The following is a 57,671-nucleotide window of genomic DNA, read 5'->3' on the forward strand; positions in this document are numbered from 1 at the left end:
GGTGTCGGGTGTCGGGTGTCGGGTGTCGGGTGTCGGGTGTCGGGTGTCGGGTGTCGGGTGTCGGGTGTCGGGTGTCGGGTGTCGGGTGTCGGGTGTCGGGTGTCGGGTGTCGGGTGTCGGGTGTCGGGTGTCGGGAAAAATTGACGCTTCGACTCCGCTCGGTGTTGACACCCTCGCGGAGTCGAGGTGTTGAACTTTAAAAAGGGAGTAACAAAAAACTCTATTGTTTATGCGTTGGCTCGCCTGGAGAGCGCTCACTCCTTACCCTATCTCCTCTTATGGGCTTTTGTGTTTCTTACCGATTTTCCCCACACCCCACACCCGGTTCCCCACACCCTGCCTACTTTTGACGCGAGCTTGTCACCCCTTCAGGTGAGGTATACAGATCCCCGACTTCTCCAAGAAGTCGGGGATCTGGCTGGGATAGAGTCTATTTGAGTTGTACAACTTAGGTGAAACTGAAAAAGCAAAGAGCATAACCTAAGAGTTATAAACCACAGACGTTTCGCCAATATTAAGTATTAGGAAAGAATGTTAATTAATCGTACAAATGATTTAGACGCGCTATATCTTTTTTACTCTGATTGTCAAATAATGTAAATTAGTGTAAATTAGTGATCTCTATAAACCTTGCTGTATATCATGTTACTTAGTAACCGGTTTAAGCCTGTAATCATTTTGGCTCTAAAAGAGCGGTTCAATAGTGTCCGACATCCCATAGCCGACACCCTGCCTACACCTCAATTAACTTATCAACTCTTCCGTTCCAGGGGAGCAGCAGCTCTGTCGCCCGATAGATATCTGACTGGAGGATTCCAGTTAAGATGCGCCTACTCCCTGAATGTAAACACGACAACGTGACCACTCTGGCAATTCTTGGCGAATGAGGAAATTCAGTGGGGTGCAAGTTCAACTGAGATTTGGCACTCTAGTGAGCAATTGGGATTATTGCGAAGATTACCCGGTAAAAACCCTGATTTTTCGTTGATGTACTCCTGTTTGTTGAGAATAATGCCCGATGGTAGCTCAGGTTCATCAAAAATCCCGGATGGGGATTATCCCAGGGCAGACTTAGATGTATTTTTGTGATCAACCCTACATAGAAAGACTTATTACAACAAAAATCTTCTCAATTTTTAGTCCTATGGGTTGAGTAAAATCAAGGGGTGAAGACTGGCTATTATAAACGAAATTGTTTAAGATTAATAGTGTCATTCGCCAAGGCATTTACTGTTCAAGAGGATTATGCTCATGACTTGGCAACATTACTACATTTATATTAGCTTCTTTGTCCTCAGTCTGGTGTGGAACATCCTGCCGATTGAGGGGCTAGCCGTGCAGGCGCAAGAGGTTACGTCGGGTAGAACTTTAGCCAGTCGCTCGATGGTGACGGTCAATTTCACACCGCCACCGACTGGTGAGCCACCCTTACCCAACAATACGGAAGGGGGAGGGACTCGTGATGGCGGATGTCCTCAAGATGCTAAGGCACTTGAGCAAACGATTACGCCTGTAATGCCCGCGACTCGCCAAGGATTGACCGTGGCAGAGCGCCCGACGTTTTTTGTTTACGTCCCCAAAACCACGGCGAAGCAAGCACTCTTTGTGCTGAAGGACGAAAACGAGGATTATTATTACGAAACCACCTTGCCCATGCCTAAACAGGCAGGGATTATCCGCGTCAAGCTCCCTGATGAAGCATCAAAGCTAGAAATAGGCAAAACCTATCATTGGTCGTTTCTGATGATATGTGGCGCACAAGTCACGCCCGATAGTCCTGGAGTCCAAGGCGTGATTAAACGGATTAAGCCAAATGGAACCTTAAATCAGCTAGACGGAGAACCTCTGCTGGAACAGGCTGTCCAGTATGGGGAAAATGGTATTTGGTTCGATACGCTGACAACCCTGGCTCAACTGCGGCAATCAAATCCACAGGATTCCTCGTTTCAAATGGCTTGGGCAGACTTGTTGAAATCGGTGGGACTCGACGCGATCGCCACTCAGCCCCTGGTTAATTGACATTCCCCAAATGAGATAGGGAAGCTGGGGAAGCAATGTAGAGACGTGCCATGGCACGTCTAGGAGCTGGGAAAGATTATTACTGATAGATTATTACTGATCTAGATTCAACGCATTAAGTTGAGCTTGGGCTTTTTGTAGAGACTCATACCATTCCTTTTGTGGATCACTGTCTGCCACAATCCCCGCACCTACTTGACCCCAAACCGTCGCCCCAGGTTGAGAATGGCTCGATTGACGATACAGCAACGTGCGAATCAAAATATTTAAGTCGAGATTTCCGCGCCAATCTAAATAACCGCAAGAACCGTAAAATAAATTGCGCTTGACAGGTTCAAGTTCTTCAATAATTTCCATACAGCGAACTTTCGGACACCCCGTAATGGTTCCTCCCGGAAATACACCTCGAATCAAGTCTATCGGGTCACACTTAGGACTAAGTGTTCCCATAATGTTGCTAACTAAGTGCATAACGTGGCTGTAGCGTTCAATAGTGAGAAGTTCATTCACTTGTACAGTTCCCCACTCACACACTCTGCCGATATCATTGCGCTCTAAGTCAACTAACATAATATGTTCTGCTCTTTCCTTGGTATTAGTAATTAACTCTTGGGCTAACTGCTCATCTTGAGTCGAAGTAGCGCCACGTTTTCGGGTTCCAGCAATTGGTCGAGTCTCAACTCTTGTCCCAGATAACTGAATCAATCGTTCCGGTGAACAGCTAATTATTGCACCCCACGGCGTTTGCCAATAACTGGCAAAGGGGGAAGGATTAATCTGTTGCAATGCTCGATAAATTGACCAGCTATCCAAAGCCGTATAGGCTTCAAACCGCAACGACAAATTCGCCTGGAAGATATCCCCAGCTTGAATATATCGTTTCGCTTGCTGCACCGCCGCCATATAATCATGCTGAGAGCTGTGAAAAATGGGCGTGATGGGATTACTTTTGTCCGGTTTTGGTGTATTCTTTACTCCTGTCTCTCTATCCGCTTCCTCTAGCTGATGTTGCAGGGAGTCAAGTTGAGCCGCATCCGTCGTCGCTAACCAGAGAATTTGCTGGTGATGATCCAGCACTGCAAAGGATTCGGGTTCATACCAGTAGGCGATGGGGAAAGGTAAAGGATCAGTGTTTAGGTGGGAGAGTTGCTCAATCTCCCAGGCTAAGTCATATCCCAGCCATCCTAACCACCCCCCGGTAAAGGGAAGTTCAGCAGGTACAGGTGATTCTGGCTTTTGTACTTGAAGCAGGCGGCGCAGGAAGGGTAGAATGTTTCCCACTGATGGTGTCCATAGTTGAGGTTGATTTTCCATAAAGCGAGGAGAACCCGCACAAATCGAATATCGAGCCAGATGGGTATTATGTGGCGTCACCGGGCTTTCTAAAAGAGTAGCAATGTGATAATTTTTAGCCAAATTTATTCCCCGTGTCGAATCTCCTCTAGGATGGAGAAACAGCGCCTTGAAGACGTGTGAACCACTACGCTTAGCCAGAGGAAGCTTGCGCCAATGCCAAGGTTGTATGGGGTTGCAGGAAGATGGAGTGGGTTCAAATAACTCAGTCGCGATCGCGGTATTCACATCTATTCTCTGGTAAAGGGGTATCTTGTGTTGGCAGCATCGATTCCCGTTTGGAACCATTGTCTCTTTTAGGATTGGATCAATCCAATTCAGCCCTAGACACCTTATCACAGCGTACCGTTGTCAGATCCTACTGTATTGTATGACGCCCAAAAGCTATCGCCTGTATCTATTCGGTTAGAGCAGTGGGATTGAAGTTAGATTGGCTCGGCAACAACGGCGGGTGATGTCGGACAATTTTTTTCTTATTCTGCGCCTTTTGGTTACAATATTTGTATACATCAACACTCTATAGAGAATAACAATTTAGTCACTTTCCTGAGCGAGTGAATTGACCTATCAGTCTTCAATATCCTAAGAATTCCGAAGCAATAGGTTCAAGCAAACTTGGGGAATTGAAGCATAAGCATCGATAAAATAGCGGCAATTTTTTAGCCGAAAGCTAATGAATGAATCTCTAACATTTTTACAAACAGGGCTACCCGAAGGTCCAATTGTTGCGTTTACCATTCTGCTGTTAGTCAGTTTAACCATTCCCCCCTTGTTCGAGCGCCTGGGATTGCCTGGGTTAGTCGGATTGCTGTTGGCAGGAGTCATCCTGGGTTCCAATGGGTTGCAGCTATTGGATGCTGACAGCGAAACCATGAAGCTGCTATCCGATATCGGCAAAATTTACCTGATGTTTGTGGCGGGGCTAGAAATTGACTTAGTGCAGTTCCGCAAGAAGAAACATCGGTCTTTAGTATTTGGATTGATGACCTTTATCGTACCACTCATCGCCAGTATGATGATTGGGCGATTCTTTGGTTTTGGTTGGAATACATCCCTGCTGATGGGTTCTTTATTCGCCTCCCATACTCTATTAGGCTATCCTATCGTCCAGCGCTTGGGTTTAGTTGAGAAAGAACCAGTCATTGTTACCATTGGCGCGACAATCTTTACCGACATCAGTGCGCTACTTGTCCTAGCCATCTGTGTTTCGATTAATGCGGGAGAGTTTTCTGTCTATAGTTTGTTCCAGCAATTGGTGTCATTAGCGATTTACACCGCCATCGTTTTATTTGGCTTTGACTGGATAGGGAAGGAACATTTTCGGCGGACAGGAGATGATGAGGGTAATCAATTTTTGTTCGTACTCCTGGCGGTGTTTCTAGCGTCAGTGGGGGCGGAAATTATTCAGGTGGATCAGATTGTCGGTGCCTTTATGGCAGGTTTAGCCGTCAATGATGTGGTGGGAAACTCACCCGTGAAAGACAAAGTGGAGTTTGTCGGTAGTGTTTTATTTATCCCCTTTTTCTTTGTAGACATGGGCTTACTTCTAGATATTCCTGTGTTTATCGAAAGCCTCACCACCAGTTTTTGGCTAACCCTAGCAATTGTCGTGGGATTACTGGGAAGTAAATTCATCGCCGCCGCGATCGCAAAAGTCCTCTACAATTACAGTTTGGACGAGATGATGGTGATCTGGTCTCTGTCTATACCCCAAGTCGCCGCCACACTAGCCGCCGCCTTGGTTGGTTTGCAGGTGGGGTTAATCACAGAAACCGTCTTTAACAGCGTCATTGTCTTGATGCTGATTACCTCTATCCTGGGTCCCCTACTAACCGGAAAATTTGCCCCGAAACTCCCTTTACCCAAAGCCAGCCCCAAAAGTAACCAGTCCAAACTTTGGTGGGAAAAACCTCACTCTAAACCGATAGAGGAACAAGAATCCGTTCCGTTTACGATAATTGTACCGGTGAGCAAAAGCCAAACCAAGGGGTATTTGATGGAAATGGCAGCCCTGATGGCGCGTCACCAATCCGGTCAAATTATACCGCTGTCCATTTCTCCAGCCCATACCTACATGGACGAACCTCAGATGCAGGTTAACCTGCGTCAAAGTCGGCGACTCCTAAACAAAGCGCTAACGGTGAGTTCGGAGTTTGAAGCTGATGCAAAACCTTTACTGCGAATTGAGAATGACATTGCCTCTGGAATTGTTCACACCGCCCGTGAACAAGATGCCAGTTTAATTGTCATGAGTTGGCGCAAAAATACCGGATTACGGGCACGTTTGTTTGGCACAATCATTAACCGAGTATTTTGGGCATCTCACTGTCCAGTTGCGGTAATGCGACTCTTAGATGAACCCGTCAACCTACGTAAAATTTTGGTACCCGCGAAGAATTTCTCGCCGCAAACCATACGCACAGTTAGGTTTGCTCAACTCCTAGCGGATACCCATCAAGGGGAGGTGAAACTGCTGCACGTTTGTCCGGCTAAAACAGCACCTTCTGACATAGCGGCGATTGAAGACGAGTATATCAGTATGCTGAATGTCACGGGAGGGCAGGTAAAATCAGAGGTGCAAGTGATTAAAGCTGACGATGTGGCGCTGGCGATTTTGAAGGTGGCTAAGTTAGCGGATATGGTCATTTTGCGCTCTTTGCGTCGCCGTACTATTGCGGGGTTAGCGGTGAGTGATATTACCACACAATTGATAAAGGAACTTAGCTGCTCATTAGTGTTGTTTGGAGAACCCTATTGAGTGTTGAATAACCAATACCAGAAAAAAAACTAATGCAGTCTGCGCTACCTGTAGGGACACGACATGTCGTGTCCCTACCAAGGTTAGAATCGCGGCGGAAGTTCTGTTACCAATCACTGTTTTGCCTACTATGAATACAATATCGCCGTGGAAGTTTTCATCACTCAGCCATTTCATGATTATTACTTTGTTTCTGCTGAGATAACAAGCGAGAACGAATTCCACTTAAATCAGGTTGAACGCTCACTAAACGCTGACGCACAGATTCAGCTAACTGCTCTTGACGGTTAAGATAGGCTTCCACAGCGTCTTGGTGTCGAAGATAATACCCAATTGTCGTATAAACATCAGATAACGATAGTGTTGAATAACGCTGAACAATGGATTCAGGAGAAGCACCATCCTGAAAAGCGCGAATCACTAACTCCAGCAAAACCCTTGAATTTCCGACTCGGATCGCTCCTGTTGAATCCTCAAAAAGAGGTGGCATTTCACGCTCTAAAGTCAGACTCATTTACTAATTTCTCCTACAGGTCTACATTATAAATAATCATAACTGAAATCAACCGCGATCGGATTGGGTATCAGTCGTTGTGATCACTGGCACAAAAATCTTTACTCATCACAGCTTTGCCTACTATGAATCCCTACACTATTATTCATCAAACTCAACGCCAACGAGTCAGCGATGGTATGACGCGATCGCTTCTAGAAAACTGCGAGAATGCGCCCCGCATCCTGGTACTCGTCTGGTCTCAACTCGGTGACTTTGACACCCTCGAATATGCCTTCTGGTTACAGCGAGAGGCTGAACAGTTGCAAGCTAAGGGAATCGCCATTCGCGCAGTAGGTATTGGCAATCTCGATTCAGGAAAACAATTTTGTCACTATACCGGATTTCCGGCGGAATGGTTGTTTGTTGATCCAGAGGCTCAATTGCATCGCCAGCTTAACCTCTATCCTGGGTTAAATCTCAAACTTCCGGGACTCTCTACCACGCAAAGGGCTTGGTTGAATCTACTCTTAATGTGTGCGGGGATTGGTAGCCCCGGTACACTCGCCGAAGTATTTCGCGGTTATCGGGGCGATCGCAACGCCCCTCAGCTTATTGGCGATGAGGAAGTCATCAAAGCCAAACCCTTACCCCCACTCAAAGGCTCATTTTTTCAATTCGCTGGGGGACGTGGATATCAGCGCCCCTTTGAACTAGCCACCTTAAGACTACGGAATATGGGAGAAGTATTGAGCCATTGGCAAACTTACGTTCCCAATCCCGCCTACATGACACAACGAGGTGCAACCTTCCTATTTGATACAGACGGTAACCTACTGTACGAACATCGCGATCGCGGAATACTCGGCTTCGCAGCCAACATGAGCCGCCCCTTATCATGTTTAAACATGTAATTGCGCTTGTAGTTGCGCTTGTAGTTGCGCTTGTAGTTGCGCTTTAGCGCCAGTTCATCGTCACGCTGAAATCCACATTAGTAACTAGGAATAGAGGAGTAGCGAAGTGTAAAACTATACGAAAGGACAAACCCCACTCATGAACCATTATTCCCCCACGCCATACCACCATTTCCGCTGGACACTTAGCCATCTTATCCTCAGCCTTCTCACCCTCATCAGCACAGCCAATGCCGAAATAATCCCCGATAACGATAAATTTTCAACCAACACCAACATTAGCAACGGTGAAATTCAAGGCGGAATCCGCACCGGAAATCATCTCCTCCACAGCTTCAAAGAATTTTCTCTTCCGACAAACGCCCAAGCCATCTTTAAACTGACCCCCCAAAACCTAGACATAGAAACCATTATCAGCCGCGTCACAGGCACCAAAACATCCATCATAGATGGCATCCTCGCCGCCGATGGCACCGCCAACCTAATCCTAATTAACCCCAACGGAATTATAATTGGCGCAAATGCCCAACTCAATATCGGTGGTTCCTTTTTAGCCAGTACCGCGAATAGTGTTATTTTTGCTGATGGCAGTGAATTCAGCACCACCAAACCCCAACTCCCCCCCCTGCTCACCATTAACGTACCCATTGGCTTACAGTTCGGTAAAAATCCAGCACCAATTATTCATCAAGCCAATAGTAACCTGTCAGTAAACCCCGGTCAGACCTTAGCACTGGTGGGAGGAAAATTATCATTAAATAGAACCAATCTAACAGCACCACAAGGGCGAATTGAATTAGGGAGTGTGGCAAGTTCTGGACTCGTTCATCTAACTCCAATAACCCCAGGTTTTACCTTCGACTATTCTGATATACCACAATTTGGCATGATTAACTTAACCGATGCCACAGCCGTTAATACCAGTGGTTTAGGTGGTGGCACAATTCGAGTGCGGGGGGGACAAGTCACCCTGACTCAAGGCTCCAAGCTAATCGCTGAAACCTTCGGGAATGTAAACGGCGGCGGGATTGATATTCAGGCAAATCAGGTAAAACTGCAACAAGGTTCCTTTGCTTCCACCTCTACATTTGGTGCAGGTGCAGGAGGCAATCTGACCCTTCGTGCTGACCAAGTAGACGTGACTGGCACAACCCCTTTAGAACCCTCACGGCAGATTTTATTCGCCACATTTAACCCACTGAATCTGAGTAATGGCTTATTTAGCGTCAGTGGTGGACAGGGTAATGCTGGACATTTAACCATTGAAACCGACCAATTGACTGTGCAGAACGGCGCGATGATATTAACCGCAGCCTTGGCTGAGGGTAAGGGTGGCAATTTAACCTTAAACGTTTCGGAGTTAGCCGATTTAACCAATGGGTCTCTGTTACTAACAGGAACCACGGATAAAGGAGATGCCGGTGATTTCACAATTACGGCTAATCAATTGAGAGTGCTAGACGGTACATCCCTAAGCACCACGCCTGGCGGTACCAGTCAGGGTCAAGGGGGAAATCTAACCGTAACCGCTGAATCAGTAGAACTCAGAGGAACTCCAGCCAACGCCGTTGTTCCTGGCGGGTTGTTCACAACAACGCTGGGTGCAGGGGATGCAGGGGATTTTACCCTGAATACAGGTCAACTCATCGTTGCGGATGGGTCACAAATCTCAGCCGCCGCCGCAGGTGGGGGACAGGGGGGAAATCTTAGGGTTAACGCCGATACGGTGGAATTGCGGGGGATTTCTGCGGATGGTCAGTTTTTGAGTGGGTTGTTCACTTCATCATCCCTATTAACTGTAGCCGGACAACAGGGAACAGCACCCGCTGGAGATTTAATGATTACTACGCGCCGCTTAAGTGTGCAGGATGGCGCTCAAATTTCCGCCGCCACAGGGAGTGCAGGGACAGCCGGAATGTTAACGATTAACGCGACGGAATCGGTAACCGTGGCGGGTGTGGCGACGGGTGTTGATCCCGGTGTCGAACAAGTCTCCTTTGGCATTATTGGGGATGGTATCGTACCCAGTGCGATTGAAGCCAATACCAGTGGTGCAGGTGGCGCTGGGGATTTGCAGATTCAAACCGGAACGTTAACTGTGAGGGATGGCGCAGAAATTGGTGTTAGGGGAACCGCATCGGGTGCGGCTGGTAACTTGGATATCATCGCCGATTCGATTTGGCTGGACAATCAAGGGGGAATCAGCGCCGCTACCGTGACGGGGACACAGGGAAATATTCGCCTCGACGCCTCAAATGTGTTACTGCGGCGCAATAGTCGGATTACCACGAATACCGAGACCAGTGATGGCGGTAATGTAACAATCGATACTAATGTGCTAGTCGCGATCGATAATAGTGATATCACGGCTAATGCTCGTCAAGGTCGAGGCGGTCGTGTTAGTATTACAGCGCAAGGTATTTTTGGCACTCAGTTTCGGGATGAACTGACCCCCAATAGTGATATCACTGCCACATCAGATTTAGGACCACAATTTAATGGTCTGGTAACGTTAAATATTCAGGGAATTGACCCGAATCGGGGATTAGTTCGGTTACCGGAAAACTTTACTCAACCCAGTGATCAAATTGCCACAGGTTGTGTCGCTGAAACCGGAAATTCCTTTGTCGTGACTGGACGCGGTGGATTACCCGAAGACCCCAGCCACATTTTACGTGGTCGAACCCTTTGGCAAGATTTGCGTTCTTTGGATTGGGATGCAGAAAATCTGGAGGAGATGGGACACGGAGAAAATCGACAGCAATCCCCATCATCAAGGGAGGAAATAAATCTAGAGAAAAACCAGACCTCTCGCCATGCTTCTATTGTAGAGGCTCAAGGATGGGTAATTGATGCGGATGGCACTATCGAACTGGTGGCGGATATGCCGAATAATAGACTGAGGGGGTTGGAGTTATCCAGAAAATCTTATTGTTATTCAATAAAATAGTAGGTTGGGTCTCGTACCTCGACCCAACAGAAGCCAATACTACAAGGGATAGAGGAGCAGGGGGAGCAATGTAGAGACGTAGCATGCTACGTCTGGGAGCAGGGGGAGAAAAAATTAACAATCACCTATGGGCAGTTTTATTCAGCAAAGATTATTTACATTACTGTTATTAACAGGAAGTCTGTTTAGTCGCTTACTGTTTTTGACTAATGTGGCTCACGCCCAGATTATACCTGATGAGACATTGCCCCAAAATACAAGCGTCACCAAGAATGGTAATATTAGTGAGATTCAAAACGGTACAAGAGTAGGCGATAATCTCTTCCACAGCTTTGCAGAGTTTTCTGTTTCTGAAGGTTCAACAGCGTTGTTTAACCTGGAAACGATTAATCAGGATGTCCAAAATATTATTAGCCGGGTTACAGGAAATAACCCATCAAAAATTAATGGCACAATTCAAATTAATAATGCCGCAAATTTATTTTTAATTAACCCTCAAGGTATTGTCTTTGGCGCGAACGCCCAACTCGATGTTGACGGCTCCTTTTTAGCCAGTACAGCCAATAGCATTCAGTTTCCCAATGGGCGGGAGTTTAGCGCCACGAATTCCTCAACCCCACCCTTATTATCGATTAATGTACCCATTGGCTTGCAGTTTGGTTCAAATCCGGCTCCAATCAGCAATCAATCGACGGCTGGCTTACAAGTCAATTCAGGTCAAACCTTAGCCCTAGTTGGTGGCGAACTGCGGTTTCCGGGAGGACATCTAACAGCCCCTCAAGGGCGGATTGAATTGGGGAGTGTTGGTGAAAATAGTTTTGTCCAGATTACGCCAACGATTAATGGCTTGACTCTGGGATATCAGGGGGTAGAGAATTTTCAAGATATAAACTTCTCCCAGCAATCTGTCGTCGATGTTAGTGGTACAGGTAGCGGTTTTATTCACATCCAAGGCGCTCAGGTGAACCTGACGCAAGCCTCACAGATTCGTGCAGATACACAGGCTAATATTGACGGCGGTGATATTACGATTCAAGCTGACCAATTAAACCTACAAGAAGGCGCTTTTGTCTCTGTATCTACATTTGGTGATGGTGTGGCGGGTCGCTTGATGGTAAATGCTGCATCAGTGGAAATTATTGGCATAAGAAATCTACAAGAAGTGTTGGATACACTGTTTGAGGAGAAAACAATTACCCTTCCGGAGTTGGGTACGGGTCTATTTTCCTTAAGTTTCGGATCTGGTGCGGCAAATAGCTTAATCATGAATACGGAAACCTTGAGTCTACGGGAGGGCGGTTTCATCTCAACCTCTCCCTTTAGCACGGGTGCGGGCGGCGATATGATGGTGAGGGCGTCTGAATCGGTAGAACTGGTGGGTTCAGAACTGTTTGCTGATAGTTATGGCAAGGGAGATGCAGGTCAACTGACCGTACAAACCCGACAGTTAAGGGCGAGCGAAGGAGGGGGAATATTTAACTCTACCTTTGATACAGGGCGTGGCGGAAATGTGCTGATTCAAGCCTCTGATTCGATTGAACTGAGGGGGACAACACCCGATGGTCGATTCAAAAGTGCGATCGCGTCTAATGCGTTTCAGGATGCAACTCAAGCTACGGGAACTGTGAGCATTGAAACTCGACGCTTAACCCTTCGGGAGGGGGCGGGAATTGGCGGTGCTACATTAGGTGCTGCTCAAGGCGGAACGATAAAGATTCAGGCGTCAGATCGGGTGGAACTGATTGGCACTTCTGCGAATGGTCGAGAATTGAGTAGTTTGAATACCCAAAGTTTTGGCACAGGTGCAGCGGGCGATATTGAGGTTTATACCCGACGATTAGTGCTGCGTGATGGTGGAGTTATCTCAACCACCACCCAAGATGCTGGGCGGGCGGGACGATTAGTGGTTAGAGCCTCGGAGTCTGTAGAACTAAGCGGTATTTCCGCCGATGGTAAGTTTCCCAGTAGTTTGCGCTCAGATGCATCGTCTGATTCTGTTCCCAGTGGCTTTATTCCACCCCCTAGGACTGAGGTATTGGGGGAAGCAGGAGATGTGACGATTGAGACAGGACGTTTAATTATCCGAGATGGAGCGGAAGTCACAGTCAATGGGGAAAAGTTAGCCGCCGCGGGAAACTTGGGAGTTGATGCTAGTTTAATTGGGTTAAGGAACGGAGGTACAATTTCAGCGACGACGGTTGCAGGAACCGGCGGGAATATCACTCTTCAGGCGCAGAATTTGTTGCTACAGAACCAGAGTCAAATCAGCACGAATGCTGAGAATGCGAATGGTGGTAATATTACGATTGATACAGGGAATTTAGTCGCACTTAATAATAGCGATATTAGTGCCAATGCTCAAGCGGGAGCAGGGGGTCGGGTTACGGTTAATGCATTTGGTATTTTTGGCACGCAGTTTCGAGACATGTTAACTCCAGAGAGTGATATCACGGCGACATCAGCACTTGGACCTGAGTTTAAAGGGATAGTCAATATCAACATAGAGGATATTGATCCCAATCAAGGATTAGTCCGCTTACCAGAAAACTTTACGGAACCCAGCAACCAAATTGCCACAGGTTGTGTTGCGGATCAAGGTAATTCCTTTGTGGTAACTGGGCGGGGAGGGTTACCTGAAGATCCCACTCAAACCCTGCGAGGTCGAACAGTTTGGCGGGATTTGCGGACGCTGGCGTTGAATGAAGACGAAGGAAATTATGTAGAGACGTTGCATGGAACGTCTGGGAGTGGGGGAGCTGCTAGTAGAGACGTTCCGGTGGAACATCTGGAAGCTGGGGAAGAATCTCCTTCTGAGCGTCGCTCACCCATCGTAGAAGCTCAAGGATGGATCATTAATTCTCAAGGTCAGGTTGAGTTAGTGGCTCATGTTCCGGATGTTATTAATCCCCTAAATGATTGGTATAACTCAGCAACATGTTTAAACTGAAGTTCCCCAATCCAAATTTGTAAATTATTTGTAACATAAACGGCAGCATTGAATCACTCAAATGTAAATTTCCATATCATTTACTTGTACTTTCTAATAAAGGTGATACATTAGGAATTGAAGCTTAAAGGCTTCTAATCACAGACATTGAACAACATGATCTAATTAGGAGGTATAAACCCAACTGAGAAAATTTATATCTATTTCCTCATTTATAAGTAACAGCAACGCTCAATCAATTGCTGAGATTTCCTAAAATTGTCAACCAGGGAGATTAAGCACTTAATAATTAAACGTTTAGTGCAACTCCAGATAGAATTAACCTAAACAGGAAATCATTCAAGCGATTCAATTTGAGAGTTGCTGTTGATTTGTTATTAGTCATTCGTCATTGGTGGTATTTGTTGTACTCGCTTCTGTTCAAGCCAGCCAAGTTATTTGTTAAACGCAGACTGAACGATAAAATTATAGAACCCTTCTTTTCCAGATGGTAGAGACGTTGCATGCAACGTCTCTACAAGACTACATTACTCTTGCTCTTGAAACACATCACAGGAGAACATCTCCGTTAATGTCCGCAGATAGGGTAAAAAAGTTGCCATATTTTCCGGAGATAGGCGATTATACATTTCCCAACCAATGGCTTTGAGCATGTCCTGCACTAAACGCCAGCCCACACGCAGACGCGGATAAAGCATGACGCATAATGGAAACAGTTCTCGCTGCACCGCCCGAATGTCATCTTCTAAGACACACAGACACAGATATACCTGAAACATTTCCACGTCGCGGATACTGGCAATTCTCACCGTTTTGCTCATCAACGAACCACTGTAGGTTTCGTAGTTGGGATTCTGACGGCAAACTTGTTGACAAACGGAAATAGCCAGTTTCGTACTGATGGGTAAGAGATTTTGCACCGCTAATAGCGCCGATGAATTGTAGGGATGGTTGGCAGCCGCATCATACGCCGCTTGTAGGGGCATATACATGTGGTCATCCATTACCTTTAAATAAGGAAGCCACAGTTTTTGTTCCGGTGGGGAGAGCCACTCGAGTAATTTTTGACCCGTATAGTGGAACTGCATACTGACAAACCCGATCGCACGGCGGTCAACACTCGTATATTTTTGGCGAACTTGACCAAAATCTTTGCCGACAATCACCGATAAACGTCGGGGTGTTGCGCGTTGTGCATAAGCATTCGCCGTCTTTTGAAACAGATAACGGGTATCAGCGGCAATTTCTAAGGGATTGACTAATTCAGGATTAATACCATGACGCCGAATTTCCTCCGATAGCAGCGTTTCGGTCAATGACCAGGCTTGAGCGCTGGCAAAGTTGAGCTTTTGCATCATTTTCTCTGCCGTGCTTTTTCTGCCTTCGAGTGAGGCAGTTTCCTTAAGATCTGCCGCCGTTAAACTGGAGACTGACTCATCTTTGTCTTGGTTGGTAACAGCCGTATAATATTTCCTCGCCCAAAGCACCGCCAAGGAATGAACATTCGATGTTGACGAGTTGGGTGGTTTGCCACCAGTAGAACGCTGACGCGGTGTCGGCTGGGACACGGAACGTTCTGTGGATGCGATGGAATAGGTCATGGTAAAAATCCCGTTACACTCTCATTTCCCTTCAATGGAGAGGATACAAAAAAACTAATTTGTCTCACCTGGGGTTAGGTGAGAGTCAATCAACACTGAATTATGTATCCTCTCGGCGTTAAAAAAGTCGGATGTTATGTAGAAACTTTAAAAGAGCAGAGTCCGCGTCTGAACCCTTGTCCCTGACAAGGAGGGGTTCGAGTTGCGACAACGACTCTGCTCAAAAATCGCTTCTGTCATATTTTTGCTGTTTTTATCATTCATAATACAGGATTATCACCATTATTAAAAGAAATGAACCATTCTCATTTAGTTTTCACCCAGCGGGTGAGACTGGCAGGGGATTACCCCTCAATCGCCTTCCAGGAAAGGGTTAATGGTTAATTGGGTGGGGGAGGCATGATTCTCAGATAACTTGGCTGAGCGTGAGTAAGGTGACTTAAATCACACTTTCCATGTTACCTTGCCCACTGATGTAAGAGATAGGAGTAGTATTCTGTCTTATCGACGGTATCCAGCACCCGAATCCGTTTTCCTCCCGCCTCAACCTGGATACGACCTTGACTGGAACCCTGAGGAATCACAGTGGTTTCCCAGTCTTGCCAAGTAAAAAACTCCGGATGGGCGAGATAGGTGGTGGCGAGAACGTCCCAGAAATAATAGTCTTGGGGAATTACTAAGGCGTAACATTGACCCGCAAAATCAGAAATGGGATGGTGACGCTGTTTCCCCAATTTGTAAACAAACTCAGAGGTAACCGGGACAGTATTGGTCAAGTCAAGGGGACAAAGGACAATCGGAATTTGAGTTTGCCAGATTTGGTGGACGGCGAGGGGGTCCCAGTAGGCGTTCCATTCGGCTGAACCGTCTTGTCCGGGTTCTAGGCTTTTTTCTACATTACCAGGAACATGAATTGCACCCCCCATCCAGACGATTTGCTCAATCTTCGCTGCGATATTCGGGGCAAGGTTTAAGACGGTGGCGACAGTGGTGAGAGGTCCTGTCACCATCAGGGTAACAGGTTGGTCAGCCGTTTGCAGCGATCGCACGATAAACTCTTGACCGGTTTCGGTTAGCAGGGGGGTTTGGATGGCGTCATTCTGGTTAAGAATTGGCAGATGATCCACAATAAACGCATCCCGGCGGTAAAGGGGAGGAAAGGGATTAATCCCGCGTACCGTACTCTCGGCAACGGGGATATGAGAACATCCGATTAGGTCTAAAATTTTGCGCGTGGCGTTAACGGCGGGTTGAATATAGCAATCAGCCGGAGTGACAACGATACCTAAAGGTTGGATGTGATCCATTGTCATTAGCAAGACGGTTGCCAAGTAATCATCGACACCGCCATCATGATCCATCAGAACAAGAGGTTTGGACACGAGGAGGAATTTTCCGCAAGCAATACACTTGATTATTATCCCTCAATTCTCATCCTTGACCAGATCCCCGACTTCTTGAAGAAGTCGGAGATCTAAATTACCTGACTTATGTCTGACTTATATCTGACTTGGCGGGATGAGAGGGATGAGAAGACTATGATCACAGCAGGGTGATTCAAGTGTTTAATCATGTCGCGATCGCTAAAAGTTGCTCCCCAGTATATCGAAACAGTCAAAGCTGCACTACAGCGAAATCGTTTTGCGCGTCAGCGAGACTTAGCCGAGAGTGTACAGCTTTCTCTCTCCACCGTCTCCAATTTCCTCAATGGTAAACCTGTTGATTATTTAAATTTTTATGAACTTTGCCATAAGTTGGGGCTGGATTTAGAGGACATTGCTGATTTCTCTGTCGCCGATAAGAACTCATCTTTAGCAATAGAGGTGGATGAAGAACAGACAGATACTAAACCCGAAGTCTCTACCTATATCCTGCGTCCTCCCAGCGAATCGCGTTGCTATGAAACCATAGTCAAGCCCGGTTCCCTACTGCGAATTAAAGCGCCAAAGCGGATGGGAAAAACCTTGCTCATTGATAAGATTCTCGAACGGGCAGTTAAAGAAAATTATCGCACTGTTCGCTTGAATTTACTCCAAGCTGATCAAGCCGTTTTGCGCGGACTAGATGAATTTTTGCGCTGGTTTTGTACGTTTGTCAGTCGGCGGCTAAAATTACCGACTCAACTGGCAGAGTATTGGGAAGAAGGGTTAGGAAGTTCTCAGAATTGTACAATTTATTTTGAAGATCATCTGTTATCTCAATTAGACCAGCCCTTAGTCTTGGCGTTAGATGATGTTGATCGAATTTTTCCCTATCCTAAAATTGCCCAAGACTTTTTTGGGATGCTGCGAGTTTGGCATGAGGAAGCAAAAACTAGCCGAATGTGGCAGAAGTTGCGGTTAGTGATTTCCTATTCTACCGATGTTTATATCCAGCTTAATACGAATTGTTCACCGTTTAATGTCGGTGTGCCAATTGAATTGCCAGAATTCAGACCCGAACAAATGCAAGAGTTAGCCGAACAACAAGGATTAGATTTGGATAATTCTCAGGTGACTCAGTTACTAGAGATGGTAGGAGGACATCCCCATCTGATTCAGCTTGCCATTTATTCCCTCACTCATGAAAATATTACGTTTGAACAACTCTTGCAAACGGCTGCTACCGAATCAGGAATTTACAGCAATCATTTACGAGGACAGTTGTGGAATTTACAACAGTATCCTGAGTTAGCCGCAGCGATGAAAACGGTAGTTGAGGCAAATTGTCCTATACCATTGGAATCGATGCTGGCGTTTAAGTTACAAAGCTTAGGTTTAGTGCAATTAGAGAATAATTATGTTAAACCGCGTTGCTTGCTATATTCCCAGTATTTTTCCCAGAAGCTTAGAGGTAGGGAAACATAAATCAACAGGAACCTCCTTTGGCTACGGCGATTGAAATCGCTGCTACACAAACATAGGCGAAGCTAACCCGAATTTGGTATTACCCTCTTTGACTACGGCGATTGAAATCGCTGCTACACAAACAAAGTCCGCCGGCGCGGACTAAATTATAAAGTATTACCACCTTTGACTACGGCGATTGAAATCGCTGCTACACAAACAAAGTCCGCCGGCGCGGACTGGGTTATCACGGAGGTAACTAACCCAGATTTTGTATTAGCCCAAAAAAGGGTTTACCTATTGCGTCATCACAAAATTAGTCCGCTTATAGTTCAGCCGAAAATGCTGTTTACAGGAGGTAAGTTTATGGTTGAAACCATCGCTGTCCAGAAAATTAATCTCGATGACTTAATCAGCCAATTTGGTTTAGAACGTATCGATGATCTGCAATTCTTCCCAGAATGGCAAGATGACTTACCTGAACTCACTGATTCAGAACGACAAGCCTTAGATGAAGTTAAAGGTGACTATCTACACTTATCTCGATATACCATCCTTGAACCCATTGTTAAACTTGTAGTTTTGTCACCCTTATTGAAACTGGCAGGATTTTATCGTCCGCCATTTTATCTTGCGGCTGAGAAGGAGGTAGAAATTGTCTCGGAGGATGAGGAACTGATAATTAAAGGGCGTCTTGACCTTTTGGTTTTTACCCCTGAGTTTTGGATACTGGTAATTGAGGCAAAAGGGGCAAAATATTCCTTAGATGCCGGGATACCGCAAGCTTTAACTTATATGCTGGGTCATCCTAATCCTAACCAACCTGCATTGGGATTGGTTACAAACGGTATGGATTTTATTTTTTTGAAGCTGATCAAACAGGATAGACCAAGATATGCTGAGTCCTATCCATTTTCACTCAGACGCGGAGATGACATTTATACTGTACTGAGGATTTTAAAACGGTTTAGCCAATTACTCAGTCAATAGAAATTGTTATCAACAATACGGTGTAATTAGAGTGGCGTGGCACAGCAAATTTGATGAAATAGTAGGGGCGTTTAGATGTTATTGGTGTCAATTTAAGCCAGAAAACCCCTCACCCCCAGCCCCTCTCCCACCGTGGGGAGAGGGGAGTAAGGGTTATGATCTATTCCATCATTTTAGGTTGTAGGTTTGGTTTACGAAAGAAACCCAACAAAATCCAAGTTTTATTTCTTAAAGCAATATAGTGTCCACTACTACGAAGGACAAATGACCAATGACTAATTACGAATATCAATTTAGCGGAAGTTTAGCGGCTGATGCTCCCAGTTATGTAAGGCGTCAAGCCGACCAAAATCTTTATCAGGCTTTAAAGGCTGGGAAATTTTGCTATGTGTTGAACTCGCGGCAAATGGGAAAATCTAGCTTGCGGGTGCGAACCATGCAACAATTGGAAAAAGAAGGGGTAAGATGTGCTGCAATTGATCTGACAATAATTGGCAGTGATAATAATAATGTTACCCAATCCAATTGGTACATGGGGATAGTTTACGAATTAGTCAGAAAGTTTAAACTATCGGGTAAAATTAACACAAGTACATGGTGGAAAGAGCGGGAATCGTTATCACCTGTGCAGCGCTTGAGTAATTTTTTTGAGGAGGTACTGTTAGCTGTAATATCAACCAAAATTGTTATTTTTATCGATGAAGTTGATACGGTACTCAGTTTAGGGTTCTCAACCGATGATTTTTTTGCTTTAATTCGGGGATGTTACAATCAACGGGTTGACAATCCAGCTTATAACCGATTGACATTCTGTCTACTGGGTGTAGCAACGCCTTCAGATTTTATTCAGGACAAAAATCGCACACCATTTAACATTGGTTGTGGAATCGAACTCTGTGGTTTTAAACTAGAGCAAGCACAACGATTAGCTAATGGATTAGTGGGTAGAGTAGATAATCCTTATACTATTTTAAAAGAGGTTTTGTCTTGGACAGGAGGACAGCCATTCCTCACCCAAAAGCTTTGTAAAATTGTTTATGATGCTTGTGGAGAATCCCAAGTTTCTTTCAAGCCAGGAGAGTCAGAGAAAGAATGGGTGGAAAAGTTAGTGCGATCGCACATCGTTGAAAACTGGGAATCTCAGGATGATCCAGAGCATTTGAGGACAATCCGTAATCGCATCCTGAGCAATGAACAAACTGCTGGGCGACTGTTGGGATTGTACCAGAAGATTTTGCAACAGGAAGAGATTGTCGCTAATGATAACAAACAAATGGAATTGCAACTGTCCGGTTTGGTGGTTAAACAGCAGAGTAGGCTAAAAGTTTACAATCGAATCTACCAAGAGGTTTTTAACCAGAGTTGGGTGAATCAGGTTTTAGCAAATTTGCGACCTTACTCTGAGGATATAACGGCTTGGTTAGCTACTAATTGCCAAGACGACTCACGATTGTTGCGGGGCAAAAAATTACAAGAAGCATTGGCATGGAAAATCAATAAAAGCTTGAGTGGTCAGGATGAACAATTTCTGGATGCTAGCCAAGCTCAAGAAAAACGAGAATTGCAAAATAAAACAACACAGATTATTCGTGCAGGGAGTATTGGACTGACTCTAATCTTGGTAACGTCAGTAACCGTAGTGGGATGGACAACCAACTATGCTAAACATCAAATAAAACGAGCGAATATTGCCGAACAAGATGCCCAACTTAATACCATGAGTACATCTTCTGAGGCACTCTTGCTTTCAGGTAACACGTTGGAGGCACTAATAGCAGGTTTAAGGGCAGGAATCCAACTCAAAGAGGTAGTTGATGTCACTCCTGATACTCGAATTCGGGTTGTAACAGCATTGCATCAGGCGTTTTCTGAAATTCAAGAGCGTAATCGGTTACAGGGACATAGTGACAGTGTGTCTGACTTAAGTTTTAGTCCTGATGGACAGACTCTTGCTTCTGCTAGCGCTGATAAAACAATTAAACTCTGGAGACGTGATGGAACATTGCTCAAAACTTTCCCAGAAGATAGCGGTCAGGTTAATAGCGTCAGTTTTAGCCCTGACGGGAAAACAATTGCCTCCGCTAGTGCTGATCATACGATTAAGCTTTGGAGTCGTGATGGAATTATACTCAAAATTATGCAGGGACATAGTGATAGTGTCAGATGTGTTCGTTTCAGTCCTGACGGGAAGACTATTGCTTCTGCCAGTGCGGATAATACGGTCAAACTGTGGAGGCATGATGGAACATTATTAAAAACATTACAAGGGCATAGCGGTCTGGTATGGAGTGTAAGTTTCAGTCCCGATGGACAAACAATTGCCTCAGCTAGTGCTGATCATACGATTAAGCTTTGGAGTTTAGAGGGTCGTCTTGTAAAAACGCTTGAAGGGCATAAGAATAGCGTTTTTACGGTGAATTTTAGTCCAGATGGACAGACCATTGCTTCTGCTGGTGCCGATCAAACGGTTAAACTTTGGAACTTAGAAGGCAAAATACTCAAGACTTTACCTGAACATAGTGGTTTGGTTTGGAGCGTCAGATTTAGCCATGATGGCAGGACAATAGCTTCTGCTAGTGCCGATAAAACGGTTAAACTCTGGAGTCTGGAAGGCAAGTTGCTCAAAACTCTACAAGGGCATACAGATAGTGTTTTAAGCGTAAATTTTAGTCCAGATGGACAGACAATAGCTTCTGCTAGTCAGGATAATACCGTCAAATTCTGGAATCGCGATCGCAATTCTATCCAAACCCTTTCAGGAGAAATGGCTTGGGATGCAAGTTTTAGTCCGGATGGACAGATGATTGCGTCTGCTAGTCGAAACAACGCCATTAAACTCTGGAGTCAGTCAGGTGAATTACTCAAAACTCTCCCAGGACATACTGATCAGGTATATAGTGTGAGTTTTAGTCCCGATGGACAAACCATTGCTTCTGCTAGTGCCGATCAAACAGTTAAACTCTGGAGTATAAACGGCACCTTGCTGAAAACGTTTCAGGGGCATAGGGGTAGTGTTTGGAGCGTGAGTTTTAGTCCCGATGGACAAACCATTGCTTCTGCTGGTGCAGATAAAACAGTTAAACTTTGGACTTTGGACGGTCACTTGGTTAGCACTCTCCAGGGACATACTGATCAGGTGTATAGTGTGAGTTTCAGTCCCGATAGTAAAACAATTGCCTCCGCTAGTGCTGATCATACGATTAAGCTTTGGAGGCGAAATGGCACATTGCTCAAAACGATTCCAGCACATAGCGCTGGTGTACTCAGCGTGAGTTTTAGTCCCAATGGTCAAACCATTGCCTCCGCTAGTGCGGACAATACGATCAAACTCTGGAATCAAGATGGCACTTGGCTCAAAACGTTACCGGGACACAGCAATTGGGTGAATCGCGTGAGTTTCAGTTCAGATGGTCAAATCCTCGCTTCAGCGAGTGAGGACAAAACCATAAGACTGTGGAACCGGGATGGCATTTTACTCAAAACCCTTCAGGGACAAGGGAAAGCCTTCAATAATGTAAGTTTCAGTCCCGACAATAAGACCATCATTTCCAGCAGTGGGGGAGATGAGGTAACCCTATGGAACCTGAATCTTGATGATTTACTGGTACACACTTGTAATTGGTTGCACGACTATTTGAAAACGAACCAAAATATTAGTGGAAGCGATCGCTATCTTTGCTATGAATCTGACCGATAGCCAATGATACTTTTGTTCTAGCTATACCTTGGATCTAAGCGAGAAGAAGATTATGAAAAACCGATTGATGAGTAGACTACTGATTGCACTCCTAATTGGATTCGGTGCAACTGTGACTCTTAGCCAGAGTGGAAATACTCAAGCTGGCGATATCACAATGTATTGTGGCAAACATAACGGAGTAGACGCGACCATGGTGCAAAATCCAGAGAGAACTTACCCCCTGATTCTGTGGGTATCAACTCTCGGAGGTCATACCCCTAGAGAACGCTGTCAAATTATATCTCCCAGGTTTCAGACTTACATCATAGAACAGGGAATGGAGCATATTATGCTTGACCCAGCCAGTAATTCTCCTGTCCTTTGTGCCAGTAGGGATCGATACAGTGGTTGTGAAGCCTTACTATTTACGCTGAAGTCGAGGGCTGATGCCAATCGGATTATTCAGCAGTTAAAAAACCTTTCTCGATATGTTGGAAGTCCGATATCTCAAGCTGGGTCAAATCCGGTTTACTTTAATTTAAAGCAATACCTCAGAGATCTCTCACCTGAGAATAGGAACAATCTTCTATTAGAGCAGTAAATTAATGGCTAATGCAGCCAAAATGAATTGGTACTTACTGATCATGGTTACCTGTACTGGGAGTCTATTGATTACTCTATCAGTAGTCGTCCTGAATGTCAGTTTTTCTAATCCTAGAGATGTCTTTCCCATCCAAATTGGACAAAAGCAAGATACGCTATCTGTAAAGCAACTGGATGATTTAGCCCAAACTTTTACCGTTAAAGTCTTGTCAAAAGATACCTGGGGTTCAGGGGTTATCTTATACAAGCAAGGGCAGGTCTATACAGTTTTAACGGCTGAACATATACTGGTAGAAGGAGACTCCCATCGGATTCAGACTCCTGATGGTCATCTCTATCGAGCTAATTGGTTACAGACTATCCACCTTAATGGTAATGATTTAGCCCTATTACAATTTCAGAGTCCCGATGAGTCTTACCCAGTCGCCTCTCTAGATACTTCATATACGTTAACAGTAGGTGATCAAGTGTTTGCCGCAGGATTTTCCTCAGAAGCTGAACCATCAAACCCAAAAGGGTTTGTATACACAACTGGGCAAATCTCACTTTTACCTGAGCAAGCCTTTGAGAGAGGTTATCAAATAGGGTATACCAATCGGGTGGAAAAGGGGATGAGCGGGGGACCCTTGCTTAATTATCAGGGTAAGCTTATAGGTATCAATGGTATGGATAAGTATCCTCTTTGGGGAAATCCTTATGTTTTCAAAGATGGCTCTGTACCTTCAACAGAAGTACAGCAGCAAATGCGTCATCTGAGTTGGGCAATTCCCCTGCATACTTTTGTCGAGCTAGTTCCGGAATCATTGAAGTCAAGTTTAGTCGTGTCACCGCTTTTTTATGAACAAATTTATCGGGAAAACAGTTTGATGAGTACAGTTAAAGAATGAAGTAAAAAACGACTACAAACTTTGATGGAGGTGCATAAATGACTTTTTCTTATCGGTTCCCAGCCACAATCATCGGTATGGCAGCTACCATTGTCATGGTTCAGCCTCAAATTACAGTGGCAGCAACAGCCGACGAAATCAGGAATACGGCTAAAGAGATTACTGTGCTAATTCGGGAGAACGGTAAAAATGTTGGTTCTGGAGTAATTATTGCTAGGAGTGGTGACACACATTACATTTTAACCGCGAAGCATGTCGTACCTAATAAATCGGCTCCACCTTCCTATGAAGTTATTGCTCCTGATGGCAGTTCATCTTATGAGATTAATGATACAAGTATTGTTCGACTCGACGGTGTAGACTTAGCCATCGTACCGTTTATCAGTAAAAAGCATTACAAAATTGCTACAATTTTTGATAAAGAAGAGAAAGTTACAATACATGACGATGACTCAACAACTAAGAGTTCACAAAGGGATCAACCTGTTGTCGTTGCTGGATACCCCATAGACGTTTCTCACCCTGGTGAACCTGTGTTGACTCTTGGATTACTTTTAGATAAGGAAGCTGCATTTTCTACAGCACAAAACCCTTTTGATGGTGGTTATGAGCTTTTCTATACAAATGCAACCCAAAAAGGAATGAGCGGTAGTCCAGTTTTGGATGCTGATGGACGAGTAATTGGGATTCATGGACAGACTGAGGGAGATAGTACAAATAACATCGAGTTTGGTCACAGTTTGGGTATTCCTATTCATGCTTTTTTGCAGCGAGCATCAAGCACCTTCAAGACTCTAGGAGTGACAGCAGCTTCGTTAGAACCACCAGAAATCAAGGATTATCCTGCCAACCAATTGCCAGAAGAAGATATTGAAAAGTTATCAGGAGGTTCAGTATCGTCATGTCCTATAGATAACTCTATTTCCATTGAAGAGTTAGCTCAACGAGGTAATCGTTTGTATCGATTAAAGCGTTATCGAGAATCTCTTGAATGTTTTAATAAAATTATCAAGATTAATCCTGACTATCGGATTGCTTGGTATGCAAGAGGGTTTTTACTCAGTCAGCACTTAGAAAAACTGGAACAAGGACTGAATTCGCTAGAAGAAGCAACCAAAATTGATCCAAACTACCACACGGCTTGGCGATGGAAAGGTGTAGTGCTATATAAATTAGGACGCTATGAGGAAGCACTTACTTCCTTTGAGCAAGCAATAAAAAATTATAGTCATGGTGCCTACTATCAAGCTTGGTATGGTAAAGGACAAGCGTTTGGAGCATTGGGACGTCATGAAGAATCGCTTGCTGCCTTTGAAATAGCAAGTCTAGATCAAAGTAGCTATGCTGCTTTAATTAAGCAAGGTGATGGTTTCTTTTACTTTAAGAAATATGAAGAAGCACTAAAATCATACGAAATGGCAACGGCAATAAACGACAATAATTATGAAGCATGGCTAAAAAAAGCAAAATCTCTCAAACAACTTAAACGTTACTATGAAGCGATTATTGACTTGGACATTGGATTAAATATAACACAAATTCAACCGAGTTTATGGTTAGAAAAAGGTCATGTATTAAGGCAAATACAACGGTATCAAGAATCGCTACAAGCTTATGAAAGAGTAATCAATCTTGATCCTGAAAATTATGAAGCTTGGTTTTACAAAGGCTGGATATTGCAATATGGTGATGTTCCAAAAAATATTGCTAAGTTATGGCAACAGTATCTTCAGGCAATTGCTTCTTATGATAAGGTGATTCAAATTATGCATGACTATCAATTAGCTGTAGAGAACAAGGAATTAGCCGAGAAGGTTCTGATGAATATTGCCAGGGCGTGCTACGCTAATATTGAAAATATGTCAAATTCACCTAAACCTAGATTACATCTTAGCAATATCTATAGACATCCAAATGAACAACCTGAAAATCTTTACTTTAATATGCAACTGCAACAAGATGTGAATGATTACTATCGAGAGGGACGGTTCAATGAAGGTATAATTAACACACCACTTTGGGAGTTAAATTTCGATATAAATAATCCTCCAAAAGAAATGCTTGATAGTCGTATGGACGTCGATGTCAGAGCAAGTGGAGATGTTTTTTGTATCAAGTTACCATAAATTTTTGCAATTATTAAAAGTAACATATTGCTGAATCATTATGATGATGCAAAAAAATATCGCTGCGATCGCGACTTTAACATCAACCCTGTTCGTGATTCAGGCACGTCCGATTCAAGCCGTACCTGTTACTTATGATTTCACGGTAGAAGTCACTCAAGGTTCTCTGGCTGGCAATACGTTTATCGGCTCTTTTCGCTACGATGATGAGATAGTGAAGGGAGTTGGCACAGAAGAAATTGGCGTGGCTGATGGATTGATGGTAAACATGACCTTTTTTGGGCAAGATTACACCGAGAAAGCAGATACAGGTTACCCAGAATATCCCAAGCTAATTTTGGAAGATGGCTTAATCCAACGCCTTGACTTTTGGATTGAACCAGGCGAACGTGTTGTCTGGTGGGGACAACCCGGATGGAAGGTTGAGTTATTTCCACGGAATAATCTTCCTGGTATACTGGATTGCCGATAAAATAAATTCAAGAACGCTGTGTTTAAATTGCGAACACCCCAAAATCATGCTACTTTTACCTAAACTGCAAAACTTACCCAATACGTTTCCAATTGAAGGTGCTGTCCGTATTGAATTGGTTGAAGGAATCCCTCTCTTTCGCGCTTCTAGTACTGTTCAAGAACGGATAGAGACACTTTTAGAGAAACAACAAAACTATTTGCTAAATTCTGAAGAAGAACAAGAACTGGATTTGTATGAAGAAATCGATGATTATCTCAGCTTTGTCAATCGGACTGTTCGCAATCTTTATTTAACTCAGAATCAATCAGATATATAAACAATGCCTGCTCGTCGTCAAATCCCTGAAGTTGTCCAAAACAAAATTCGTCAGCGACTGCGGGATGCGGGTATTGATCCGGATCAATTGTAATTCTAAATCTGGGGAACGCTACCCCCGTTATAACCTAGTCCGCGCAGGCGGACTTTGTTTGTGTAGCAGCGATTTCAATCGCCTCCTCTTGCTTTGACAGCCTAGTCAAGGGAAAGAACTGGTAGAAAAATCCCCTAAAGCGTTATCCTGTAAGAATCAGACCCTATTTCTAGTAACCCTGAACTTATAGACTAACGTTAACTATGTTTGATGCTCTCGCCGAACGCTTAGAAGACGCCTGGAAGAAACTACGCGGTCAAGACAAGATATCTCAAGCCAATATTCAAGACGCCCTGAAAGAGGTGCGTCGGGCTTTGCTGTCGGCAGATGTGAACCTGCAAGTTGTCAAAAAATTTGTTGCTGACGTTGAAAGCAATGCCATGGGCGCTGATGTTATCGCTGGTGTCCGCCCTGACCAACAGTTTATCAAGATTGTCTACGATGAACTGGTGCAGGTGATGGGGGAAAGTAATGTCCCCTTGGCTAAAGCGGATACATCGCCCACTATCGTGCTGATGGCAGGATTGCAGGGAACCGGGAAAACCACGGCAACGGCTAAGTTAGCCCTACACCTAGGCAAGGAAAACCGCAGTTGCTTGATGGTGGCGACAGACGTTTATCGCCCTGCGGCGATTGACCAGTTGGTGACGTTGGGTGAACAGATTAATATCCCTGTGTTTGAAATGGGGACGGATACTAACCCTGTGGAAATTGCCCGTCAGGGGGTTGCCCATGCTAAGGAAACGGGTGTTGATACCGTAATTATCGATACGGCGGGACGATTACAAATCGACGCTGAGATGATGGCAGAACTTGCCCAGATTAAGGACAATGTTAAACCCCACGAGGTTCTGCTTGTAGTAGACGCGATGACGGGTCAAGAGGCGGCAACCCTAACCCATACGTTTAATCAACAAATCGGGATTACAGGGGCAATTCTGACTAAGCTGGATGGCGATACGAGAGGGGGTGCAGCCTTGTCTGTGCGCCAGGTATCGGGTCAGCCGATTAAATTTGTCGGTGTGGGTGAAAAGGTAGAGGCACTACAGCCATTTTATCCAGACCGCATGGCATCGCGGATTCTGGGTATGGGTGATGTGCTGACGCTGGTGGAGAAAGCCCAAGAAGAAATTGACATGGCTGACGCCGCCCAGATGCAGGAGAAAATGCTCAATGCTCAGTTTGACTTCAGCGATTTCTTGAAGCAAATGCGGCTGTTGAAAAATATGGGTTCCCTGGGTGGGTTGATGAAGCTGATGCCGGGAATGGGTAAGCTGAGTTCGGATCAACTGGAAAAAGGGGAAGGCAAGCTCAAGCAAACGGAAGCGATGATTAATTCGATGACGGCTGAGGAACGCCGCAATCCGGATTTGCTGGCTGGTTCTCCCAGTCGCCGCCGCCGTATTGCCCGGGGTTCAGGGCATAGTGAGCGTGAGGTGAGCAGTCTAATCAGTGAGTTTACCAAGATGCGATCGCTGATGAAGCAGATGGGTCAAGGTCAAATGGGCGGACTTCCCGGAATGGGCGGAATGGGCGGAATGGGCGGAATGGGTGATATGTTTGGTGGTGGAATGGGCAATCGTGCCTCACAAGGTTGGCGCGGTAGCGGTCCGACGAAGAAGAAGAAAAAGGCGAAGAAGAAGAAGGGATTTGGTCAGCTTTGAGAGGATAAGGGTGTAGGGTAAGCAGAGGGAGCGGGGGGAGCAGGGGGAGCAATGTAGAGACGTGCCATGGCGCGTCTGGGGAGCAGGGGGAGCGGGGGGAGATGGGGAAGTCAACAAAGGACGAATGACGAAGGACGAATGACGAATGATATCATGTCCGTTGAAATAACCGTAATATCCTTAATATCCTTCTTCCTTGCAACATTGCTCCTTCCCTTCTGCCCTCTGCCTTCTGCCCTCTGCCTTCTGCCCTCTGCCTTCTGCCCTCTGCCTTCTGCCCTCTGCCCTCTGCCTTGTCTCCACCGATAGTGTAAGTATTCCACCGGACATAATATGACGAATCCCCATTTACCCTAAATTCTTAATCATCGCTTAAAATCAAACAGGTGAGTTATTGGAAACTATGGTCAAAATTCGATTAAAACGATTCGGCAAAAAACGCGAAGTGAGTTATCGCATTGTGGCGATTGAGAGTAATGCCCGTCGGGATGGGCGTCCCTTGGAAGAGTTGGGCTTCTACAATCCCAGAACTGATCAAACGACGCTGAATGCCCCCGCTATTGCCAAGTGGCTGAAAAACGGAGCGCAGCCCACGGATACCGTTCGCAGCATTCTCAAGAAAGCCAATGTCCTTGAACAACAAGCCAGTGTCTGAACCTGGGCGGAAAACCAGCCCGGATTATGGGAGTCTGGTGCGATTTTTAGTTGAGCCGTTTTTAGAGTCGTCCACGTCGCTGAGTTTAGACTGCGAACGCGCCCATGCTAATAATCGGGTCTGGATTCGGCTGGCGTTTGACGGAGAGGACAAGGGGCGAGTCTTTGGTCGAGGCGGTCGTAATATTCAGGCAATTCGCACTGTCATCCAAGGGGTGGCAAAGATTGCTGGAGAATCGGTCTATTTGGATATCTATGATGAGTCAGGTGGTACATCCCGCCGCGAAAGCCCTTCCGGGAGTAGATCTAAGGGGAGGAAAGGTTCGCCTCGACGCTTACCGTTGCCTAAACCTAACTCGAAATCCCGTTCTTGATTTGTCATTTGTCATTTGTCATTTGTCAAAACACTGATTTCACGGATTTATTGGAGAGATTGGGGTAGGGGCGTGAGAGGTTAGTCACACTGATTACACTGACAAATTAGTTCTCTATCAACAGAGGTTGATAACAGATGATTTCGATTGTAAAAGAGATTATTGCCTCATTTGTTTATGTTTATGTGATTCATCAGGGAGTATTACCCTCCTAACCTTCTCCTTCTACCCTTCTACCTGTCCTTTGTTCTATCTCTGTGCTAATACTTGATCACTGATCACTGATCACTGATAACTGATAACTGATGATTAACCTTGAGTGAAGTATCGACAACAATTGAATTACCGACCGTCCAGAGTGCTATGGTACTGGCGGGCGATCGCGAGAGTAATCTGAAGTTGCTCTCTCAACGGACTGGCGCAAGTCTGGTGTTACGGGGACAGGAGTTGCTTATTTCGGGGACGCAAAAACAAGTTGAGCGCGTCTCGTCTGTAGTGCGATCGCTTAAACCGTTTTGGCTGGAGGGTAGACGGATTGAAGAGGCGGATATTCGCACGGCGTTTCATGCTTTGGATACTCACCGTCAGGATGAACTCCAGGATTTACAGCAAGATGTGCTGGCGCGTACCCGTCGCGGTGATGTGATTCGCGCTAAAACGTTTCGTCAACGCCAATACATTAAAGCCGTTCTTACTCATGATTTGACGTTTTGTATTGGACCGGCGGGAACCGGGAAAACCTTTTTGGCGGTGGTATTGGCAACCCAGGCATTACTGGCAAATGAGTATGAACGCCTTATTTTAACCCGACCGGCTGTAGAAGCGGGGGAAAAGTTAGGATTTTTGCCAGGAGATTTACAACAGAAAGTCAATCCCTTTTTACGCCCGCTTTATGATGCGTTATATGAATTAATTGATGGGGAGAAAATTCCCAATTTAATGGAACGGGGGATTATTGAAGTAGCACCCTTAGCCTATATGCGCGGGCGAACGCTGAATAATGCGTTTGTAATTGTGGATGAAGCCCAAAATACCACCCCAGCTCAGATGAAAATGGTTTTAACTCGCTTGGGGTTTGGTTCTCGGATGGTGGTGACTGGAGATGTTACCCAAACTGATTTGCCGATGAATCAAGATTCTGGATTAGCGGTGGCACAAAAAATTCTGCGATCCGTTGATGGGATTGCGTTTTGCCAACTTTCGACTCAAGATGTGGTTCGTAATCCTTTGGTTCAACGGATTGTTGAGGCTTACGAGAAACATCAGAAATAATTAATTGGGTAGGGGCACGATATTATCGTGCCCTGATAATTTCATGTTTCCTGTCGGTTCCGGTTTCCGGTTCCCTGTTCCCTGTTCCCTGTTCCCTGTTCCCCAGTTGTCTACTGCGGATTACCAATTAAGGTAAAGGGTGCCCAGTAGTACGGATGCGAGAAATTGAGATTTTTTGTCTTGACAAGTTCTGCCATTTCTGGAGGTAAAGTGATACTTTTATCTCCATAATTTAATTGACCATTGGCAATACTCACCTCGCCTCGAATCATCGCTAGTTGCGCTCGGCGTAATGCTTCACTTTTAATCGGAAGTTGCCTTAACTGACGATAAAATTCAGTCGTGACGCCTAAAGCACCTTCATCGCTGACGTACCAGAGGGTAGCCAGGGTAGAGTCAACACCTGCTTGTAATGCTGATCCAGCAAAACCAAGTTCAGCCTCTTCATTCCCTAGGGCGGTTCGGCAAGCACTGAGAACTAATAAATCCACGGCTGAATCGGATAAGCCTAAGTTCTTGAGTTCATTCAGCCGGAGTTTGCGATTCCAGAGTTGAATATAGGAATTATCTGGATTCCCCGGTTTGAACTCGGCGTGAGTGGCTAGATGGATGATGCCAAATTCATTCTCACTGATTTGTTCTTGCAGATTTTGGAAGGTGAAATTCTCGTTGAGAAATGCTTTGCCTTTCCACAGAGATTCGGTAATTGTGGATAATTCTAGCGGGACAAAGGTTAAGTTGGGTAGATCTGAGAATTTCGACGCTCCCATCGCTAGAACTTGGCGTGAGCGAATGTCTGGATTGCGAGCTTGGATTAAGCTGAAGCTAGGAATCAAGTTGACGCTATAGTTCTCGATTAAGAAGTTGTCTCCATCATGAAGGGCGGCGATGGGGAGCGATCGCAACCCAGAATCCATGGCAAACATTAATCCTTGGATTTGGCGTGCTTCTAAATCGTCCGCTAAGGGTTCGATCAACCATTGGTAGAGTTGCTGGGCTGAATCCAGATAGTTGGTTGATCCGAGGTTACGGCGATCGCTGAGTGTCCGCTGAAACTTCTGAGTCTCTGCTAAAACCTTAGCCCGAATCGCATTAGGAACTCGACGTTGAATGGCTTGACCATCGGCAGTAATCAGTACCAATTCTAGCTGTTGATTGTCTTCTGGTGAACAACTGCTTGATCCTGGGGAAGTATAACCAAATCGACGATCCATGGCTGGTTGAGACTCAGCTTGACAAGCATTGGCTTCTGAGTTCAAGGATTGAGGGACAAAGCTGACATAAATCACAGCGGTTTTCAAGCCGGTGACTTGTTCAATGTCGCGAGTCTGTTCAGTGATTTCTTGTAGATTTAGCCGTTTGGTTACAAATTGTTGTTGGAGATAGGTTTGGAATTCTTGGGTAAAAGCAGCTTCAAGTTGATCCACGCGATCGCTGACATTATCCGTTTCTTTGGATAGTGATGATTCTTCCTGGTTTGAAGCCTGCTGTTGGGACGTCTCACTGGGGGTTCCATTACCGTTATTTGCGGTTGTGGTGTCTTGTCCAGAGGATTCAGGGGTATTGGAATTACCGTTGGCGATACCGGAATTATCGCCGCTGTCGGTGGGGTTCGAGCCACCATTATTCACCATATCGCTATTGTCAGGAGTATCCGGATTAGGATTACGGCTATAGGTTTCGTCGCCATTCTCCTCGGAGGTTTCAGTGTTGGCGTTATCCTCAGAAGCCGTATCACTGGTTTCGTTGCTGTTCTCTACGGTATTTGTTCCACTATCGTCAGCAGGGTTATTGGTAGCAACATCACTATTGCCGTTGCTGTTATCGTCTGTGGTGTTAGAGTTGCTATTCCTAGTCGTATCGTTAGGGCTATCAGTATTCGGTGTATTTACAGCGTTATCATCGGCGGAATTATTATTTCCGCTATCAGTACTTGGAGTCGTCGGATTCTCACTATCTGAACTAGGAACGCGGCTATAAGGTTGATTGTTTGCGTTAGCCGAGTTGTTAGCTATGTTGCTGTTACCAGCGTTAGTATTGGTGGGTTCAGAACTGCTATCGCTTTGGGTATTGCTATTCGCGTTATCGGTATTAGCCGGATTAGCGGTAGTGTTTTCAGTAGTTGCGATCGCATCACTACTGGGTTGAGTTGGTCTACGGCTATAGGTTGGACTGCCATTACTCACTGAATTATTATCAGCGATATCCGTACCAGAAGTCCTGGTGGTGTTACTTAAAGCGGGTTGACGGCTATAGGTTGTCGAAGCGGAGTTATTATTCCCGCTATCAGAATTATTGCTCTCGGTGTTACTCTCAGCTACATCCCCCTCTTCGCAGCTAGGATCATCTGCGGAGCAGTTTTCTTCGTCCTCTTCGTCATCATTATTGGTGTTGGTACTAGAAAGCCGACTATAGGCTCGGCTATAGGTTTGACTACTGTTTTCCGTATCTGAATTGGCAGCTTGAGTATCATTATCGCCATTATCCGCGATCGCACCTGAGTTATCGCTGCTGTCACTATTTCCTGCGGTATTAGTTGTATTGTCAGAAGGTTTGTCTCCTAAATCCGCTTCCGATGTCGGTTCCGTTTCCGGTGGATTTTCCGCTACAGGAGGTTCTGGCTCCGGTTGCGGTTCCGGAGTTGGTTTGTCAATGACTATGACGGGCGATTCTTCTTCCGGTGAAGGTTCCTCCACTGGGAGTTGAGTGGGAGGTGAAGGTTCCTCAACCACAACAGAAGGATCTTGTTCGGGAGGTAGCTCTGTTATCGGTGGTGATTCCGGTTCCTCGTTGTTTATCGGTGGTGATTCCGGTTCCTCGTTGTTTATCGGTGGTGGTTCCGGTTCCTCGTTGTTTATCGGTGGTGATTCCGGTTCCTCGTTGTTTATCGGTGGTGATTCCGGTTCCTCGTTGTTTATCGGTGGTGGTTCCGGTTCCTCGTTGTTTATCGGTGGTGGATTAGGTGGTAGGTTCTCTGTTATCAAATCCTGTGGCGGAGTTGCTGGAGTGAAATGGTTCTCCAGCTTTTCAGGTTCAACGCCATTTGGCTGTGTTATATTTGGCTGTATTATATTAGGATTGTAGCTGGAACTATTATTCGGATCGATGTTGGAGTTAGACGCTGGTGGCTTCGGATTATAATACTCTACAGTTCCATGGGTAACATCAGGATTCTGTTGATTTACACCATCATTTTTTACCCTTATGTTTCCTTCGATATTAATAGAGCCAGTAGCAGTAGATAAGATCACGGAACTACTTCCACCAGGTCTAGAAATAGGCGCATGATTTTGAGCAAAAATATTTTTTATATCAATGTCACCGTCATCTGTGGATATAGTTACATCACCAGCATCCCCGTCGCTCTGATTTATCGTTCTGATGTCACCTGTTGTGATATTTCCTTGTTCTGATACATATAAGGTTACATCACCTGCTGATCCATCACCGTTATCGTTTGCCTTTAGCTCACCTGTGACAATGTCCCGTTGAGCAAACAGTGAGATTGAACCTGCACTATTCTCATCTGAATTACTGGTATCGAGCATTACTTGTGAATCATTTGAAGGATCTGGATCATCATCAATTGTAATGCTGCGATTTGAATTAATATCGATTCCCGCCGATGCTGTAATCGTCTCCGTGGCGACAACATCTCCGTTATTGATTTGGATACCAGACCCGCTCAATACAACTTGTCCATTATTGACGGCTAAAGTCGTAGCATTACCTACACTTCCACCCGTGATTAATGCTGGTATGTCAGTCAGAGCAATTGGATCAGAACCTGAGTAAGCTGGGCGTTCAATATCCAGACTCAACACCATTCCGGGTTGGGTTAGGCGCACTATACTCTCGCCTGGAACGGTTGCCAGAGTAATTTGACCATTAGGTGCTGCAAGAGTCCCCTCACTCGCAACTGTACCACCGATTAATGTTAAGTTCCCATTCTCAACCTCTAGATCAGCCGAGCTAATAATCGCTCCTGGCTCAGATGTATCGAAGGCAAAATAATTGTTAGGAGTTCCTGCAAGCTGACTTGCATCAATTGGACCTGTCGCATTAAACCAACCTGAATCTAAACCAATTGATGTGGCAGTTGTGGCGGTAAAGGAGCCTGGCACATTCAGACTTGCACCTTGACCAAACACAATACCAGCCGGATTCATCAAAAACAGATTGGTACTGCCAGTTCCTCCCAGAACTTCGATGAGTCCGTTGATTTGAGACAGATTACCACCTGTAACCCGACTTAGAATATTTTGAATATTAGCATCGACATTAAAAATAGCACTTTGATCGGAGTCAAGACTAAACTGATCAAAGCTGTGAATCAGATTATCGCCAGCTTCCACGCCACCTGTAATGTCAAATTCGTCGCCATTTGGGGTAACAGTCGTTTGGCTACCCTGTGTATTATCTGGAGTAACCTGGGCTTGGGCAACCTTAGCAAAGCCCAGAAGCCCTGTTAGACTATAGAGGGCTGCCAGTGATTGACTTATTCGGCGTATGGCTGGTTTCATCTGGCTCACTTGAAAAACAGTAAATGCTGAGTCTCCTAACTGCTGGTGTTGTCATGTTTCCTGGTGTGGTTGATCACCCGAACCGTTGCGGTAGGTAGCTAGCAGGAGTGTTTAGGCTGATCTTGACTCTGGCTATTCTGTGTTGTATATATTTTAGCCTATACTCGTCACTTTTTTGTTGAAGAAATTTTTCTTTCCACAAGCTTAATGATTGGGTTGTGACTAACGCTACACTTTGAGCCAGATAGGAAAACCTATACTTAATGATATTATCGACCTATCCTAAATCTCCATTATATTAAATATTGTGAATTTGTCGAGAAAAAGGCTGGAATCCGCATCTCAGGGTCGATACACTATGGAGAGCGTGCGTATGTACTGACAATTTTCTTAAATCCCTAGTCTCAATGGCATTCCAGCCTGCATGATTCCCCTGAAACTGACCCTGAAAAATTTCTTAAGTTATCGCGAAACGACCCTGGACTTTCGCGGACTGCATACGGCTTGTATCTGTGGCGCCAATGGTGCTGGCAAATCCTCTCTCCTGGAAGCGATTACCTGGGCGATTTGGGGACAATGCCGTGCGGCGTCGGAAGATGATTTAATCCATTCCGGGGCGAAAAATGTACGGGTAGATTTCATCTTCTATAATAACCAACAAACCCATCGGGTGATTCGCAGCAAGCAACGGGGACAAAGCAGTTCCCTAGAGTTTCAAATTGAAACCCCCCATGGATTTCGTTCTTTAACTGAAAAAGGATTACGGGCAACTCAACAGCTCATCCTGCATCATCTTAAGCTGGATTACGATACCTTTATCAACTCCGCTTACTTGCGTCAGGGGCGGGCGGATGAATTTATGCTACGGCGTCCCTCGGAACGTAAACAAATCCTAGCCGACTTATTGAAACTGGATCAATACGAAACCTTAGCGGATCAGGCAAAAGATTTATCCCGCCAATTCAAAGGTCAAGCCGAACAACTGGACTCCAGCTTACAAGGCATTCAGCAGCAACTGGAAGAACGAGAGGCGACGCAGGACCAACAAGACGCCACTCAAACCACTTTATCTCAACTACGCCAAGACCAAGACACCGACCAAAGCCAACTGCACCACCTGCAATCTTTAAAACACCAACGCCACACCTGGGAACAACAACTCACCTTTGTCCGCCAGCAATACCAAAATCTCACCCAAGAGTGCGATCGCCTACACCAGGATATCACCACCACCGAAACCCAAAAGCAGCAGTTAGCCACGATTCTCGACCAACAGGATCAAATTACTGCCGGGTATGCCGATTATCTCACCCTGCACCAGCGAGAAGAAAATCTCAGCCAAAAATTCCACGCCGATCAAAACGCCCACCGCCAAAAACAGCAGCTACAGCAACAACTCAACCAGCAAATTCACGAGTTCAATCTACAAATCCGCCAAACCCAAGCCCAACTCGACGCCCTGCGTCCCCAAGAACAAGAAATTCAACAGATGCTTACCCGTTCGACAGACGTAGCTGAAGCCGTGGAAAAACTCAAAGCCGCCCGCACCCGCCTCAACCACCTCGATCAACTCCAACTGGATGTCTCCCCCATCCTGCAACGCCGCGCCGCCTTGCAAAGTGAACTGGATCGCAACCACGCCCGCCTCAGCGCCCGTTTAGACGAACTTAACGCCTCAGAAGATCAACTCTCGCACCAAATCGCCACCACTCCCCAACTGCGCCAAACCGTTCTGCAAGTCGTCGCCGAAATCAGTACCTTAGAAAAAAAGAAAGTCTATCAACAGCGCGTCCAAGAAAAAGGACTCGAACGCCGCAGCTTCCAGGAACGCCTGCAAGAAAGCCAGCGCCGTTATGAAAAGCAAATCGCCGAACTCACCCAGAAAATCCAAATGTTACAGGTTCAGGACGCCGTATGTCCCCTGTGCGATCGCCCCTTAGATGAAGCCCATTCTCAACACGTTATCCAGAAAACTAGCACCGAACAGCAAGAAATTCAAGATCAATTTTGGGTGGTGCGAGAACAGCTAGCCGTTTGTGAACGGGAACTGCAAGTCTTACGTCAAGAATACGCCCAACTCTCCCAAGAATTGGCACCGTTTGAACAATTACTCGAACAACGGGGACAACTCGAAGCCCGACTCGAAGCCACCGATGAAGTGTATGATCGCCTCTATGACATCTCCGAAGAAAAGAAACAACTCGAGCGATCGCTGAGTGAAGGAACCTACGCCCTAGATATCCAAACCCAACTCCAAACCCTAGATCACCAACTTCAACAATTAAACTATAACGAACAAACCCACGCCCTCGCACGGGGAGAAGTTGATCGGTGGCGATGGGCGGAAATTCGCCAAGCCAAACTCGAAGACGCCCAGCGACGCCTAGAGAAAATTCAGGAACAAAAACCCCAACTGCAAGCCCAACTCGATCAGTTAAACCAATCCCTTCAGGAGTTACAAACCACCTCTCCCCTGAAACAGGAACTCGACGCGATTGACCAACAAATTCGCGAAATTGGCTACAACTTAGACACGCACAACCAACTCCGCACCGCCCTGCGACACGCCCAATCTTGGCAACTGCGCCATCAAGAATTAACCAAAGCCCAAGAACATTATCCCCAACTCTGTCAACGATTAGACAGCCTGACTCAAACCCTCGCCCAACGACAAGGCGATCGCGAAACCCTCAATTCACAACTTGCCGAAATAGTCAAGCAATTAGAACAGTATCCAGACACCAGCCGTGACGTACAAATACTAGAACAGCGCATCCTCCAGCGACGCCGACAACTCGACGAACATTTATCCCAAATTGGGCGTTTACAACAGCGCTTAACTCAACTGGATAGCCTGCAAACTCAATATCAAGAGCAAGAAGAACAGGTGAAAACCCTAAAACGGCAATATCGAGTCCATCAGGAACTCGCCAAAGCCTTTGGTAAAAATGGGATTCAAACGCTGATGATTGAGAATATTTTACCCCAATTAGAGGCAGAAACTAATCAAATTCTATCCCGACTCACTGGAAATCAGTTACACGTCCAAATTGTCACCCAAAAAGCCGGGAAACGGGCATCAAAGCGCAAAAGTAAACTCATCGACACCCTCGATATTTTAATCGCCGACGCTAGCGGAACCCGCCCCTATGAAACCTATTCTGGCGGGGAAGCCTTCCGGATTAACTTTGCCATTCGCCTCGCCCTAGCCCGACTCTTAGCGCAGAGGGCGGGAACCTCCTTGCAAATGCTGATTGTCGATGAAGGCTTTGGTACACAAGACGCTGAGGGGTGTGAACGATTGATTGCCGCCATTAACGCGATCGCATCCGACTTTGCTTGTATCTTAACTGTAACGCACATGCCCCAATTTAAGGAAGCCTTTCAGACACGAATTGAAGTCCGAAAAACCGAGCAAGGATCTCAATTAAGTTTGTTAATGTAGCTATCTAATTTTGTCATCCAGCAAGGCAAGGAAATAGCTATCAGTGTAGAATTCGAGTGAGAGGCAACTTGAATCATGCTCCAAACCGTTACCCTGCAAATCCCAGAGCCACTTTACCAACGGCTGGTCAATACTGCCCACGCTACCAACCGCCCTCTAGAGGATATCATGCTCCACGCACTGAAAGTGGGCAGTCCCCCTGATTGGGATAATGTACCCGATGAGTTTCAGGTTGACCTAGCCGCTTTGGACAGAATGGAAGATGAGGCATTATGGAAAATTGCTCAAAGTCGAAAGACTGTAGCCGATATGGAGCGGTACAATATCTTACTTGATCGCAATCAAGAAGGTACGCTGACGGATACCGAACGAACGGAACTAACAGCACTGCGAACCGAGGCAGACTGCTTCATGCTGCGGAAAGCACAGGCAGCTGCACTACTGCACTGGCGCGGACACCATGTACCTTTGCCCTAATGTCTCGTGTCTACCTATATCCCTGAAAGACTAAAGGCTCAACACCCAAACCGGAATGCGAGTATTGGCAATGCAGGCTGTTCCCCCACAGACACCAGCGGTTTTTTCAATTCCCTTCCAATTGTTATTGAAACTTTGGGTTAGGAGGTGAATAGCTTGAGCTTTTTCAGTTGGTTTGAGAGCAAGCAACTGCGGTTCTAATTCTTTGATATTCAGGCTCTTTCAGACTAACTATGATAAATTATTACAAAAAAATAGGCTTTTTATTTTGTTAGATCCTTTGCTATTTAAGAGTTTAAGCTCATTTAAATTGTTAATTTGCCATAACCAGTCTAGGAGAGCCGATATTCATTATTTCAATTATGAATTTTGGATAAAACAGAGAGCGATACATCAAGATACATCAAGAAGGGCGCAAGGATGGTGCCCCTACATTCGGGTATATTTCACAGGCTTGAGAACTGCTATATTATCATTATCCATTACGATAACTCTTCACGCCAAGTAAACCGAATTTGCTCATCGGCTTGTCTGAACTCAATATTAAACCGATCAAAGACAACTTCCCGCCCTAGGAGCAATTGTTCTGCACCTGTAATGCTTTGTAACCAAGCAACAGGAGCGATAAAACTGTGTCCATCAATTGTCATTTCCACATTACGCAAAACATACTCAACCGTTCCCCCAATCGTCTCCGCTAATAACGTTGATTCAGCATCCGCTAAGCTGTAGCCTAAATCTTGACCCACCTTTAAAGAAATTAAACTAATTTCTGCCCCAGAGTCTACTAGCATTGTGGTAGAAATTTCTAAATCATTATGTTTAAGCCTGACATGATAATTCGGCAACCAGTCATGGCGAACCACTGTGCGAAAATGAATTGGTAAAATCTGGATAGAAGCCGTGCTGCGTGGCACTAAATAAATGGCAAACGTCTCGCCTGATGCTGTAGCCAACTCCAAAACATCTCGCAAATTTTCACTATGAGCAATGACGCGACGGTCATTGTAAGCCACATATTGATTGCGATATAAATCCAACAAAGTGTGCCGATTTTTATTCAGCCACTTCAACATTCGCTCACTTTCACTCTTAGACGGTATTCTATTCATAGATTTTAAAATCAAACTCTTAAAATCATCGAAAATAACATCATTTCTAGTTGTTTGCGAACTCCATAAAATTTTGGTCACTATCCTCCCAACCCCTCTGCGCCCTCTGCGTAAACCTCTGCGTACCTCTGCGTTAAAAAAACAAAATTCCGACACTCAGCCGATAAAACCCTCATCAATCAAAACGGCGATAAAAACCGCAACAGCAAAGAACCGATCCCCACAAGCGCATTGCCAAAGGATGGGCGAGAGCGAACTTCCGGAGGATTTTGGGCAATTTCCACCATAGCGATCAGATTCTGCGAAGCTTGGAAACCCACCGGGTTTTCTTGAGTCGTAAACAGCTGACTAGCCACTTCAGCATCTTGGATGGCACCACCGTGATTACTTAAGCGAAATCGGGCAATTCCCCGGGCTAAATAGGCGGGAGCAAAATCTGCTTTTAGATTCAGGGCTTGATTATAATGTTCAATAGCCGCTTGATAGTTTCCCCGTTCGGCTTCAATCACACCCCAAGCATAAAAATCTTCCGGGGTTCCGGCATACTCAGGAAGACCGATTGTTCCTTGAATATAAGCGTTACTGAGATCTGTACCAAACAGTTGTGCATTGACGAGATACGCATTTCTGAGATCCGTTCCCACTAAAATAGCGCCACTGAGATTTGCCCCCGTTAAGTTCGCGCCATTGAGAGACGCGCCACTAAGATTTGCCCCGGTGAGATCCGCCCCCGTCAAATTTGCCCGACTCAGATTAGCGCGACTCAAATCTGCCCCACTCAAGTTTGCCCCGACTAATTCTGCCATGACCAGACCTGCATCGGCGAGATCACATCCGGGACAGTTTTTGGTGGAGAGTACCTTTTGGATATTTTGCAGATTTTCCGCCAAGGCGCTGGTATTCAGAGTAATGGCGGTGAAAATAGCAGCCGTGGTTAGCAGGATGGGTTTCATAGCACGATTAGGGATGAATAGGGCTAAAGATTGTACGCGATCGCAGTGTGGCGATTTTGACATACCTTTATTTTGCGCTACTGACACGGCATCGGCAGACTTTTTTGGCGATCGCACCGAATCAATGTTAGGGCGCAAGCCTTGCGCCCCTACATTTGGCTTGACTTTATCACTCAGACTGTTGATCCGCGACACCTGCTAATAATTCTAATTCACTCACCACCCGATCCAATTCGTCAATAATTGGCATAGAACCCTGGGTGCGAAAGGCTTCAATTAAGGAACGGTAATACCAAAGTGTACCGTCTTTACCCCCATGAAAGCGTTGCCATAAATTATCCCCTAAAATGCGATAATCTTTAAGAATTGACCAAGCATTATGCAGCTTATCGGCGGCGGAGACTAAACGCACCGAAGCCGAGGCGGTGGGAATATGGGCAATATAAGCTGCTTTGCGCTGACGCCAAGGAGGTTTAGGTGTGGTGTCCGCGTCGGTACACCCATCCACAATCTCAGTAATTGTATCCCCAAAGCGGCGGCGAATTTCTTCACGGGTTGCCGCACCACCTTGGTCTTCAATGGCATCATGGAGAAGCGCCGCGATCGCTTCCTCTTCATTTGCCCCATATTCTAAGGCAATACTAGAAACGGCTAACAGGTGGGCGATGTAGGGAACGCCATGCCCTTTGCGGGTTTGGTTGGCGTGCAGTTCGGTAGCAAAAGTTAAGGCGTCGGTAAACCGTTGGGAGAGTTTCATGGAAAAATTAGGGCAAAATCTAACTTAAAGTAGTAACAATTGTGACTGAATTTCTAGCCAACAATCTACCGAAGATATGGATTGCGTCTTATTCCGAAGCCAGCCAACTTCTCTCGTCCGAGACAGGAGACGCGATCGCGCATATCATCTCGATTGGCGAACCCGGTAGTACCCCTCCCGCAGGTTACACCCAAGTTCCTCACCGACTGCGGTTAGAGTTTGATGATATTGTGGCTTTAAATGATCATGAACCCGACTATGTTTTAGCTACATCTGAGCATATTCGTCAAGTGATTGACTTCGTACCGATAATTTCCCAGGAAGGCGGAGATGTTCTCATCCATTGCCAAGCTGGGATCAGCCGATCCGCCGCGATCGCGTTAACCATTTATGCCATCCTTTTGGGGGCGGGTCAAGAGGAGGAAGCCTTATCCCTAGTTCTGGAAAATAGACCTCAAGCTGTACCGAATATTTGGATTGCCCAATTAGCCGATGAAGCATTAGGTCGAAATGGCAAATTGGCACAAGTCGCCCAAATGCATGAAGACTGGTATTTTAAGTAAGTCCGTGGTAGCCATGAAACTTAACGGTGGGGATCGTCATTTGTCCTTTGTCTAAGAATTAGAGTGACAACCTTTCTGCAAAATAAAAATCATAGAAGGACTGGTATCACGGTTGAATTCTGAATAGGAATAATCACCATACACAGCCACTATTTTGTAACCCACTTCCTGCGCCATTTCCTCAAATTCCTGCTTTTTGATCAGGCAAAACTGCATATCTAGGAGGCGCTTAGATTGCAAAAACCCATGGTGATCATAGATTTCGTAGAACTGAGTTCGTTCAACAATACAGTGATTCGGTTGCTGTTTTTCCAGTCCCCAAAACAAGAGTTGTTGCTTTTCCAGACTGTACTTCCCCTCTAGACGCAGAGAACCATCGACCAATTTTAACCGAACATGGGGATTATGTAAAGTACAGATAAGTCGCCCACCTTCACGCAAATGGTTGTGAATTGATTGGAGTGTACTCCTTTGGTCTTTCTTGGACAACAGTTCCGAAAATGAATTGAACGGAATAATCGCTAATTCAAAATAGTCTTGCCGGTTTAACTCTCGCACATCAGCCTGCTGAATTCTAGCCGACAAACCCTTTTGTGCCAACTTCTTTTGCAGAATAGCTAGCATTTGCGCCGAAGCATCCACACAAACCAGGGAAACACCAGCTTCTAGTAAAGGAATCGAGACGCGCCCCGTTCCCGCCATCAATTCGAGGACTTGACCGGAAACGTTACGGGTTTCTCGAATAAAGAAGGAAATATCAATATCACTATGGACATAGATATCATACAACTCGGCGACTCGATCCCATTCAATCATTTTTTTCCTAGTCAAAACGGCTGAATATCATTAAAGCGAATTCTCGTATCTGCCACCGGATTTTCCTCAGGATTTTCCTCCTTTGCATATCGAATCGTCCGGTTGGTTAACAAATAGTAATTTCCCACCTTTTCATGAAAATCTCGCACATCTTCTTTTTCCAGAACTTCATCGGTTTTGGCATCGCGAAACGTGGTTTTAAAGTGACTGACTAAATATCCCTCTGGCGTTTTAGTCGTACCTAGGGTGTCAACGGTTACGGCTACATCTCCAAAGCTGCGATTCACTTGAGTAATGACATCCCCTTTAACCTTATAGTAGGAATTATCACCCACCTCATTAATTTTTAACGCGCCATACTCGTCTTTCCCCTTTAACTCAAAGTTATTGTTACCATGCAACGTCTCAAACGGTACGCGGCGGCGGTGAATGATTTCCATTTTAACCGTATTGGCAACCAACTCACGCAAATTATCGGGTTCAACATTAATAACGTCCACACTTAAATCCGGTTTAACGCGAACGATTCCCTGGTCAATATCTCCTTCGTGCGTAATCGAAACCTCTGCAGAATAACCCGGAAAATTTTCATCCCAGGTATAGCGCTGATTGTATGCATTGCGAAAAGCTTCGCTGGCTGATACTGTAGCAATTTGAGTTGAATGAGTGCTTGAGATAGACTGAGCATTTACACTGGCAGGTAATCCAAAAACGCAGCTAATACTAGCGATAATTAAACTTAAACTCCAACAGATGATGCGATGCTGTAATGGCTGTGTCATGATTTTAATCGGCTATCGACATTGAGGATAAATCTCTATTTTACAAGGGGATGTCCAGCCGTATGAGGTTAATGGTTTTCTCCCCCATATCCTTTAATTGTCTGGGTCTTCTCCTAACTCCCGCAATCGTGCGGCTAAACGTTCATGTAGACGCCGACATCAGTTCAATAATTACATCCGGGTAACGCCCTTCTTCATCCCAGACTACCCAACCTTGGCGAGAACGGCTTCCATCCACATTCAACACCACAAAAAAATCAGGTCCTCGGAAATCCCGATTTCGTGCCTGGGTGCGACTATAATAAATGAACATATTGCCACCCACAAAATAATCCTCGCGCTGTGCCAAGGCTTGGTGGGTTAACTGAATCAACAGATTCATGGCAATGCGGTGACGGTTACTTTCCAAGGGTTCTCCATCATCAAAAATTAAATCAGTCGGTGGCATTTGGGGTTCCCAGTCCACCACGGGAGGTGTTGGGGAACTCTGCGCTTGAGTCGTCTCTGTTGACATAATCCAACTCCTCAATCTTTAATAGTCTGCCCTATTATTGTATAGCGTTTCTCATAAGAGTTATTTATGTGTGGGCGCAAGCCTTGCGCCCCTACATTTTGATTGATATACCGTACACACTTAAGGAGTAGAAACTTCCCCGGTTACCGGAAAGTCTTTGTAGAAATGATCAAAGCTGATAGCGTGAGACAGAGGAAAATTGCATTTGGGTGATTATACATTGAAAACCCGTTCTCATTACTGGCAACTGTTGCCTTATCTTCGCCCTCAAAGAGTTACCATTGGGCAAGCCTTAGCTTGTACTGTGGGATTTGTCGCTGTGTGGCCCCTCTTGGCTTGGCTAGCGGGGCGGATTGCGGCTTATGTGGGACAAGGAAATGTGGGCGCGATCGCACAAGTTGCTGGAATTGCTGCTTTAATTTTCTTGGGTCAGAAGCTGGCACAGTATGGGCAAGATACCCTAATGGCAAAAGCCGCCCTAGCGATTACGCTGGATTTGCGGAAAAATGTCTACGCCCACCTGCAAACCCTGAGTCTGGACTACTTTGAAACCACTAGAACCGGGGACTTATCCTATCGACTCACTGAGGATATTGACCGCATTGGCGAGGTGGTAAATAAGTTCTTTCACCAGTTTCTCCCCAGTGTATTACAGTTGATTGCGGTCTTCGCTTATGTGGTTTACCTCAACTGGCAACTTACCCTGGGTATTGTACTCATTGCCCCGTTGATGGGTCTATTAATTGGCTGGTTTGGCGAACGGATGCGCCAATTTTCCCGGCGGAGTCAAAATCGGGTGTCGGATTTATCGGCGTTGCTGATTGAAGTCTTTAGTGGGATTCGGTTAGTTCAAGCGTTTGCGGCTGAAGACTACACATTAGAGCGATTTAGTCAAGAGGCAGAACACAATCGAAACGCTAAGTATGCGGCGGAACGGTTAAAGGCGATTCAGTTTCCGGTGGTAGGGTTTCTGGAGGCGATGTGTCTGTTATTAGTCTTTTTGCTGGGGGGATGGCAAATTGCCCAAGGGAACTTAACCGGGAGTGAATTTGTCAGCTACGGGGCGGCGGTTGCCATGCTCATTGATCCGATCGCGATCGTTACCAGTAACTATAACGAATTTAAGCAGGGTGAGGCATCGGTTGATCGCATCTTTGAACTGTTTGCGATTGTGCCAACGGTGATTGAAAAAGAGGGGGCGATGACTCTACCCCCGGTTACGGGTAAAGTCGAATATCGCCAAATTAGTTTTGCCTACACTCAAGCCCAAGAGAACTTAGAAAGGGCGGGTTTTGAAGAAACGTTATCATCAATCGCCAAAGATCAAGATGCGCCATGGCAAGACGCGCCATGGCACGTCTCTACAGGTAAAACGCCTTGGGTGCTGAAAGACTTAAGTTTTCTTGTCCAGCCAGGAGATGCGATCGCGCTGGTTGGCGCATCGGGTGCGGGTAAAACCACATTAGTTAATTTACTCCCCCGTTTCTATGATCCGCAAGCCGGAGAAATTCTGATCGATGGGATCAATATCCGAGACGTTACCCTCAAAAGCCTACGGCGACAAATTGGCATTGTTCCCCAGGAAACGACTCTATTTTCGGGTACAATTGCTCAAAATATTGCCTTTGGTCAAAAAGACTTTGACTTAGACGCTGTTCAAGACGCCGCCAAAATCGCCAATGCCCACCAATTCATTATCCAATTCTCCCAAGGGTATCACACCTGGGTGGGAGAACGGGGAATCAACCTATCTGGAGGACAACGACAACGACTGGCGATCGCGCGGGCGGTTCTCCTGAATCCTAGTATTCTCATCTTAGATGAAGCCACCTCTGCCTTGGATTCAGAATCAGAAGCCTTAGTCCAAGAAGCCTTAGACCGGATTATGAAAGAGCGTACCGTATTTATTATTGCCCATCGCCTCACCACCGTGCGCCGCGCTGACCGAATTTTAGTCATGGAACAGGGACAGATTATCGAGTCAGGAACCCATGCAGAATTGTTAGAACGAGGGGGACGTTATGCGCGATTTTATGCTCAACAGTTTACCTAATATGGGCAGTTATGGAAGATGATTCACGGCTGAATCTGTACCTCCGGAAATCAGAGGTATCAATTCCGTTCAACTTCGTAATAAAGGCATACAACCAAAGCTCTAGAGTCCCCTAGCTAAACTAGAATAAGTTGAGAATTTTGGGCAGGAGAGCAAGATGGATACACCTATCCTGGATAAGCTAATTGAACAACTGAAAGTTATGCCTCAAGACTTGCAGTGGCGAGTGCTTGAATTTGCACGCGCTATTGCCGATTCACCCATTCAAGGCGTCCCCGGGCAACAATTACTACGTTTTGCAGGTTCAATCCCACCCGATGATGTTAAGTTGATGCGCCAAGCCATAGAACAAGACTGTGAACAGGTTGACCTTAATGAGTGGTAGATACTTATTAGACACTAACATCATCATTGCGCTCTTTGCGGATGAGGTAGCCGTGAAAAACAGCTTGATTCAAGCTGATGAAGTCTTTGTTCCCAGTATCGCGGTTGGCGAGTTATGTTATGGTGCGAAGAAATCAGAACGTTCAAAAGAGAATTTAGAACGGATTGAGGAATTAATCGCTAACAGTACTGTCCTTGGATGTGATACACAAACGGCTCGTCACTACGGGGACGTCAAAAATAAGTTACGTCTTAAAGGGCGTCCTTTGCCTGAAAACGATATTTGGATTGCTGCACTTGCTCTCCAATATAACTTGACATTAGTAACCCGGGATGGTCACTTTCAGGAAATTGAAAACCTACTAACTGTTGCTTGGTGAGTTGTGCGACGGTTTAATCCTTATCACTAGGCGAACTTGATCAACAACCGCTTGAGGGAGGTATCAAGTTAGAAGCGATCGCCGAGCCGAATCCGCCCCAGTACGCTAACTTGATCAACAACTGCTTGAGGGGGGCACCTAGTTTGAAGCGATCGCTGGGTTGAATCCGCACCAATAGGCGAACGTAATCGACATCCCAGTAAGGGGGACGCCAAGTTAGAAGCGATCGCCCAATCGCCTCGGTTACGTCTTGATCGTTTACAGATGAGGCTTCCTGGTCAAGAATTAGCTGTCGCACACGACCTTGGCTAATGTAGAACTCGAAGACGAGATTTTCCTTGACACCTGGAGATAACGGGATCGATTGTAGATGTTGAGTCAAACGCGCGATCGCATCTTTATTCAATCCTGTTGCGCTGATAATTTGTAGACGATTATCTTTTGACTCAGCTTTGGTGACATCAGGTTCAATGTCTGGAGTTTTCAATGGCGCTGGCGCTGACTCAGAGATCATAGTGTACTCAGCATTATCTAACCTCTGTTCATCCATATCCCACCTTTCCTCATCTTCCCCCATCATATTGGGACTGATCAGGGTGATATCAAACTCATCCAGCGGTCCTGAAGGAATATCCTCAAACTCATAGGTCGCTTCTACTTCTACATCACCAAAAATTCCCTGATAGCTGATCCCTTCCGGCATTTCCACGGGGACTTGTACGGAGACAGAACGATCCTTGGGATTGACGCGCACTTCATCGCTGACAGCAATAAAGGCGGTATAGTGGGACAAGAGTTGATAAGTTAAGGCAGTATCAGTGACAGTCTCTACGCCAACTTTTGTCTCTCCCTTCACCATTTGATTCATCAAGTCTTTAATCCGGTTACGACCCCACAGTTGGGCAATCGCAGGATTTCCCATCTCCTCAAAGTTAAGCTCAAAACTCTGCTGGTACTGCTGTCCTCCAGCAATCGTTCCTGTTACTTCTAGCCGTCCAGGTCGAGCGTCTTTTTTGCGTCCAAACAGAACTAACGGCTGTTCAGCAAACAAATCAGGTGGAGTCGCCGGATAAATAATCGGAGGTTCACCCTCGCCTTGCCAGTACAGTTGAATATTCGTCAGCACTGGATTATTAATTTGCCCAAAGAACTGTTCAGCGACTTCATCAGTCGGCTCATCGTAGCGGACAATCCGGGAAATTCCCCGTCCAATTTCAGCAATTCGATTCAACAGAAAACGATTAACTGAACTTCCGGCACCAAAACTGTGTAGGCGATTCCCTAATTTTAAATGGCGTTGGACTTCTGCCAGAATTTTGTTTTCGTTGCCAATATAACCGTCGGTTAACAGTACAATACTCCGCAATCGTCCTGGATCAACCTCTGGGAAGTTTAGCACCGCCTGAATTCCCCGCATCAGTTGAGTTCCGCCACTGGCGTTTAACTGATTAATATAGTTCATGGCGCTGTTGCGATTTGACACCGTATTTGCCAAAGGAACGGGTGAAAGTTGGCGAGTAGTATCTGAGAAATCGATAATTGTGAACGTATCGTGGGGATTAAGTCCCTGAATAAAGCGGCGCATTAATTCTTGACATTTGGTTAAAGGTTCACCCCTTTGAGAACCTGATGTGTCAATCAAAAACACCACGTCTTTGGGGACGAATTGATCAGGATGATATTCAATCGCTGGAATCAAATAAACCGCAAAATGTCCGCCGCGATTGTCGGTTTGAGATAATACTGTGGTTTGCGTGCGATCGCCTGCGACTTGATAGCGTAAAATTAGGTCTTTATTGGGAATCGTGTCTCGTTGAGATAGCGTGACTCGCATCCGCTGGTCTTGGCGTTCAATTTGAATCTGATGGGAGGGAGAATGCACCTCTTTAATCTCAACCCCCGCCTCAATATCTACAGTCACATTAATATCATGTCCAGAACGGGTTCCGGGAGGTATAATTGGCGCATTTAAGCGAGACGCATCTGGCACTAAATCGGTGTCTTTATTCAGTGTCATTGGTGCAGGTGCTGAACCCCCACCTGTGGTATTCTCATCAATCGTGGTTCCAGGTATATAACGAGGTCCTACCACCATGGGAAAGACAAACTCGTAATTTCCCCCAGTAAATTTTAGGCTATCGGTGTAGCGAATCATCACATCAATTTGCTCACCGGGTTGGATGTTAGCCAGGGATTAAGTAAAAATGTTAGCCCGTTCCTGTTCTAGCAATCCGGCGGTGCGTCCTTGTTTCTTGGCTTGTTCGTAAATGGCTACCGCTTCTTGGCGTTTTTTAATGTTACCTTTAATTATGCGATCGCCGATACGAATCTCCATATCATCAACAGCGGCTTCATCCGGTAAGGGGAAGATATAGGTGGCTTCTAGGGGAGTGGAAAAAGGATTCTCAAAGGTTTGTGTTACCTCTACCCGCGAGATATTTCCCGTCACCTTGGCTTGTACGTCGGTATGCTTCAGGGGAAAGACTAACGGGTTTCCTTTTTCCGATTGAACGTATAAACCACCTAATTTTGGTGATGGGGATGGAACGGTCGATTTAGCCTTTTTGGTCTTATATTTCATTTTCCATTGACCTGATTTCTTAAGCAGGTAGTATCTCACAGTCACATTGGGACCAAAAACAATCTCATCTTCATCTTCAAGATCATGGACTTGACATTTTTTGCCATTAACTAATAGTCCATTCGCACTTTGCTTCCCTTGGACATTACCATCAACAAGTTTGTAAATATAACTACCATCGTCTCTAATTTGTCGAATTAATGTGGCATGATGGCGAGATATAAACATTGAGTGGATGCGGATATCGCATTGTGGATCTCTACCTAGGGAATAGACCGATTCTTCCAAGGTATATTCTCGGCGTCCCTTGTCGTCTTCAATAATCAACAAATGGGTGGATGGATTTAGCATGATGGTTCTCCTTTTTTCGGTAAGCCCCGACACCCGCCAAGAACTCAAGTTCTTGGCTAAAAGCTTAAGTCCATTAAATTCTTATCTAGTAAACTCGATTCTGAGTTGAGCTTGGGTGTCTTGGGTTTCAATTCAAGGTGGTTTAACACTTTTGTCTGTCTATTCTCAGCGTAAGGGCGGTTTTGATAGGAAAGTGTTCAGTCTTTGACTCACCCTTTGACTCAGTAATTGACTCAGTAGAGGTTGTGGTATCGTATCTCTACCCGATGGATCTGATACCAAATCCGGGTTAGCCACCCCCTTTATAATCTAGTCCGCGCAGGCGGACTTTGTTTGTGTAGCAGCGATTTCAATCGCCTCCTCTTGCTGGAGTTTAGACCCAATCCGAAACTACATATAGGGGGTGAGCAACGCTTACCTTCCCCGTTTAATTTTGATTATTATTCTCATACACGGACGACCAGGAATCCAAATACATGCCTTAGTTTTCAGGGTATGTGGCGCAACAAAGGGAGGTAAGTTTTGAGTGAGAGATTGGGAGATTTGTAGATTGTGTAGGGGCGGGTTTCACTACTATCTTTTCGGTTTTACCAGGATGTGACTAAACCCGCCCAGACGCGCCATGGCGCGTCTCTACAATAGTTTGTAGACTTCCCGTGAAAAGTTAGAAATAGATGGAGGCGTTAATTCTCTATGCAAAGGATGAAAAGATGATTTGATTCTTGGGGAAATTATTGAGTTCTCTGTGTCAATCTGTGTCCCCCACTATTCAGGCTTCTGTCGGCGTCATCCCTTCTGTGTCCTGGCGTGTTTTTGTCAATACTTAGTCATGATTTTTATTGTAAGTTTAACAAAGTACATGCGTCCAAGGGTACATTGGACGTGAGACAAGACTCCTGAATTATACAAAGTTTTTACGAAGATTCAAGGAGTTTAGCTGGGTCTGAATTAGTTTTGCCCACAAAAAACCCACCATAGAGAGTATACCTGAAAAGCGCACACTCTTCTCACAATCGCCGTAACCCCTGAAAAATCGTAGCTTTTTTCCAAAAAGAGGTACAAAACGAGCAATTATGACGTTTTGTTGAGATGAGACTCTGATTGGAAAATTTAAACCGTTCTGGGGGAAAGAATCGTTTAAATTATCAGGACTTGACAAATTGAGCCGAAATGACATCGAGTCAAGGGAAGCATAACAGTAGCGAAGTTTGCATACGGCGATTTGCCGTATAGAATTGAAATTAAACGCCCAGTTAGCATCTTGGTTCTGTTGATATGTGCCTGTAGCAGTGAAAACTGATTCCCTATTCTATCGACTGTTTCAAAGTGCGCCGACTATCTTTTTTGAGCTGATTGGACAGTCTCCAGCTCAAGCCCAAGGTTATGTCTTTCGCTCAGTAGAACTTAAGCAAACTGCCTTCCGCATTGATGGCGTTTTCTTACCCCCTCAGGATGTTCCCAATCCCATTGCTTACTTTGTCGAAGTTCAATTTCAAAAAGACGAGCAACTCTACCGACGCTTATTTGCAGAAGTATTTCTGTTTTTGAACCAAAATCCTCAGATTGTCGATTGGCGAGCCGTTGCCCTTTATCCAACGCGACGTCAAGAGCCGACTGACACCCAACCTTATCGCGTTCTACTCAATAGCCCTTAGGTACAACGCATCTATCTTGATGAATTGGGGGACATACAGGAGTTATCGGTAGAGGTTGGATTGGTGCGGCTCATTGTTGAACCTGAAGAACAGGCAGTGGCACAAGTGAAGCAGTTGCTCGCACGGGTACAGCAAACAGAGCCAGTGAGCTTGTCACAAGAAGCGATAATAGAGTTAATTGAAACGATCGTGGTTTATAAATTTCCGCAATTGAGTCGGCAGGAGATTGCAGCAATGTTTGGATTGAGTGAATTGAGGCAGACGCGAGTCTATCAGGAAGCGTTGGAGGAAGGAAGGCAACGAGAGGGAGTCGCGCTGGTTCTCCGTTTGCTCAATCGTCGAGTTGGAGTAATGAGTCGAGAACTCCAAGCAAAGGTTGAAGCGCTATCGCTAGAGCAAGTTGAAGCATTGGCAGAGGCGTTGTTGGATTTTTCTGGAGTGGAGGAGTTGGTGAGTTGGTTGGATAGGCAGGGTGAGCATCCTCCAATGGCTTGATAAAATTCTGCCCGGAGTTTAAACTCCGGGCTAATAGCTTAAGTCCACTGAAGTGGACTGGAAATTTTACCGAGTTCTATGCAAGAGGACTTTTGCTACTTGCAGTGGGAGTTAATTCCCCAGCTAATGAGAATGCGACGCCCCTTCACCCGCATTTTATTTCGAGTGAATTAATCCGCATTAGCAACTTTTTGAAGAGGTAAGGTGGGCATTGCCTATGCGCTTTTGTCTGTCTATTCTCAGCTTAAGAGGGGTTTTGGGGGGAAAGTGTTCAATCTTTGACTCACCCTCTGACTCAGTAGAGGTTTTCGTATTTTACCCTTACCCGATGTGTCACAAGGCTGATTTGCTAGAATATAGCTTCTTGGCTCTCATACTCTAGAAACCCACATATTTGAACGAGTGATTAGCGAATCTCAAGCAGAATATTTACTGTCTCAGTGTGAGACGTGGCTCGGCGCAAAATTACATAAACTTCGATGGCGTCTTAGAAGTGAACATGAACAGACGAAATCTCACTTATGGGAACTCATCGTGCTACATGCAACAGCTTCTGCGGTTATTTCAAGGCATCGTAGTCGAGGTGAAGCAAACTCAGAAGTTTCATCTCTAATTCAGCCTGAGGGAGAGAAAACATCAGTCCCTGATATTTTCTTGCAGCCTGATGACTGCGAGCCTTTTTGGGTAGAAGTTACATATATTACCCCTCATAACCCGCAACAAGAAACTGATATAATATGTTTTCCTTCTTGGATGAGAGACGAATTATCCAAAGGAAGGGTGGCTGATTCACAACACCTAAGAATCGGACTTAAGCCAGCCGATACCAGTAAAGATGTACAAGTACCGCCAAATAATTCCTGGAGACAGTTACTTAAGACAGATAAATGGAAATTGAATGCCATAGGAAATGCAACTTTGCCTGGGACAAAAGCACCTAGACAAAGAGTTAAAAGTTCCAGGTTAATTTCGGCTGTGGTAATCGTCACGATTAAAAATGAATATTCTGGCTTCTATGGATTGAGAAAACGAGCCAGTAGACCTATCGTTATCAAGAACCCTCATCCTGATGTAGAGTTAACGGCACAGCAGGAACAACTTCTTCATCAAATAAATCTTAATCAAGTTGAATATGGCTCTGGTTGTGAAAGCTGGGAGACACAAAAACAACAGAAAAATTCTGTAGCATTACAAAGATACAAGGAACGGGAAGGTCGTTTTGTTTTTAGCCCTGGAGCAAATTTGTCTTTTGACGTAGAGATTCCATGCAATCTCGTAGCTCTGTTCCTAGCCGAAGATATTACGGCTTCTGAGGTTTGGGATGATCAAAAATCAGGCAGTGATGATTATCCAACTCTCAAAAAGCAAATCGGTGATTCTCTGAGGTTTGCCACAGAACTGAACCAACAAATAATTAATGTTAAGTTTGTTAAGGTAGAAGCTAAATTGAGAGAGCAATCGCGCATCAGGTTAGAGTTTGGTGCATTCACTGCTCCTACAGAGTCTATTATTGATTATCCTAAAGCCTACATAGAAACTGATACTAGCGGTGCTTTTACACTCAAGCTTCCCCAAAACCTGATAACACGCCTGTTAGCCCGAAAAATTACTGATGATAAAGTGTGGAATATTGATAACAATAAACAAGTCGGTGATTTATTAAAAAATGCAGTGAGCAGAGGTCAAGAAATTATAGATGCCAAGTTTCTTCAGGCAAATTATGGATCTGAAAGGAAACCCTCACTCAGTTTAAAGTTCAGTCCTCCTACTGACATAACAATACGTGAGGACAAAAAAATAATTCGTGAAGAAAAAAAGCGGAGAAAGGCGAAGAAAAAATCAAATCTTAGAAAACTAGACAATAAAGAATAGATAGATTAAACAGAAGTATAACGAACAATTAAAACAGATAAAACCATCTCAATCGACTGAATGAATCAAAAATTTGAATCCCTGGGAGTTTAATTATCGGATTAAATCTATGTTAAAATGTCACTTTAAAAGGACGTTCAATACGGTTTCCAAGTTCAGCTCAGGTAAGTCCCGCAGCTTCTCTGAATAGTCTTAATTGAGATTTCCCTTCGTTTGAATCAGTCATCATCCCCAGATTGCGATCGCATCGGGCCAAATTCATCCGGCAAATCCTCAATTGAGATCCCTAGCTCTCTACATAACGCTTTCACTTGTGGAATGGTTGGTCTAGGCGTTGCCTCACCAGTTTCCCAACGCACGTATGTCCGCAGAGGAATACTACACCGTCTCGACAGTTCCTCTTGCGTCAAATTTAGCTTTTCTCTCAGTGTCTTTAACGGTGACTCACCTTCTGATGGCTGTTTTTTGGTCATGGGGTTGTTTACTGCCACGTCAACATGACACCTTGACAAGAGTCACTTGAACATGACACGATGACATATTAGGAACGATGACAACGGTCAAGCAACTGAAAAGCTGCTTTACAGCTCGTCAGAAAACAATCCAGAGACACCCCAATGACTACTTTTTTTCACCGCCTCTAACCCGCCCAGAAATTACACCGCTTCCTAACCTATTACTCCAGTAGCCAATCGAACAACTCTGCCAGAGTCAGAGTAAAATCTTTAGCAAATTCTGGAACGGGTAAACGTGCTTCTGGTTGATCAAAAACATCCGTTGGTCGATCTGAACGATAAACAAACACTGACTGTTCCTCTGGATCAATAAGCCATCCCATCTTGCTATCGTACTTCAAACAGTGCAGAATAGTCTTAGTAACTTTTGTTTGGCTTTGGTCAGGGGAAAGAATTTCAATCGTCCAATCCGGCGCGATCGCAAAAATATTCGCTACCTTACCATTCTCCTGTCGGGGAATCCTATCCCAAGTAAATATAGCAATATCAGGCACAAGTGAACGTCCGCCAAATGTACACCGAAGTTCAGAAAACGCCCGGGCAATTCGCTTTGATCTGAGGGCGGCGTTAATGGCGGGGACTAACTCAGTTTGAATGGCGCTGTGTTCTCCTTGAGGCATCGGCTTTTGGATAATTTGCCTGTTGATATACTCGCTCGCTGGTTCGGTTTCTGGCTGTTTGAGAAACTCTTCTAATGTCATAATTTTAGTCGGTGTTTGTACCATTAAGTTACCTTTACAGACTGCTAGTGTATCAAGTCCATAACGATTAAGGGCGGGTTTTGTTGAACAGTTATCGGCGGAGTAAGCACATTTTAGTCCCTAAACCCGCCCCGACAATTGATAAACGTGCCAGGATACTAGCCCACTACTAGCTGCTATTACTGCATCGACGCTCTAGAATCCCCTAGCTAAACTAGAATAAGTTGAGTATCCTGACCGATCATGCTACTATGTCTAACTCGATCTCCGCATCCACAGAGGGATTAACCATTGTAGACCGAGCCAGGAAACGTTATGGCTGGACGAAAACTAGCACCGCCTGTTGGTGGGAAGATGCACTTAAGCTAAATTCAAAACGGGCCACGTCACCGCCCCCACAATCCCATCCGCTGTCATCCCTTTTGAGCGCTGAAACGCAATAACAGCCGCTTTTGTCTTGGGACCATAGATTCCATCAGCAGGACCGGGATCAAAGCCTTCTTGCTGCAAAATCTCTTGGACTTGCTTCACTTGGGGACTCACAGAACCTTCCTGGAGTGGTAAAAACGGTTCTAACGGTTGATTGCGCCATTTTTGGGAAAACTCTACCAATGTCGCCTCAGACAGTTGTGCTTGTAACCATTGAATGGCTTGGGTTTGATGGGGGAGTTCCCGGTAATATTTATAGGTATCGAGGAGTTGAACTTGGGTGAAAGGAGTTTGTGAACCCAACGGTGTACTTCCCCCCGGTGTTGTATCCGGCGCCGTCGGAGTCCCCGTGTCGGTGGGAGGTGGCTGTGTCGGTTGAGACACCCGTTCTAACACCTTCCACGTATTCGGTCCAACTAAACCATCAGGTTCTAACCCATAAAACTTTTGGAACAAAACCACCGCATCTTCAGTACCCGCGCCAAAAATACCATCAATTGGACCCGGATTAAACCCTTGAGCGCTGAGAATTTGTTGGAGTTCTTTCACTCGTAGTCCGGTGTCTCCTTCCCGCAAAACTTCGATGAAAGATGATCCTAATCGCTGACGGACTTCCTGGCGTAAGCGCGGTAATTGACTATATAACCAATCTCCCGGACATTGAGTCGGAGAAAAGTCGCGATGTCCAAGAATATTATCTGGGCTAATCTTAGTGGTTGAGCAAATCGAGGCGCATAATTCAACCAAACTCTCCCACTGTTTGGCATTCATTTGATAGGTGATAAACGTCCCTTCATTTTCAATCCCTGGCGACTGATTCCCTTTATTACTCCCCGCATGGGATGAACGCACACTGCGTCCTTGTTTAGCCGCATTCAGACTTCCATGTCTGCCTTCTAGCAAATATCCGCCCGTCGTGTTCAAAAAATTGTGACCCGAATCAATCCAGCCAAAGCCATCTATATGGGCAGTTTGAATGCTGCGGGCGAAGGTTTTAGCTCCCGTTAATGTCCCTCTGGAGACATCATTGGGGGGATTAGGAGTCGCTGTATGATGAATGATAATATATTGCGGTCTCGTTTGCCCGGGCCACTGTTTTGGGGGTCTAGCGCCCCATTCGTTGGTTGAAATAACACTCGCTGTAAATGCCATATCGATTGTCTCCCTCCGTTCAATCTAAATCAGCCGCCAGCTTACTCAAAGCAATAGGATTTGTTCTGCATTCTACCTAATCCCTGCTCAGTAGAATGCGTTATCTTTTGTTGATATTTGCTATTCTACAGTCGGGTTTACTACCACCAAACGCAAAATGACATCAGC

Annotated in this window: 41 protein-coding genes and 4 pseudogenes (1 of these 45 running past the window's edge); 28 read left to right on the plus strand and 17 right to left on the minus strand. The window is 45.3% G+C overall.

The window, feature by feature from the left end; genetic code table 11:
* The first annotated feature begins 876 nt into the window (after positions 1–876).
* Both RIE73_RS07785 and RIE73_RS07790 read left to right on the plus strand, forming a co-directional pair.
* Complete coding sequence (locus RIE73_RS07785; RefSeq protein ID WP_446400651.1) at positions 877–1,089, plus strand: hypothetical protein; 213 nt, start codon at positions 877–879, stop codon at positions 1,087–1,089.
* A gap of 162 nt (positions 1,090–1,251) precedes the next feature.
* A complete protein-coding gene (locus tag RIE73_RS07790; RefSeq protein ID WP_446400652.1) occupies positions 1,252–2,019 on the plus strand; it encodes a DUF928 domain-containing protein in 768 nt (255 codons plus the stop codon).
* A 93-nt stretch (positions 2,020–2,112) separates the two neighbouring features.
* Here RIE73_RS07790 and RIE73_RS07795 read toward each other — a convergent pair whose 3' ends face one another.
* Positions 2,113–3,660, minus strand: a complete 1,548-nt coding sequence (locus tag RIE73_RS07795; RefSeq protein ID WP_446400653.1) for an anthranilate synthase component I — start codon at positions 3,658–3,660, stop codon at positions 2,113–2,115.
* A 385-nt stretch (positions 3,661–4,045) separates the two neighbouring features.
* On the opposite strand from RIE73_RS07795, the gene RIE73_RS07800 reads away from it, so the two are divergent.
* Positions 4,046–6,130 carry a cation:proton antiporter domain-containing protein gene (locus RIE73_RS07800; protein WP_446400654.1) on the plus strand — a complete coding sequence of 695 codons (2,085 nt, stop codon included), beginning with the start codon at positions 4,046–4,048 and terminating at the stop codon, positions 6,128–6,130.
* A 160-nt stretch (positions 6,131–6,290) separates the two neighbouring features.
* Here RIE73_RS07800 and RIE73_RS07805 read toward each other — a convergent pair whose 3' ends face one another.
* On the minus strand, positions 6,291–6,644 hold the full coding sequence (locus tag RIE73_RS07805) for a DUF433 domain-containing protein (protein ID WP_446399187.1): 354 nt from the start codon (positions 6,642–6,644) through the stop codon (positions 6,291–6,293).
* Between the two features lie 125 nt (positions 6,645–6,769).
* Between RIE73_RS07805 and RIE73_RS07810 the strand changes: the two genes are divergently transcribed.
* From RIE73_RS07810 to RIE73_RS07820, 3 genes are all read left to right on the plus strand, one after another.
* Entirely contained in the window at positions 6,770–7,537 is a 768-nt protein-coding gene (locus RIE73_RS07810) for a peroxiredoxin-like family protein (RefSeq protein WP_446400655.1), read from the plus strand.
* 139 nt (positions 7,538–7,676) lie between these two features.
* Positions 7,677–10,487 carry a two-partner secretion domain-containing protein gene (locus RIE73_RS07815; protein ID WP_446400656.1) on the plus strand — a complete coding sequence of 937 codons (2,811 nt, stop codon included), beginning with the start codon at positions 7,677–7,679 and terminating at the stop codon, positions 10,485–10,487.
* Between the two features lie 127 nt (positions 10,488–10,614).
* Positions 10,615–13,434 carry a filamentous hemagglutinin N-terminal domain-containing protein gene (locus RIE73_RS07820; RefSeq protein ID WP_446400657.1) on the plus strand — a complete coding sequence of 940 codons (2,820 nt, stop codon included), beginning with the start codon at positions 10,615–10,617 and terminating at the stop codon, positions 13,432–13,434.
* Positions 13,435–13,961: 527 nt separating this feature from the next.
* On the opposite strand, the gene RIE73_RS07825 is transcribed toward RIE73_RS07820, so the two are convergent.
* Both RIE73_RS07825 and RIE73_RS07830 read right to left on the minus strand, forming a co-directional pair.
* A complete protein-coding gene (locus tag RIE73_RS07825; protein ID WP_446400658.1) occupies positions 13,962–15,035 on the minus strand; it encodes a hypothetical protein in 1,074 nt (357 codons plus the stop codon).
* Positions 15,036–15,493: 458 nt separating this feature from the next.
* Entirely contained in the window at positions 15,494–16,417 is a 924-nt protein-coding gene (locus RIE73_RS07830) for a nucleoside hydrolase (protein ID WP_446400659.1), read from the minus strand.
* A gap of 189 nt (positions 16,418–16,606) precedes the next feature.
* Here RIE73_RS07830 and RIE73_RS07835 point away from each other — a divergent pair, with 189 nt between their 5' ends.
* The 9 genes from RIE73_RS07835 (at position 16,607) to ffh (ending at position 28,693) form a co-directional block, all read left to right on the plus strand.
* Positions 16,607–17,881, plus strand: a complete 1,275-nt coding sequence (locus tag RIE73_RS07835) for an AAA-like domain-containing protein (RefSeq protein ID WP_446400660.1) — start codon at positions 16,607–16,609, stop codon at positions 17,879–17,881.
* Positions 17,882–18,226: 345 nt separating this feature from the next.
* Positions 18,227–18,850: a restriction endonuclease subunit R gene (locus RIE73_RS07840; RefSeq protein WP_446400661.1), complete on the plus strand. Its 624-nt coding sequence runs from the start codon at positions 18,227–18,229 to the stop codon at positions 18,848–18,850.
* Positions 18,851–19,121: 271 nt separating this feature from the next.
* Positions 19,122–22,547 (plus strand): WD40 domain-containing protein, encoded by a 3,426-nt coding sequence (locus RIE73_RS07845; protein ID WP_446400662.1) that lies wholly within the window; start codon positions 19,122–19,124, stop codon positions 22,545–22,547.
* A 67-nt stretch (positions 22,548–22,614) separates the two neighbouring features.
* Positions 22,615–23,130, plus strand: coding sequence for a COP23 domain-containing protein (locus tag RIE73_RS07850; protein ID WP_446400663.1), 516 nt, complete (start codon positions 22,615–22,617; stop codon positions 23,128–23,130).
* A 4-nt stretch (positions 23,131–23,134) separates the two neighbouring features.
* The gene (locus tag RIE73_RS07855; RefSeq protein WP_446400664.1) at positions 23,135–24,019 is read left to right on the plus strand and encodes a S1 family peptidase; all 885 of its coding nucleotides are present in this window, start codon (positions 23,135–23,137) and stop codon (positions 24,017–24,019) included.
* Between the two features lie 38 nt (positions 24,020–24,057).
* Entirely contained in the window at positions 24,058–26,145 is a 2,088-nt protein-coding gene (locus tag RIE73_RS07860) for a tetratricopeptide repeat protein (RefSeq protein WP_446400665.1), read from the plus strand.
* A gap of 40 nt (positions 26,146–26,185) precedes the next feature.
* Positions 26,186–26,617 carry a hypothetical protein gene (locus RIE73_RS07865; protein WP_446400666.1) on the plus strand — a complete coding sequence of 144 codons (432 nt, stop codon included), beginning with the start codon at positions 26,186–26,188 and terminating at the stop codon, positions 26,615–26,617.
* A 46-nt stretch (positions 26,618–26,663) separates the two neighbouring features.
* Positions 26,664–26,936 (plus strand): hypothetical protein, encoded by a 273-nt coding sequence (locus RIE73_RS07870; RefSeq protein WP_446400667.1) that lies wholly within the window; start codon positions 26,664–26,666, stop codon positions 26,934–26,936.
* A 296-nt stretch (positions 26,937–27,232) separates the two neighbouring features.
* On the plus strand, positions 27,233–28,693 hold the full coding sequence (gene ffh, locus RIE73_RS07875; RefSeq protein ID WP_446400668.1) for a signal recognition particle protein: 1,461 nt from the start codon (positions 27,233–27,235) through the stop codon (positions 28,691–28,693).
* Positions 28,694–28,873: 180 nt separating this feature from the next.
* Here the strand turns inward: ffh and RIE73_RS07880 are convergent, their stop codons facing one another.
* Positions 28,874–29,041, minus strand: a complete 168-nt coding sequence (locus RIE73_RS07880; RefSeq protein WP_446400669.1) for a hypothetical protein — start codon at positions 29,039–29,041, stop codon at positions 28,874–28,876.
* Positions 29,042–29,096: 55 nt separating this feature from the next.
* On the opposite strand from RIE73_RS07880, the gene rpsP reads away from it, so the two are divergent.
* The 3 genes from rpsP to RIE73_RS07895 all read left to right on the plus strand — a co-directional run bounded on the left by rpsP (position 29,097) and on the right by RIE73_RS07895 (position 30,993).
* Positions 29,097–29,348 (plus strand): 30S ribosomal protein S16, encoded by a 252-nt coding sequence (gene rpsP / locus RIE73_RS07885; protein WP_446400670.1) that lies wholly within the window; start codon positions 29,097–29,099, stop codon positions 29,346–29,348.
* Entirely contained in the window at positions 29,341–29,721 is a 381-nt protein-coding gene (locus RIE73_RS07890; protein ID WP_446400671.1) for a KH domain-containing protein, read from the plus strand. The genes rpsP and RIE73_RS07890 overlap by 8 nt, the downstream gene beginning before the upstream one ends.
* Before the next feature lie 315 nt (positions 29,722–30,036).
* A complete protein-coding gene (locus tag RIE73_RS07895) occupies positions 30,037–30,993 on the plus strand; it encodes a PhoH family protein (protein ID WP_446400672.1) in 957 nt (318 codons plus the stop codon).
* A gap of 110 nt (positions 30,994–31,103) precedes the next feature.
* Here the strand turns inward: RIE73_RS07895 and RIE73_RS07900 are convergent, their stop codons facing one another.
* Positions 31,104–35,516 (minus strand): CHAT domain-containing protein, encoded by a 4,413-nt coding sequence (locus RIE73_RS07900; protein ID WP_446400673.1) that lies wholly within the window; start codon positions 35,514–35,516, stop codon positions 31,104–31,106.
* Between the two features lie 424 nt (positions 35,517–35,940).
* On the opposite strand from RIE73_RS07900, the gene sbcC reads away from it, so the two are divergent.
* Both sbcC and RIE73_RS07910 read left to right on the plus strand, forming a co-directional pair.
* On the plus strand, positions 35,941–38,961 hold the full coding sequence (gene sbcC, locus RIE73_RS07905; RefSeq protein ID WP_446400674.1) for an exonuclease subunit SbcC: 3,021 nt from the start codon (positions 35,941–35,943) through the stop codon (positions 38,959–38,961).
* A 75-nt stretch (positions 38,962–39,036) separates the two neighbouring features.
* Complete coding sequence (locus RIE73_RS07910) at positions 39,037–39,438, plus strand: hypothetical protein (RefSeq protein WP_446400675.1); 402 nt, start codon at positions 39,037–39,039, stop codon at positions 39,436–39,438.
* A gap of 39 nt (positions 39,439–39,477) precedes the next feature.
* Here the strand turns inward: RIE73_RS07910 and RIE73_RS07915 are convergent.
* The 4 genes and pseudogenes from RIE73_RS07915 to RIE73_RS07930 all read right to left on the minus strand — a co-directional run.
* Positions 39,478–39,654, minus strand: a pseudogene (locus tag RIE73_RS07915) (DUF433 domain-containing protein); the annotation flags it as partial.
* A gap of 266 nt (positions 39,655–39,920) precedes the next feature.
* Complete coding sequence (locus tag RIE73_RS07920) at positions 39,921–40,550, minus strand: DUF5678 domain-containing protein (protein WP_446400676.1); 630 nt, start codon at positions 40,548–40,550, stop codon at positions 39,921–39,923.
* 179 nt (positions 40,551–40,729) lie between these two features.
* Positions 40,730–41,698: a pentapeptide repeat-containing protein gene (locus RIE73_RS07925; protein ID WP_446400677.1), complete on the minus strand. Its 969-nt coding sequence runs from the start codon at positions 41,696–41,698 to the stop codon at positions 40,730–40,732.
* The gene (locus RIE73_RS07930; RefSeq protein ID WP_446400678.1) at positions 41,673–42,260 is read right to left on the minus strand and encodes an HD domain-containing protein; all 588 of its coding nucleotides are present in this window, start codon (positions 42,258–42,260) and stop codon (positions 41,673–41,675) included. Before RIE73_RS07930 ends, RIE73_RS07925 begins: the two co-directional genes overlap by 26 nt.
* 41 nt (positions 42,261–42,301) lie before the next feature.
* Between RIE73_RS07930 and RIE73_RS07935 the strand changes: the two genes are divergently transcribed.
* Positions 42,302–42,823 (plus strand): dual specificity protein phosphatase family protein, encoded by a 522-nt coding sequence (locus RIE73_RS07935; RefSeq protein ID WP_446400679.1) that lies wholly within the window; start codon positions 42,302–42,304, stop codon positions 42,821–42,823.
* A gap of 51 nt (positions 42,824–42,874) precedes the next feature.
* On the opposite strand, the gene RIE73_RS07940 is transcribed toward RIE73_RS07935, so the two are convergent.
* From RIE73_RS07940 to RIE73_RS07950, 3 genes and pseudogenes are all read right to left on the minus strand, one after another.
* On the minus strand, positions 42,875–43,639 hold the full coding sequence (locus tag RIE73_RS07940; RefSeq protein ID WP_446400680.1) for a class I SAM-dependent methyltransferase: 765 nt from the start codon (positions 43,637–43,639) through the stop codon (positions 42,875–42,877).
* A gap of 11 nt (positions 43,640–43,650) precedes the next feature.
* Complete coding sequence (locus tag RIE73_RS07945; protein ID WP_446400681.1) at positions 43,651–44,421, minus strand: DUF3386 family protein; 771 nt, start codon at positions 44,419–44,421, stop codon at positions 43,651–43,653.
* A gap of 145 nt (positions 44,422–44,566) precedes the next feature.
* A pseudogene (locus RIE73_RS07950) lies at positions 44,567–44,935 on the minus strand (Uma2 family endonuclease); the annotation flags it as partial.
* Between the two features lie 220 nt (positions 44,936–45,155).
* On the opposite strand from RIE73_RS07950, the gene RIE73_RS07955 reads away from it, so the two are divergent.
* From RIE73_RS07955 to RIE73_RS07965, 3 genes are all read left to right on the plus strand, one after another.
* Positions 45,156–46,988, plus strand: a complete 1,833-nt coding sequence (locus RIE73_RS07955; protein WP_446400682.1) for an ABC transporter ATP-binding protein — start codon at positions 45,156–45,158, stop codon at positions 46,986–46,988.
* Positions 46,989–47,145: 157 nt separating this feature from the next.
* Complete coding sequence (locus RIE73_RS07960) at positions 47,146–47,373, plus strand: hypothetical protein (protein ID WP_446363972.1); 228 nt, start codon at positions 47,146–47,148, stop codon at positions 47,371–47,373.
* Positions 47,363–47,752 (plus strand): PIN domain-containing protein, encoded by a 390-nt coding sequence (locus tag RIE73_RS07965; RefSeq protein ID WP_446400683.1) that lies wholly within the window; start codon positions 47,363–47,365, stop codon positions 47,750–47,752. The genes RIE73_RS07960 and RIE73_RS07965 overlap by 11 nt, the downstream gene beginning before the upstream one ends.
* Positions 47,753–47,792: 40 nt before the next feature.
* On the opposite strand, the pseudogene RIE73_RS07970 reads toward RIE73_RS07965, so the two are convergent.
* Positions 47,793–50,684, minus strand: a pseudogene (locus RIE73_RS07970) (VIT domain-containing protein).
* A 1,289-nt stretch (positions 50,685–51,973) separates the two neighbouring features.
* Here RIE73_RS07970 and RIE73_RS07975 point away from each other — a divergent pair.
* From RIE73_RS07975 to RIE73_RS07985, 3 genes and pseudogenes are all read left to right on the plus strand, one after another.
* Positions 51,974–52,567: pseudogene (locus RIE73_RS07975) on the plus strand (Rpn family recombination-promoting nuclease/putative transposase); the annotation flags it as partial.
* Positions 52,568–52,573: 6 nt separating this feature from the next.
* Positions 52,574–52,834, plus strand: coding sequence for a DUF4351 domain-containing protein (locus RIE73_RS07980; RefSeq protein WP_446400695.1), 261 nt, complete (start codon positions 52,574–52,576; stop codon positions 52,832–52,834).
* A 534-nt stretch (positions 52,835–53,368) separates the two neighbouring features.
* Complete coding sequence (locus RIE73_RS07985) at positions 53,369–54,706, plus strand: hypothetical protein (RefSeq protein WP_446400684.1); 1,338 nt, start codon at positions 53,369–53,371, stop codon at positions 54,704–54,706.
* 218 nt (positions 54,707–54,924) lie between these two features.
* On the opposite strand, the gene RIE73_RS07990 is transcribed toward RIE73_RS07985, so the two are convergent.
* The 3 genes from RIE73_RS07990 to RIE73_RS08000 all read right to left on the minus strand — a co-directional run bounded on the left by RIE73_RS07990 (position 54,925) and on the right by RIE73_RS08000 (position 57,503).
* Positions 54,925–55,179 carry a helix-turn-helix transcriptional regulator gene (locus RIE73_RS07990; RefSeq protein WP_446400685.1) on the minus strand — a complete coding sequence of 85 codons (255 nt, stop codon included), beginning with the start codon at positions 55,177–55,179 and terminating at the stop codon, positions 54,925–54,927.
* Between the two features lie 203 nt (positions 55,180–55,382).
* A complete protein-coding gene (locus RIE73_RS07995; RefSeq protein ID WP_446400686.1) occupies positions 55,383–55,946 on the minus strand; it encodes a Uma2 family endonuclease in 564 nt (187 codons plus the stop codon).
* A 336-nt stretch (positions 55,947–56,282) separates the two neighbouring features.
* Positions 56,283–57,503, minus strand: coding sequence for a peptidoglycan recognition protein family protein (locus tag RIE73_RS08000; protein ID WP_446400687.1), 1,221 nt, complete (start codon positions 57,501–57,503; stop codon positions 56,283–56,285).
* 157 nt (positions 57,504–57,660) lie between these two features.
* On the opposite strand from RIE73_RS08000, the gene RIE73_RS08005 reads away from it, so the two are divergent.
* Positions 57,661–57,671, plus strand: partial view of an alpha/beta fold hydrolase gene (locus tag RIE73_RS08005; RefSeq protein WP_446400688.1) — the beginning only. 841 nt of this gene lie beyond the right edge of the window; the window shows 11 of its 852 coding nt (coding positions 1–11); its start codon is at positions 57,661–57,663; the stop codon falls past the right edge of the window.

Origin of the sequence: Coleofasciculus sp. C1-SOL-03 (genome assembly GCF_040220555.1) — a bacterium.
Lineage (GTDB): Bacteria > Cyanobacteriota > Cyanobacteriia > Cyanobacteriales > Coleofasciculaceae > Coleofasciculus.

Excerpts from the sequence above, each read along its gene's own strand:
- RIE73_RS07790 (WP_446400652.1), top strand. The coding sequence starts at position 1,252 with ATGACTTGGCAACATTACTACATTTATATTAGCTTCTTTGTCCTCAGT.
- RIE73_RS07795 (WP_446400653.1), bottom strand. The coding sequence starts at position 3,660 with ATGGTTCCAAACGGGAATCGATGCTGCCAACACAAGATACCCCTTTAC.
- RIE73_RS07800 (WP_446400654.1), top strand. The coding sequence starts at position 4,046 with ATGAATGAATCTCTAACATTTTTACAAACAGGGCTACCCGAAGGTCCA.
- RIE73_RS07805 (WP_446399187.1), bottom strand. The coding sequence starts at position 6,644 with ATGAGTCTGACTTTAGAGCGTGAAATGCCACCTCTTTTTGAGGATTCA.
- RIE73_RS07810 (WP_446400655.1), top strand. The coding sequence starts at position 6,770 with ATGAATCCCTACACTATTATTCATCAAACTCAACGCCAACGAGTCAGC.
- RIE73_RS07815 (WP_446400656.1), top strand. The coding sequence starts at position 7,677 with ATGAACCATTATTCCCCCACGCCATACCACCATTTCCGCTGGACACTT.
- RIE73_RS07820 (WP_446400657.1), top strand. The coding sequence starts at position 10,615 with ATGGGCAGTTTTATTCAGCAAAGATTATTTACATTACTGTTATTAACA.
- RIE73_RS07825 (WP_446400658.1), bottom strand. The coding sequence starts at position 15,035 with ATGACCTATTCCATCGCATCCACAGAACGTTCCGTGTCCCAGCCGACA.
- RIE73_RS07835 (WP_446400660.1), top strand. The coding sequence starts at position 16,607 with ATGTCGCGATCGCTAAAAGTTGCTCCCCAGTATATCGAAACAGTCAAA.
- RIE73_RS07840 (WP_446400661.1), top strand. The coding sequence starts at position 18,227 with ATGGTTGAAACCATCGCTGTCCAGAAAATTAATCTCGATGACTTAATC.
- RIE73_RS07845 (WP_446400662.1), top strand. The coding sequence starts at position 19,122 with ATGACTAATTACGAATATCAATTTAGCGGAAGTTTAGCGGCTGATGCT.
- RIE73_RS07850 (WP_446400663.1), top strand. The coding sequence starts at position 22,615 with ATGAGTAGACTACTGATTGCACTCCTAATTGGATTCGGTGCAACTGTG.
- RIE73_RS07855 (WP_446400664.1), top strand. The coding sequence starts at position 23,135 with ATGGCTAATGCAGCCAAAATGAATTGGTACTTACTGATCATGGTTACC.
- RIE73_RS07860 (WP_446400665.1), top strand. The coding sequence starts at position 24,058 with ATGACTTTTTCTTATCGGTTCCCAGCCACAATCATCGGTATGGCAGCT.
- RIE73_RS07865 (WP_446400666.1), top strand. The coding sequence starts at position 26,186 with ATGATGATGCAAAAAAATATCGCTGCGATCGCGACTTTAACATCAACC.
- RIE73_RS07870 (WP_446400667.1), top strand. The coding sequence starts at position 26,664 with ATGCTACTTTTACCTAAACTGCAAAACTTACCCAATACGTTTCCAATT.
- ffh (WP_446400668.1), top strand. The coding sequence starts at position 27,233 with ATGTTTGATGCTCTCGCCGAACGCTTAGAAGACGCCTGGAAGAAACTA.
- RIE73_RS07880 (WP_446400669.1), bottom strand. The coding sequence starts at position 29,041 with ATGGGGATTCGTCATATTATGTCCGGTGGAATACTTACACTATCGGTG.
- rpsP (WP_446400670.1), top strand. The coding sequence starts at position 29,097 with ATGGTCAAAATTCGATTAAAACGATTCGGCAAAAAACGCGAAGTGAGT.
- RIE73_RS07900 (WP_446400673.1), bottom strand. The coding sequence starts at position 35,516 with ATGAAACCAGCCATACGCCGAATAAGTCAATCACTGGCAGCCCTCTAT.
- sbcC (WP_446400674.1), top strand. The coding sequence starts at position 35,941 with ATGATTCCCCTGAAACTGACCCTGAAAAATTTCTTAAGTTATCGCGAA.
- RIE73_RS07910 (WP_446400675.1), top strand. The coding sequence starts at position 39,037 with ATGCTCCAAACCGTTACCCTGCAAATCCCAGAGCCACTTTACCAACGG.
- RIE73_RS07920 (WP_446400676.1), bottom strand. The coding sequence starts at position 40,550 with ATGAATAGAATACCGTCTAAGAGTGAAAGTGAGCGAATGTTGAAGTGG.
- RIE73_RS07930 (WP_446400678.1), bottom strand. The coding sequence starts at position 42,260 with ATGAAACTCTCCCAACGGTTTACCGACGCCTTAACTTTTGCTACCGAA.
- RIE73_RS07940 (WP_446400680.1), bottom strand. The coding sequence starts at position 43,639 with ATGATTGAATGGGATCGAGTCGCCGAGTTGTATGATATCTATGTCCAT.
- RIE73_RS07945 (WP_446400681.1), bottom strand. The coding sequence starts at position 44,421 with ATGACACAGCCATTACAGCATCGCATCATCTGTTGGAGTTTAAGTTTA.
- RIE73_RS07960 (WP_446363972.1), top strand. The coding sequence starts at position 47,146 with ATGGATACACCTATCCTGGATAAGCTAATTGAACAACTGAAAGTTATG.
- RIE73_RS07965 (WP_446400683.1), top strand. The coding sequence starts at position 47,363 with ATGAGTGGTAGATACTTATTAGACACTAACATCATCATTGCGCTCTTT.
- RIE73_RS07980 (WP_446400695.1), top strand. The coding sequence starts at position 52,574 with ATGTTTGGATTGAGTGAATTGAGGCAGACGCGAGTCTATCAGGAAGCG.
- RIE73_RS07990 (WP_446400685.1), bottom strand. The coding sequence starts at position 55,179 with ATGACCAAAAAACAGCCATCAGAAGGTGAGTCACCGTTAAAGACACTG.
- RIE73_RS07995 (WP_446400686.1), bottom strand. The coding sequence starts at position 55,946 with ATGGTACAAACACCGACTAAAATTATGACATTAGAAGAGTTTCTCAAA.
- RIE73_RS08000 (WP_446400687.1), bottom strand. The coding sequence starts at position 57,503 with ATGGCATTTACAGCGAGTGTTATTTCAACCAACGAATGGGGCGCTAGA.